This window comes from Waterburya agarophytonicola KI4, assembly GCF_020640915.1.
Taxonomy (GTDB): Bacteria; Cyanobacteriota; Cyanobacteriia; order Cyanobacteriales; family Xenococcaceae; genus Waterburya; species Waterburya agarophytonicola.
In genome coordinates, this window is the sequence record NZ_JADWDC010000030.1 from 1 (window position 1) to 54,785 (window position 54,785).

The window sequence follows — 54,785 nt, forward strand, 5'->3', positions numbered from 1 at the left end:
TTTTTTCTTACCGTATTTTCACTCTTTTAGCTACTTGTGTCAGGCAGCCAGCTCACTAAGTTCTATTTCTAACTTACTAGCCTGTCTTTGATAGTGGAGTTTTTTGGCGATCGCAGCACGAGCTAGATCTTCACGATCGCTTTTTAGGGCTTTCTTAGCTACTCTATCCCAAGCAGACACCTCCTCAACTGCCTCTTGGTATTGAGGCTGTACTTGCTCCCAAATAGACTTAATATCCGCCAGAGACTCGGCAAGTAGCTCTTGAGCAGTATTACTATCTTTTCCCTTTAATGCCTGTCTAATTGGCTCGTAAAGCTTGGAGGGGTCTAATTTATGAATCAAGGGTACAAAATCTTTTACTTGTTGGCTCTGGCTCACTCCTGTTTTACACCAACTAGCAAAATGCTCGCAGTTGTTAAACAGTAAATTATATTTATGCTCTCCCAAACGGCTTTCGGCTCTTTCTACCACTGCATCGGGAATATAGCCGAAACCATCGCCATATTCAGCAACATATACGGGATTACCCCGACTAAAAGTCTCTAGACTAGTCCTTTCAATCGTTTCGCTGGGTTTGCGGTAGTGAATTACCGTGCCATCACCGCAATCAATACCGTGATGTTGATATAACCCATCTAGCTGCCATAAATTTCGGTATACGTAAATGCGATCGCCTTTTGTCATCGAGATTTAGTTTATTTATTTTTTTGGTAGATTAATTCCCAGCCCCAATTCTCTTTTGAGTAAATTAATTGATTTCTCGCCAATATAGCTATCAGCACTAATAACATCGGGAATCCGAATCAAATCCTCCCGCATGGCGATAATTTCCGCTTTAACCAAATCATAACTAGTATAGCCAGTAATAACCGTATGAGCAGCACGCAGAACGGCTCTTAAGCGATCGCGATCGCCTACCCGAGAAGTTAATACCAACAAATCTTCTCCCCGTTGACTGTTGACAATACTAGAAGCAATACTCAACGTACCTTCGCTTAGACTAACAATACCCAAGCAAGCTTGAGATGGCAAACCTTTGATAATTTCCAATTCCTTGTTGTAGTCATACATATCAATCGGAATGACTCGAAAAGAATTAGGAGGAACGATTGCCAAGACTTCTGTAATAAAATAGCGGTTGGTTACTAACGTGCCAAAATTAATCTTCTCTAAAATTTGCGGTAACTTTTCCAACTCAATCAATTCAATATCAATTGAAAAAGACTTTTGCAACTCTTGTTGCATAATCTCTCCTGCATTAATATCCCTTTCGGGTACAGTGACGATTACGCGATCGCTACACCGAATGCGCCAGTCTATTTCTTCAATAAAAAGTTCTTTAACTTGTTCTAGGCTACAACCCAACTCCAAAATTCGATCCATACTTTCTTTGATCGCACTTACCGAGCGATCTACAGGAGAATCAGATTCAGTAATATTTTCTCGTTCGTGAATTTTGACATAAATACCCGATCCAGCTACAGATTCTACTAAACCACTTTCTTCTAGCTGTTGGTAAACCTTACTAATAGTGTTGCGATGCAAACCTGTAATCATTGCCAATTGTCTGGTGCTAGGCAAACGATGAGCGGGAGGATATTGTCCAGAGGCGATCGCAAATTGAATTTGAGCAAACAGTTGTTTGGAAGCTGGTACGTCACTATCAGACTGGATTTGAAAGTTCAGCATGGGATAATCGGCGAGCAAGGGAGCTTTTATGTGCGCCATTGTAGACGCAAAATTTGCTTTTTTTGCTAAATATTTAATAACTTAATTTATTAGTTCTTAGCTTTTAGCTCTTAACTCTTAGTTTGTAGCCTTGGAAATTGACAGCACCATATTTTAATTACATCGATATTTTAATGGGCGTTCGATTTCTTTTAGCTTCATAAGCTGCCGATTCAATTAAAGATTGACCGCTCATCTCCTCTGGCTGAGGAATTTTCAATATTTCTAAAATAGTTGGGGCAACATCCGCCAAACAACCATTTTCTCTCAAAGGTGTATCTGTACCGTGTCCGACAATTTTTCGGTCTTCTCCTTCTACTAAAATAAAAGGTACGGGATTGGTGGTGTGCGCCGTCCAAGGATTGCCGTCTGCATCGCGCATATATTCAGCATTACCGTGATCGGCAGTGATTAATAAAGTTCCTCCAGCTTTGTTGGTTGTTTCGATCACCTTACCCAAACAGCGATCTACTGTCTCAATTGCTTGAATTGCTGCTTCTAAGTTGCCAGTATGTCCCACCATGTCGGGATTAGCATAATTGACCACGATCAGTGAATAAATTCTTTTGTTGACTGCATTGCAAACTGATTCTGTTACAGCTTGTGCTGACATTTCTGGCGCGCGATCGTAAGTGGCTACCATAGGACTTTGAATTAATTCCCGATCTTCCCCTTCAAAAGGTTGTTCTAAGCCACCATTAAAGAAATAAGTAACGTGGGGATATTTTTCGGTTTCTGCGGTGCGAAATTGAAGCAAGCCATTATTGGCTATAACTTCTCCCAAAATATTAGTTAAATTTTGAGGCTTGAAAGCAACTTCTACCTCTGCACTAGAATCATATTGAGTGAAAGTAACAAAAGCAAGAGACTTTATTTTCTCTCTAGGAAAGCCATCAAATTTATCGTTAACAAAGGCATAAGTCAACTGTCTTGCGCGGTCGGGACGGAAGTTAAAGAAAATGACCGAATCTCCAGATTCAACAGCACCAGAGGCTATCCTGGTGGGAGGAATAAATTCATCGGTAGTTTCTTGAGCGTAGAAGCTTTCTAAAACCTCAGCAGCCGATCTCTTGTCAGTGATACTATCTTGGGTCATGATGTCGTAAGCTTGCTGCACTCGATCCCAACGGCGATCTCGATCCATCGCAAAGTAACGACCACTAACGGTTACAATCCTGCCAATTCCAATTTTATCGATCGAATCTTGAAGTTTATTTAATGCTTTAATTCCTTCTGTGGTGTATGTATCTCTACCATCTGTAATCGCGTGAATACAAACATCTTCCACTTCATTAGACTTGGCTAAATGAAGCAAACCAATCAAATGTTTCAAGTGAGAGTGTACCCCACCTTCAGAACAAAGACCAACTAAGTGTAATTTTCCTCCATTAGCTTTGACTTTAGTGCAAGCATCGACTAACGCTTGATTTTTTAAGATAGAGCCATCTTCAACTGCATCGGAGATTCTAACTAATTCTTGAGGTACTACTCTCCCCGCGCCCAAGTTCAAGTGTCCCACTTCCGAGTTACCCATTTGACCATCGGGTAATCCCACATATTTACCTGATGTATTGATGAGAGTGTTAGGATATGCAGCTTGCAAGCTATGAAAAATTGGTGTCTTGGCAGTGGCAATAGCATTAGCCTCTGTTGACTCGCGATGACCCCAACCATCTAAGATAGCTAGCACCACTGGAGATACAGGTGCTTGAACCATAATTGTTACCTTATAATAATCACTGGCACATTGATAATAGCATCGTAGACCACTTTAGTTCGACAGTATTTATGGGGATTTTATAAAGATCGCCGATTTTATCGTTAATCAATCGACCCGACATCTTTGGGAACTAACCCTGGCTTTTGCTTCTCTTTCGGCAATTATCGCCTCTAAATCTGGTCTGCCTGTAAGTTTAAGTCGCCAGTCAGCCCAAATACCATAAATCCAGTCAGCGATCGCTCCAACTACTGGTAATTTAGTCATAGCATAGATCCATCCCATGCCTAATTCTTGGTAAATGTGGCGAAATACTTCGACGTTTTTGATTACATTACCATTGGGTAAAATACCATGAATTCTGCCCATCGCGGTGGCAAAGTCAATATCTGCATTCTCTCTGGAGTTATAATTGGCATCTGCAATGTCAACAAAGTTAACAATCCCTCTCCCCCGATCTTTTTTGGTTAGGAAATTAACTTCTCGCACGCATAGAGGACATTCTCCATCATATAAGAGCTTGATTTTCCAAGATGGTTGCTTAAATTTATCTGCGATCGCTTTTGTTGTCATAATTTTTCATAACATTTTGAATAGCTCGATATTATCGATGAAGGTATATTCATCAAATCTTCATCCTGGCTTAAGAAATTAATGTGATCAGGTTGCGCTCGAAGACAAACTCACTATAATCGGCAATGGTGTCTAATCCTACACGGTCAAAGAAGAGTTCTAGGGTTAACCATACGCCTAATCTAAAAACTAGTTTTTTCCATTTAATATTCATCGCATTAAATCCAAATGTTAAGGATTTCTCTCGCTTCTGTTACTAAAGTTAACAACAATTGTAAAGAAAAGCAACAACACCCTCTTGTTTGCGAGGAAGAGTTCTCCTGAAAAGCCCTAGAGCCTTGGAACGACAGATTTGTGATGTGAGGAAAAGAAAACATAAAACCCTGGATGAGAAACCAAGAGCGAATATACAATTGCAGAAGGAAGGTTTGTATACCTTAGAGCTTGTTAATAACTGCTTGGTACTGATGACATATAGCACTAACGAACTAATCCAAATACTCGATCTCGAATTAAAAGAAAACTGGAAAGGCAAGCGTGTTGTTCTATCGTCAGCACAACGCATCAACGATCCCGTCGTCGAAAAAGCTTTGGACATGAACCAGGTAAATAAAGTTTTTGCCTATCGCGATTTCCGCAGTAAAATTCATGAATATCAGCGCGATTGTGGAGTTTCGGGAATTATCTGGCGTACCTGCACCTTCGGAAAGCAAAGCATTACTTATCCTGAAATACACAATCAATTAGTCCCAGTTTCAGGAGATAAAGAGATTTTAGTCGGTGCGCGAACTGAAATTTTAGATTTTTGGTATCAAGTTACCAAAGATCTGAAATTCTGGCTGGTTAATAACAACTTTGTCAATCATCAAAGCCATCACCAACCTATTAGTTTTAACTATCTGCAAAAGCTGATTCAACAGACAGAATGGGCAGAAATTGATGCAGCGCGGACTGAAATTTATCTTGGTCTGTGTTGGGGAATACCTCAAGATCATCAATATCAATGGGCAAAACCTAAATCTGGTTGCGATCGCATTATTGCTACTGTATCCAAACCTAGTGCAATTAAGATATAGGGATCTAAACCGAGAGCGTTCGAGATATAGTAGTCTAGATAATTATGATTTGTTTAATCTAAATTTTAAGTCAAAAAACAAAAATATATGTCTCAACAACACGCAGTGGGGGTAATCCAAACTCTCGGTTTTCCTGCTGTTTTAGCTGCATCAGATGCGATGCTTAAGGCTGGTCGTGTCACCTTGGTTTATTTTGATAAAGGGGAAAGTGGCACTTTTGTAATTGCCATTCGTGGTCCTATTTCTGAAGTAAGACCTTCTATGGAAGCAGGATTAAAAGCAGCAGAAAATACTTTTGGTGGTAAAGTAACTACCCACTATACTGTACCTAATCCACCAGACAATGTAGTGGCAGTTTTGCCAATTGACTACACCGAAGAAGTAGAGCAGTTTCGTTTCTAAGTTATTTTTGAAGCTGAATTTAAGTATATTCAAAAAATGTCGTCAGTCAGCTAAAATTAGAACTCGTAAATGTAATCTAGAATTACTTTTATTTGTATTTGTAATTAATAATTTAAGGGAGCAAGTTTATGCCGTCTCAATCTGCGGTAGGATCTATTGAAACAAAAGGATTCCCAGGTGTCCTCGCAGCAGCCGATGCTATGGTTAAAGCAGGGCGAGTTACCTTAGTTGGCTACATTCGCGTCGGTAGCGCCCGTTTTAACGTTAATATTCGCGGCGATGTATCGGAAGTCAAAACTGCAATGGATGCGGGAATTGAAGCAGTGAAGAAAGCTGAAGGTGCGACTTTAGAATCTTGGGTAATTATTCCTCGTCCTCACGAGAATGTCTGCGCGGTTCTTCCTATTGATTATACTGAAGAAGTCATGCCTTATTTAGATCGCGTTGAAGGAAGAACTTTGCCCATTGCGCCCAATTCATAAGATACAATTGATCTAGAAAATATGGCAGTTTTTAATTCACATTAGAAATAAGATAATTTTGAATAAAAAAGTCAGGGACGCTATTAATTTTTAATTGTTAATTATTAAACAAAGATTTGAGAATTTCAGTTTGATAATTGCGATCGAGCATTTATGCGTCCCTTTCAAAACAGTTTAGAAAGATCGACTATTGATCGTTTCTCAATCGCTCAAAGATAATTTTCTTTTCAAAGCTCTAATATAGAGAAAAATAGGAAATTGATAGTATTCAATTATTAGCCAAATGATACAGAATAAGTGAGCGCAGAAAGTTAGAATCGTCCAAGCAAGAGGCAGCCAAGAGAGCAAGCTATCGCTAGACAAGGGAAATAGATACATCCCAGATCCAACAATGGCAGTAGGCAACAAAACAAACCCTAAGGCGACGAGAATATAATACCAACCAACTTCTACTCCTTCTCGGTGAATACCCTTCCAAGTTTTTCCATTCCAATACCAAGTTAAGGGTAATTGACTGTCCGCCATCTTGAGCAATTGCTTTTCAAAATTGGTCGTGAAGATATGCTGGCAGAAATTACAAGAAAAGGCTTCCATCATTAGCATTTCTGATACTTTACCGTGACGACAGACAGGACAAGAATATTCTCCTTTTACATGAAAACGATTAAATTCAGTCCACTCTTTTTGTAAACGATCTACTCCAGAATGTTTGGCAGAATAATGGAAGTTATGAGCTTTAGACATACATTTTAAAATGTCGAGATACTTTTTAGTATTAGTAATCACCAAAAATAATTACTAAAGGTGTTAGGCTTAAACTAACCTATGAAAACCAAAATAGAGTAAATAAAGCGGTCTTAGTTATTTGATTGGAAAATACTGAGGATTCGGCGATCGCATTTACTTGATACTATTCAATTCTCCAAGGCATTGACAGCTAGACAGTAATTATAACGATCTCGATATACTTCCTTGTTGCTCTCTTGAGATTTGATATAAATATCAATATTAATTAAATTCTCCATAAACTTTCTTTGCAGATATTTACCAGTTACCAGTTATTGTTCTAAATTTTCATCCAAGCCATTGCCAATCTGAAAAGGTAGCAGCCTGTCCGCATTTGTGTCCCGACTCATCAGTTAGATTCCAGATTATTGCTTGTTTGATCGCGAATTTTTGACCTGTAGTAGAAATTCTAACTCCTTGACAGTTGGCGATATAGCCTTTGGTAGCTGCTTGCTCTAACATTGCCGATCTAGTCGCTCTGTTTTCTGGCTCTGCACTCAAGCGAGAAGGGGTTTTAATTAACTCATCCCAACTAATCGACCATAGTTGTAATGCTGCCTGATTACCATAATTAAAAATGGGATCTGCTTGAGTGTCATGGGAAACTATAACAAAAGGTGCGTGAAATAATGTTTGGGACAATGCTTGGGGAGTGTTAGCAGTATTTATTAATTCTTTGTCTAGTAGTTGTTGATAACTATTGACTAAAATTTTACTCCAACGAATAATTTCAGGCTGTTGCCAAACTGATAAGCTATCATCCATTTTGTTTATCGATCTCAATTTTGAAAAAAGCAAAAAACATCATCCAATTATAAAGGCGATCGCTGTATTAAAATTATCACAAGATTTTTCGTTATGAAAGAATCTGTAATGATAATTTTAATTGAGTTACTTGGTAACTTGTTGGGGATCGATATTAATAAAAGGTAATGTTCCTTCTCCTCCCATTACCAAAGGAAATTTACCATCCCATTTAGTAATAGCTTCTTTCTGTAAAAATGCGGGAGTTAAGGTCAATTTTTGTAGTCTTTGAGCTTCGGCTTGTCCTTTGGCTCGATTGATTTCTGCTTGGGCAGTTTTCTCTGCTTTCAAAGCTTCATAATCTGCTTGTTTAGCTTGTTGTTCGGCAATTTGTTTAGCTTCAATTGCTTTAGTGAATTCTGGAGAAAAGGAAACATTTACCAAAGAAACATCATCAACTAAAATACCATAGTCATTCAATCTTTCTTTTAGTTCAATATCAATTTCTTGTTTGACTTCTTTTCTCTTAGTAATAATTTCTTCCGCATTTTTTTGAGCCGTGGCAGCCTTTACTATCTCCGCCACCGCAGGATTAATAATACGAGTAATTATTTCTGTTTCATCTCCTATACGCTGATAAATTGTATTAACTATGGGCATCATGAGATGCAAACCTTCATCTAAAATAGTATCCTGTACTTTGCCAAAGCGCATTACCACCCCTCTTTGCCCTGCTTTTACTATGGCAAAAGGTTTGAGTACGCCGAACGCTAAAAAAAACAAAAAAGCTATTCCACCATAAGTGGCTAGTTTATAAGGAAATTCTTTATTGATAGACATAAAAATATTTTCCCGATCGCAGACTAAATTTTATATAGAGAGATTAATGATTACCGATTAATTTTCGACTTTGACAACATCTAGGTTGTTAATGTAGTCTACAATAGACTTAAACAACAGTTTTGTTGTTTTAATATCCCAAGAAAAACAAAAATATATTTCTCATTCCTTGTCTGACATGAGTTTGGGAGTCTGCACAATAATCAAGATTGTTTATTTAACAAACAATGAGCGAAACAATTTTATCAATACGCAATCTAACAGCCAATGTTGACGATACACCTATCTTAAAAGGTGTTAACTTAGAAATCAATGCGGGAGAAGTTCACGCTATTATGGGGCGCAACGGTTCGGGAAAAAGCACCCTGTCTAAGATTATTGCAGGACATCCTGACTATGAAGTTACAGGGGGAGAAATTATTTATCAGGGTGAAAGTATTCTCGATAAAGAACCCAACGAACGAGCTAATAGCGGTATATTTTTAGCTTTCCAGTATCCTTTGGCGATTCCAGGAGTAAGTAATTTAGACTTTATGCGGGTGGCTTACAATGCCAAGCGAAAGTATCAGGGATTAGAAGAAATCGATACTTTTGATTTTGAAGATTTGATTGAAGAGAAGCTAGAAGTGGTTAAAATGAACCCCAGCTTTTTGGAAAGAAGTCTCAACGAAGGATTTTCTGGGGGAGAGAAGAAGCGCAACGAAATTCTCCAGATGGCTTTATTAGATCCCACCCTAACTATTTTGGATGAAATTGATTCTGGTTTGGATATTGATGCCCTAAGGATTGTTTCTGATGGGGTAAATCAGTTAAAGACTCCTGAGAAAGGTTATTTAGTCATTACTCACTATCAAAGACTCTTGGATTATATCGAACCAGATATTATTCATGTGATGAAAGACGGTGAAATTATTACTAGTGGCGGAAAAGAACTTGCTTTAGAATTGGAGAGTCGCGGTTACGACTTTCTCGACGATAAATCTACTGCGGGGGTTGGAGTTTAATGGCGGTACAAATTCCCTTTGCAACCATTTCCCAAGTAACTGAATCTGCGGTAGTAGAAGATATTTTCTTGACGGGTTTATTGCAGCAGTGCCAGATAGATAAAAACCAACCCCAGTGGTTGCGAGATGTTCGCCAACAGGCTAATTCTTGGTTGTCTCGTTTGTCTGTACCTACCCGTAAGGATGAAGATTGGCGGTTTATCGATTTATCGGATTTAACTCAGACAAAATTTGTTACTTCATCTGTTATGAGGGCGAATGGCTATTCGCCCCTAGAGAAAACGGAAAACAGTCGCATGGTTTTTGTTAATGGAATATACAATACTGAATTTTCCAACATTAACGGATTACCTAAAGAGGTATATGTGGGGGATCTAAATAATTTACCTCAAGAATATGATGCGAAGGAATATTTTGCTCAATGTCATGGCGCGCAAGATGTTTTTACTAGCCTGAATACCGCAGGTGGTAACAATGTGACAGTAATCTGGGCAAACAAAAATACTATAGTTGAAACCCCAATTCATTTGGTATTTATTACTGATGGGGAATCTGAATCTATCTTTACCCAGCCACGCATGTTGGTAGTAGGAGAAACAGGATCTAGTATTTCTTTGCTAGAAGAATATACAGGTGTGGGGGAATACTTTACTAATGCCGTTACAGAAGTGTACCTCAAAGAAAATGCCAGAGTAAATCATACTCGTCTACAAGAAGAATCTAAAAGTAGCTATCATATCGGTAAAACCGCCATATCTCAAGAACGAGATAGTCACTATACAATTAATGAAATTAATTTAGGTGCAAAACTATTTCGTCATAACCCAGAAGTATTGCAGCAGGGAGAACAAACCGAGAGTAATCTTAATGGCTTAACGATCGCAATGGAAGAACAAACTTCCGATACCCATAGTATTGTTGCTCTTACCAAACCTTGCGGGAATACCAATCAACTGCATAAATGTATTGTAGGCGATCGCGCTCATACAGTATTTAATGGCAAGGTATTTGTTACCAAAGAAGCCCAGATGACAGATGCTACCCAATTAAACCGCAACTTAATGCTTTCTCCTAAAGCCAGGGTGGATACAAAGCCTGAATTACAAATTACTGCGGATAACGTCAAATGCGCTCATGGTGCAACGGTAAGTCAACTAGAAGCCGACGAAATATTTTATCTCCGCAGTCGTGGTTTAGATGAAAACGATGCCAATCAATTATTAATTGATGCCTTTGCAGCGGAAATCATCGATCGCCTTCCCCTGGAATCATTACAAACTAAAATTACAGAAACAATTAAACAAAAAGTCAGCAATTGAAGAGCAATACATAGGTAAACTAATGACTTTAATCCAATCAAAAACTTTGGGCGATCGCGTAAGAGGCGACTTTCCGATTTTACATCAAGAAGTTAACGACAATCCTTTAATCTACTTTGATAGTGCTGCTTCTTCCCAAAAACCCCAAGCAGTATTGGACGTGCTGCAACACTACTATCAATGGGATAATGCTAATGTCCATCGTGGCGCACATACCCTCAGCGGTAGAGCAACGGATGCCTATGAAGGTGCGCGGGATAAAGTCGCTCAGTTTATTAATGCTGCTTCTCGCGATGAGATTATCTATACTCGCAATGCTAGCGAAGCAATTAACTTGGTAGCCTATAGCTGGGGTTTGGCTAATCTAAATCCAGGGGATGAGATTATTCTTTCGGTAATGGAACACCACAGCAACATTGTTCCTTGGCAAATTATTGCTCAAAAAACTGGTGCAATCTTGAAATATGTCGAATTAACTTCGACTGAAGAGTTTGACTTCGAGCAGTATAAATCTTTCCTATCGGATAAAACCAGACTGGTTTCAATCGTTCATGTTTCCAATACTTTGGGTGTAATTAATCCAGTCGAAGCTATTACCCAAGAAGCTCATAAACATGGCGCAAAAGTATTAATTGATGCTTGTCAAAGTGTGCCTCATATGCGTATTGATGTGCAAGCAATGGATTGTGATTGGCTAGTAGCCTCAGGACACAAAATGTGTGCCACTACGGGAATTGGCTTCCTTTACGGTAAAAAAGATATCTTATTGGCAATGCCTCCCTTTATGGGCGGTGGAGAAATGATTGATGAGGTATTTTTAGACCATTCCACTTATGGCGATTTACCCCATAAATTTGAAGCTGGTACTCCTGCTATCGGCGAAGCGATCGCTTTAGGTGCAGCAGTAGACTATCTTAATAGCATAGGCATGGATAATATTCATGCTTACGAAGAGGAATTAACTGCTTATTTATTCAAGAAACTAGAAACTATTCCCAACCTTAGAATATATGGTGCCAAGCCCACTTCTGGAGGCAAAGGTAGAGCCGCACTAGCTGCATTTAACGTCGAGGGAATACACGCCAGCGACTTGGCAACCTTGTTAGATCATGATGGTATTGCCATTCGCTCTGGTCATCATTGCACCCAACCTCTCCATCGTATCTTTAATGCTTCAGGTAGTGCCAGAGCTAGCTTGTATTTTTATAATACTCGTGAAGAGATTGACACTTTTATAACAGCTTTAAAAAATACTATTGATTTCTTTCAAAGTCTGAATTGATCAAATATATAAGTCTGAATAAACCAGTTATTCAACTGGTTTTATCTGCATCACAATAGAAGTCATGTCATCGCCACATTTGTTGTTTGTACCGCTAAACTGCTTAACTTGATAAAAAACATGGTCGAGTATTTCTTCTGGGGTTTCCAGATGCTGACAAGCCCATTTAAAGCAGAGACAGAGGTTTTCTTCATCAAAGCGATCGCCTTCTTCATTGGCTGCATCGGTAAAACCGTCCGTGTAATAAATAATTGTATCCCCAGGAGAAAGCTGTACCGTAGCGTCTTCATACTCTGATTCCATATCTAAACCAATCAACATTCCCCAACTGTCTAATTTTTCTAGAGTATTGGTTGCACTGCGCCATAGTAGGGGAGGATTATGAGCAGCATTAGTAAAAGAAAGAGTTTGTTTTTGGGGATTGTATTCAGAATAAAACATACTCACGAAGCGGTGAGAGTTTTCTAGATCGGCATACATCACCCGATTGAGATGGCGCATAATTTTGGCAGGAGAATGACGATTCAGTACTTCTGCTCGCAGCATTCCCCTTGTCATAGTCATAATCAATCCTGCGGGGACACCTTTGCCCATCACATCTCCTATCACGATACTCCAGGGTACATCGGAGGCTAATTCTGGTTTACCTTGTTCGAGGCGATCGTAATTAGTTGGAATAAAGTCATAGTAATCTCCACCGACGCGGTTGGCAGTTTCGCATTTAGCTGCGATCGCCAGACCTTTAATTTCAGGACATTTACTAGGTAAAAGACGTAACTGAATTTCTGAAGCGATTTCTAATTCTCTGTCTTGTCTTTCTTTAGAGCGTAATTCTACTGTTAGTTCGTGATTGGCGATCGCAACTGCTGTTTGATCTGCAACTAGTTGAGTCAGTTTTCTTCTAGTTGGCGTCCAGATATATTCCGTATCAATACTAAATACATAAAGACGACCTTGCTCGATATTTTTAACCAGAATTGGAGTCCCAAAAAACTGAATTGTCGACTCTAATTCTTGACTAATCTGTTTGTCGAGAATTTCTGATAGTTGGGCAGATACATTAACTGTTTTGTCTCGATTAACCGCAGATTGATTAATTTGATATTTTACTCGTTCAAAAAGCTGTCGAACTTCTAAGCCTACTTTATTATCTTGACAATGAATTTGCTCTAAATGTACTTTGTTTCCCTTATATAAAACTAAAGCTCCACCAATCGAATCGGTTACTCTAGCTGCCATTAGGGGAGTTAATTCTAAAAACTGATTCAAGTTACTAAAACTACGCAGGGCAAAGCCCAACGAGCTTAATAAATCTTGAACTTTATTTTGTTCTCTTTGCAGGTTAGCCACTAATTCTTTTAGTGCCACAATAGGATTAGTATCTCCCTTTGAGGGTTGACCAACACTATTATTTTCTTGAGAGGGATGGCTATGAGAAGGTACGACAGTCATGGCCTCTACAAATTTAGACATTAGTTTTTCAATTCATCGGTCAAAGATAAAATCAAAGTACAGCGATAATAAAATACTCGATCAAATAGTATTAAAATGATTTCTAGACTGCTAGAATCGACAATTACCTAAGGATAAATCAATCAAAACAGTACTTATATTTTATTCATCTGAATATTTGGTTGATTTATGATAACTCGAAATAGCTAATACGCCAAGGAGATAAAATAAAACTCATAAAAATTGATCAAAGAAGATGATTATTATATGTATTTTATTTAACCATTGAGTAAAGCTTCGACAAATTCGTAACTGGAAAAAGGTCGTAAATCCTCAATTCCTTCCCCCGCACCAATAAAACGAATTGGCAAATTTAGCTGTTGAGTTACTGCCAAAGCCACACCACCCTTAGCACTACCATCCAATTTTGTCAATACCACTCCACTCAGATTGGCAGCCTCAGAAAATACTTGGGCTTGACGTAAGCCATTTTGTCCTAAGGTTGCATCTAATACTAACAAAGATTCTACTTTGGCATCCGCAGCTTTTTTGTCTATAATTCGACGTATCTTAGCTAACTCTGCCATTAAATTTTGTTTGTTTTGCAGTCTTCCTGCGGTATCTACTAATAATAATTCAGTATTTTTAGCTTGAGCAGCAGCGATCGCATCATATACTACCGCAGCAGGATCGGTATTTTTGCCTGGGTTAGCGATTACGGGGGTATTAGTACGCTCGCCCCACACTTTAACTTGTTGTACCGCAGCAGCACGAAAAGTATCGGCAGCAGCAATCATACAGGTATAGCCAGATTTTTGACCGAGATTAGCCAACTTGCCAATTGTAGTGGTTTTTCCCGCCCCATTTACTCCTGTTAAGAGCCAAATATTAAACTCTCCTTGTTCGGGAACAAATGCTTTATCTTCTTTTCCTGCTAAAGGTTTATCGAGGATATCTTGGAGAATAGTTTTAAGATAGGCGATCGCCCCGTCTGGTGGCAAGGCTTCTGCTTTGAGTTTTGTCTGTAGAGTCTCAATAATATAGTCAGTGGCTTCAATTCCCACATCTGCTTGGAGTAATAGACTTTCAATTTCCATTACCGCGTCGTCGTTGAGAGGACCTTTTCCGACAATAGATTTTAATTGATTGACCAAACCAATGCGAGTTTTACCCAAGCCCTGACGTAGTTTAGTCAGCCAGCTAATTTCTTCCTCGGAGACATCTTCGGCAGATCTACCACTATCTGCTAATACTTTAGAAGACCAAACAAAATCTTCGTCTAATTCTACTTCTTCAATAGCTTTTTCTTCGGGAGTTGCGATCGCTGTTTCTTTAAGCTTTTCTAATCCCTGAGACTTTTGCATCCAAGCGGGAACATTTGCTGTAGTTGCGGTTTCTTCTACTTGGACTTCTTGTTCTATTGTTTCCGTTTCTTCGGCTTCTTCTGGTGCAATAATCTCTTCAGATTCTTGAGTTTCAGTAACATCCTCAGTTTCGTCTATTTCTTCAGTATCCGACTCGGCTGTTTCCACTTCTGTTTTGGCTTGGGCTTCCCCTTTCCGTTGCTGAATATTTTGATAAGCAGCCTTGGCAAAAGCAAGATAATCAGGTTCGGCTATTTCCTCTGAAGATTCCCCTGTAGACTCTGTACTTACTTCGGGTTTAGTTTCAGCGGGAGTTACTTCTGATTGCTTTTCTTGTGTTTTTTCGTTACGGCGAAACCAATTAAACATTGTATTAGAAGAAGATGAACCTGGGTTTTTATCACTTAAAGATGATAATACCAAGGTTCGTCCAATTGTTGATTTGACAATTTGGTGTTGATTACACTACCAGCAGTGTTTGAGAAGAATTTGTATGTTGCAATCTAGATTCTTGACTCTAGTTAATAACGATCCAATAAATTTTTTTCGTGGCTAATTTATCATAACTTTGGGAATCGGCTCGTTTTTCCTTAGAACAAGGAGAATACCAACAAGCGATCGCAACTTTATCGGAAATACTAAAGTCTTAGGGAAATAATGCGCCCCCAGCAATTAATCGAATTAAAACAGTGTTTTATTGAGGCTTATATTTATTGATTCCTATTAGACTTAGACCTCTTACAGAAATAACTAAGTACTTATGCAAGAAGTCTAATGATCGATGGTCAATGGTCAATGACAATATGAATTATCCGCCAATACGAAATTCGATTACATCTCCTTCTTGAACGACATAATCTTTTCCTTCTAAACGTAGCAAACCTTTTTCTCTGGCTGCGCCTTTCGAGCGAGTCTCTACTAGATCTTCATAGCTAATGGTTTCGGCTTTAATGAATTTCTTTTCAAAATCTGTATGAATTACTGCTGCTGCTTGGGGTGCTTTCATTCCTGCTGTAATCGTCCAGGCGCGAGTTTCGGTTTCTCCTGTAGTGAGATAGGTACGCAAACCCAAAAGGTCATAAGTTGCTCTAATTAGGGATTTTAAGCCTCCTTCTTCTACGCCTAATGCTTCGAGAAAGTCTTTGGTTTCCTCTTCCGATAGCTCGATTAGTTCGGACTCTACTTGAGCAGACACTATTACTACTTTGGCATCTTCGTCTTGGGCAAATTTACGGACTTCTTCCACCCATTCGTTGCCAGTTGCCAAGTCGTCTTCCGAGACATTGGTGGCATAGATAATTGGTTTGTTACTAAGTAATCCTAAAGACTTAATAATTAATTGCTCGTCTTCGGATAAACCCATACTGCGAACAGATTGACCGTCATCGAGAACTGTTCTAATCTTATTGAGTAATTCTACTTCTGCTTGGGCATTTTTATCGTTTTTTGCTTGTTTGCGCTGTTTGGCAATACGTCGGTCTACTTGATCTAAATCCGCTAAGATTAGCTCTAGATTGATGATTTCAATATCTCGTACTGGCTCGACAGATCCAGCCACGTGAATGATATCATCATCATCAAAACAACGTACCATATGAACGATGGCATCAACTTCGCGGATATTGGCGAGAAATTTATTGCCCAATCCTTCTCCTTTACTTGCACCTTTAACTAAACCTGCAATATCAACAAACTCGATTCTCGTGGGAACAATTTTTTGCGAGTTAGATAGTCTTGAAAGTACTTCCAGGCGATTATCGGGGACAGATACTACTCCAACATTGGGTTCGATGGTGCAAAAAGGAAAGTTAGCTGCATCCGCCTTAGCGTTGGCAACTAAGGCATTAAACATGGTAGATTTACCCACATTGGGTAGTCCGACGATTCCTGCTCTTAACATTATGGCTTGTGTAGACTCTTAGGTATTAGTCTGCCAATTTTACTTTATTGCAACTGGATAACTCAAACATATAGCCTCTACCCCAAACAGTTTTGATAAATTCGCTATTGGCATCGCCAATTTTTTTGCGGATGCGACCAATATGAATATCTACTTTGCGATCGTCTCCATCGTAGTCATCTTTGTTCCAAATTGCTGATATTAATTCGGCTCGATCCCAGACTCGATTGGGATTATTTGCCAGAAAATATAACAAGTCAAATTCTAGTGCAGTTAAAAGAATACTGCTGTTGTTGAGAATAACTTCGCGACGATAAAAGTTGATTTTAAGATTATCTAGAACAATAGAATTATTAATAGTAGGAGAAGTGATTTTATTAGCACCTCTTCTAAATAATGCTTCAACCCGAGCTTTTAATATTTGTAGGTCGAATGGTTTAGCAATATAGTCATCCGCGCCTCTAGCAAACGCTTCTAAAATATAGGAACTATCTGTCATGGAACTCAACATGACGATCATGACATTGGTTTTGCTCATTTCTTCGCAAAGTCTCAATCCCGTATCATCGGGAAGGTTGATATCAAGAAATACTAAATCGGGCTGAAAACTTTGAAACTTTTGTCTGGCGATCGCACAGTTGGGAGCGATTTCTGTGATGTAATTATTGTAACTAAGAAACCGATTTATTAAATGTTGCAATGCTAAATCATCATCTACAATGAGTACTTTTTTTTGAGTATTTTCCATAAAATTATTATAATAATTATTCAATAAATACACGCAAACATACCTAATTGTTATTAAGTTAAGACTCTCAAACAATATCAGAATAATTACTTATAAAGCGATGTTTTTTTATGGTTTTTACTTAATCTTTATTAAAAAAGTCTCTTGTATAAAGTTATTATTTAGTATCCATCACCAAGCTGGGATTTTTTAAATATTTCATACTTAAGTAATTTTACTACCGATTGATTTATTGTTTCCCAAAAACATTTCTAACACGGTAAATTGGTCTTCTTTGAGATTCGTGATAGGTACGCATCAAAAGTTCGGTTACTAAACCAAAACAAAATAGCTGTACCCCAGTCAAGATTAATAATACTGCTAGAATGAGTAGAGGGCGATCGCCGATATTCTGCTCGAAGAATAGTTTGACTATAGTTAAATAAATCCCCATTCCAACTCCCGCAGTTAAGGAGATTACTCCACCCAAACCAAAGACGTGCATGGGACGAGTTAAAAACTTTTTCATGAAGAAAACCGTCATTAAGTCCATCACAACTCTAATTGTTCTGCCCAAACCATATTTGCTTTGACCAAATCTTCTGGCGTGATGGCGTACGGGTACTTCCGCAATTCTTGCCCCTTCAATGTAAGCTAAAGCTGGCAGGAAGCGGTGTAATTCGCCATAGAGATTCATGTCGGCAATTAATTCTGCACGATAGGCTTTGAGGGAACAGCCGTAATCGTGTAATACTACCCCTGTGACTTTGGCAATGATGATATTGGCAATTTTGGAAGGGAGTAATCTGGTTAGTGCTGCATCTTGTCTATTTTTGCGCCAGCCACTGACTAAGTCGTATCCTTCTTCTAGTTTGGCGAGTAACATTGGGATGTCGGCGGGATCGTTTTGTAAATCCCCATCTAAAGTAATAATTACTTTTCCCGCTGCTAATTCAAATCCCGCTGCCATGGCAGCGGTTTGTCCATAATTACGGCGTAATATTACGGCTTTGAGATCGGTGCGTCTTCTAGCAAGATTGGTTAATACTTTAGTGGAGCCATCTTTTGAACCATCATCGATACAAATGATCTCGTAATTTAAGTGAGTTTCTTGGACAGAATCTGCGATCGCACTAACTAATGTCTCAACGCTTTCCGCTTCGTTATATATTGGAACAACTATGGATAAGTCTAGTTGTGGGGGATCTATTACTGATGGATGATTATGACTTTCTATAGATGGATATGGCATATCAATATGATGATTAACGAAATTTAACTAGGATACAATAATAGACCTTTTATCTATTAGTTGTTAGTGCTTAGTTGTTGCTTACTTTTGGTTTTAATCGGTTAGATTTGATGCTAATAATAAAAAATTACCGAGCCATGAAATTCGTCTGCGATCGCTTAAAGTCTTTTGGTTTGCTTGGTTTATTGATTACGATGCCAGTGCTGAATAATAAGAATGTTTTAGCACAAGATATCAGTGAACTACGAGTAGTTCCAAATATTAATGATCGTTCTCGTATTTGTACGGCAGATATACCCGCAGCTATTGACGAAATTATTAATCGTCCCGAATTAGAGCGATCGCGCTGGGGTATTGAAATTGAAACCGAAGATGGAGAAACTATCTACAGCTTGAATGGCAATAAGTTTTTTACTCCTGCTTCTAGTGCCAAGCTTTTAACTACCGCAGCAGTATTATCGACTTTGGGTGCAGATTATCGTATTGTTACGCCTCTGTTGGCGGTGGGGGATCTTCCCAACCTGACTTCGTTGCGCTTACAAGGTCGAGGCGATCCCAGCCTATCTAATAAAAGTTTAAAACAAATAGTACATCAGTTGCAAGCTCTCGGAGTCAAACGGATCGAAAAGTTGATCGTTGACGATAGTTATTTTGACTCGCCAGCAATTAACCCAACTTGGGAATGGCTAGATGTTCATAGTTACTTTGCTACGGCGGTAAATAGTACGATTCTCAATCAAAATACTGTCACCTTGACATTATTACCCCAGGAGTTAGGAAAGTCCGTTAAATTTAATTGGAGCGATCGCCTTGCAGGTAGGCAATGGCAGGTAGTTAATCAAGGAATAACAGGAGAAATTGATATTCCTTATGGTATAGAGATTGATGGAGATTTGGGCAAACCTATTTTATATATTAGGGGCGAGTTAGGGATTAATGAAGCTCCCGATATTTGGGATCTGGCAATAGTCGATCCTGCTAATTATTTTTTGGAATCTTTGCGTTTGCATTTAGAGCGATCAGGTATTTCTGTTGCCAAAGGAATAGTAGTTAAAGAAACCAGCGGGAATGAATTGGAAACCGAGTTATTAACTCTATCTTCTCCGTCAATAGCCGAAATTATTACCGAAATAAACCGAGAAAGTAATAATTTGTATGCAGAAGTTATGGCTAAAATATTAGCTAAAAAACTCAATACTAATAATGCGATCGAGGCGATTAACCAGAGCTTAGATCGATTGGGTATTAATGAAGAAGAATATATTTTAGTGGATAGTTCTGGATTATCAAGACAGAATTTAGTCACTCCCCATGCCTTAGTAAAAACACTAGCTTTAGTCTCTCGGCTTCCTTCTCCAACTAGTAACATTTACCGACAGTCTTTAGCCATAGCAGGAATAAATGGAACTTTAAGAAATCGGTTTAAGAATACTACTATCGAAGGTCATCTTTGGGCTAAAACAGGTACTTTAACGGGAGTAGGAACTTTGTCTGGGTATTTGTATGTCCCAAATTATACCCCAGTAATATTTAGCATTATCGTCAACAACTCTGATCTTTCTAGTAGAGAGATCGGCAAAGAAATAGATCGGGTGGTTACAGTTTTAAATCACATCAAACGATGTTGAAAGTCACAGGCATTTGGATGTATTTTGTTCACTATAAGAATATAAAGAAACAATAAACAAAGAGAGAGAGCAACACATTATATTTATAAAACTAATATCAATCTATCAGTAATTAATATAAAGATATAGTTCTTCAAAACAATAAAGTAAATTTTAAAATAATTAGATCATATTTATGAAAGTTATACAAGTCAAACATAATTTTAAATTAGCCACTCTAGGATTAGCTATTGCTATTAGTGCAATTTCTATTGAACCAGTCCATGCCGAAAAGTCCAATAAATCAAATAAATCTGTACCTGAAATTGGCTGGAGTAGCAGAATAAGCAGCATGGGTTTGGACAAGGAGGATAATGTTGGTAAAAAATATGAATTTGATTGTCAGGCTTTATCAGAAGACTCGATCCACGCACCTATCTGGGGGACTAAAGTTTATACAGTAAACTCGGGTATATGCAGCAGTGCTGTTCATGCAGGAATGCTGGAGGCGGAAGAAGGCGGAAAAGTAACGATAACATTATTAGAGGGAAAAGGTTTTTATACGGGAAGCAAGAAAAACGATGTTATTAGTGAAGATCATAGTGCTACTGATATGGGATTTTCTTTTGTTGGCAAGCAAAAAGTGGTTGCCAATCAACCTGAAAGTAAGTCTCCTAAGAAAAAACGCGAACCTTCTAGTTTAGAAAGAGTATTAATGGATGGTTTCCAACGAGGGGTAGAAAGATCGATTGAAAAGACTATTTCCGACATATTGAATTAATTCAATTGGCTTATTTCTACACTTAAACTATTGACGATATTGTTTAATAACTGTAATTGATGATTTTCGGTTATGGTTATTCGATCCCTAGCTGGTGGCATATAGGTAATATATTCACGAGCTAGCTTTTCATATTCATTTAAAATATTGTTAATGCGATCGCTAAACTTTTGGAGATATAGTTCGGCTGCATCTATATAAATTTGAGAAGATATTTTAGGAGTTTGAGGAATTGAATTATTATTCGGTGCTGGAGATTTGGTAAGAATTTTATTAATCAGATAATTGGCACCACCTAATACTACCGCACCTGTTTTTCTTTGGAGTAGGAAATTTAATTCTTGAGGAATATAAGATTGATTGATACTAACAAGATCTTCTTCCTCCTTTGATGTATATTCAGGAAGTTGAATAATGGGGGAATGAGGAAAGTCAATTTTTAGTAGTTGAGGATTATTATATTGAAAAAAATCCGATCCTTGCTCTACCCATTTATTAATTGTCTGCTGTTGTTTTAAGACATCGGGTTGAAACTCTAATTCTAGCCAGGAATCGAATCTAGTTTGTTGTAAAGCGATCGCGAGGGAAGCTTGATAGTTAGCTAGTAATTTGGGCAAATAAAGCCATCCTTGAAAATCTGCAATACTGCGATCAAAACTTTGTTGAATTAATTTTTCTGCTTTTTGCCTTACTTGAATTTGCTTAGTTATTTTTTCTGTTTGTGCTGCTATTTTAGTTTCAATTTCTTGTTGTTTAAATGCAGCCTGTTCTAATAATTTTTGAGTAATTTTGATAGCGCGCTGTAGCTTATTTTTTCCTGCTCGATCTAGATTAACTAAATTTTGTAAGGCAGATTCTAAAGTAGTAATACCTGTCGTCTTAGCATTTGCGCGATCGCCTTTTAATCTTGCTCTTAGTGCGGGTAAAGCATCGACACAATAAATATTACTAATTCCCTGAGGTAAAGTAGAACGGAAACTTTCTGCTACAAAGTAAAGACGGTTTTCAACATCTTGTTGTTCTTGGATGGTTAACAAATTAAGGAAATTAACCACAAAAATAACAGTAGTAATACCTCTATCTTGCAACCAATCTTTTAAATGTTCTCTTTCCTCCAAAGTCATTAACTTGCGCGCATCTAAAACATGAATGACTAAATCGGCACTGAGTAATTTATCCCGTACCAAATCATTTTGTGCTTCGCGATCGTTAGTACCAGGAAGATCGAGAAATTCGATTCCTGTTTTTAGCCAAGAATGAGAGCAAAAAACCTTGATTTCTGTAACTTCATTTTTCATTCTGCGATCGCTATCCAAGATGGCATATTGCTTGAGAATTTTAATACCTTTTTGCTCAATTTTCGTACCATCTTTTAAAGCTATTTCTGTAGATAGTTCTTCTCCATAACTGATACAGATAGCCGCACCAGTTGTAGGAATTAAATCGATGGGCAATGTCTTACTTCCTAGCAAAGCATTTAATAAAGTAGATTTTCCATGATTAAAAGGAGCAAAAACTGCAATACGATAAACAGGGCGTTCTAGATAATCACAAATAGCAATAGTATCTTGATAAAGTGAGGATTTTGACTCTAATTCTAATATTCCCAGTAAACTACGAAGTGAATCTATTAGAGTATTATATGAAGGCATTATTTTAGCTCATTAATATTTTATAAATTAATTGCACCCACTTACTTATTATATGAAGTTATAACGATTTTCATTGACGTAAGTTATAGTCTAACACCCTAATTTTTACTAATGGTTAATGGTTAACTTTGATGATTAATATAAATTGTTGATGTTGGGCAAAAGCGATCGTCGTTAGACTAATTCGTTTCTTAGGAGTACATTAGCTTTATACAGGATAGAAAACAAATAATAAGCACCCCGTACTAGATTGAGGAATATGTTTTGAGCCGATGGGATTATGAATAAAAGTTCCCGCAGGATAATCTTTCTCTCCATCATTAAAAATTCCTTCAACTACAAAAATCTCTTCCGAACTAGTTTCATGAATATCAAATCCTTGCCATTTACCTCCAGGTTTAATCTCCACAATTGCGGCTTTTGAACCAGTCTTTCCTTGCCATAATTCACAGGCACTAATACCTGGAAAAATTCCTTGCATCGATCGCTCTTTCCAATTAACAGAAATAACTTTATTCATCATAAATTCTAGATCTCACGCAAACTTTCAAACTTATCAACTAGCATAAAATTGAACTTTATATTTGTAAATATAGTCTTAATGAGTTTTAAATTCAGTTTTACTGATAGTAAGTTATAGTTATGGAATTTCGTCATTTAAAAACCTTTCAAACAATCCTTAAAACAGGTAGTTTTCTTCAAGCAGCCGAACAACTCCAATACGCCCAGTCGACTATTACCCTGCACGTTCAACAATTAGAAGCAGAATTAGGCGTCAAAGTTTTTATTCGCCAAGGAAAAAAGATACAGCTAACAAATGCAGGGAAAGCTTTAGAAAGCCATGTCAATATTCTGTTGCATCGTGCTGAAATGCTGCATCAAGAAATGGTCGAACTAGTTGGCGGAAAAACAGGACACTTGCGAATTGGCTCGATTGAACCCGTAGCCAGCTTAAAATTACCGAGTTTGTTAATTGATTTTTGTCGCGAATATCCCAAAATAAAATTAACTTTAGAAACTGGAGTTACTGATGTCATCAGTCAAAGAGTTGCAGAAGGAAAATTAGATTTAGCCCTATGTTCTCCTCCGTCTGCAAAATTAGGATTGCATTTCGATAGACTATTTTTAGATCCGATGGCTTTACTAATCCCTGAAGCCAATTTATTGAGCCATAAAAAAGAAATTCAAGTAAAAGATTTAGCAGCAGAAAGACTTTTGTTGACCGAAGCAAATTGTCCCTACCGTCAAGTTTTTGAGCGAGAAATATCTTCTCGCGGGGTCAATTCCGATTCTGGGTTAGAAATCACCAGCTTGAAAGTATTACAAAACATGGTGCAAGCCAGTCTTGGGATCGGGATCGTACCTACTGCTGTTGCCGATCCCGTTCCGTCTAACACAGTACTCAGACAGATAAAAGGATTGAAATTAGAATTACCAGTGGGAATTGCTTTATCATCAGAAAAAAGTATTCCAGGTTTAGCTTTAGATAGATTAATTGAAATTATCAAAGATAAATTTATTGAGCCAAAATAAACCAAGTAATCAACTATAAAATTTGCTCCAAGCTACCAGTCATCAAGTCTTCTTAGTAATATCAAATGGAACAATATCTGAGCAATTCCTTCCAAACCAATCCCTTATTAACCTTTACCCTTTTACTGCTGGTGGTACTAACTTTACCCCCTATATTTGAACGGATAAAACTACCAGGATTAGTAGGCTTGTTATTTGCGGGGGTTGTTTTAGGCTCGAATGGCTTGGGACTACTAGATGCTAAGTCCGAAACCATGAAACTGCTGTCAGATATTGGCAAAATTTATCTCATGTTTGTCGCGGGTTTAGAAATCGATCTAGAAGAATTTCGCAAGACCAAAGAGCGATCGCTTGGCTTTGGAATGGCAACTTTTTTAGTCCCTCTAATTATGGGTACGGCGATCGCCAGAATATTTGGTATTGGTTGGAATGCTTCTATTTTGATTGGGTCTTTATTAGCATCTCATACCCTCTTAGGCTACCCTATTGTCAAGGGTTTGGGAGTAGTAGCCAACGAAGCCGTTACCGTGACTATTGGAGCGACTATCTTTACCGATATTGCTGCTTTATTAGTATTAGCGATCTGTATTTCCATCCACGGAGGAGAGTTTTCAGCAGTTAGTTTAATCACTCAATTAGTTATTTTGGGCATTTATGCAGCACTGATATTAATTGGGTTTGATAAAGCAGGAAAAGAATATTTTCGGCGTACTGGAGACGAGGAGAGCAACCAGTTTTTGTTTATTTTGTTAGCTGTATTTTTAGCATCCGTCGGCGCGCAGATAATTAGTGTCGATAAAATTGTTGGTGCATTTTTAGCAGGATTAGCAGTTAATGATGTAGTTGGGAGAAGCCCTGTCGAAGAGAAAATAGAATTTGTAGGCAGTACTTTGTTTATTCCTTTTTTCTTTGTGGGAATGGGATTATTACTCGATATTCCTGGCTTTATTAAAACCGTAACTACGGAATTACCACTAACTTTGGGGATCGTAGGAGGTTTATTACTCAGCAAATTTATCGCAGCTGCGATCGCCAAAATTCTCTATAGTTACAATTGGAATCAAGCGATGACCATGTGGTCTTTATCTCTCCCCCAGGTAGCAGCTACCCTCGCAGCAGCCCTGGCAGGAGTTAATGCAGAATTGATTGACGACTCGATCTTCAATGTTGTAATTGTCTTGATGTTGGTAACGGCGATCGCAGGACCGATTCTGACCACTACATTCGGTCGCAAATTATCAGCGACAATGGTAGCCAATGGGGAGCTTCAGAAATATCATCTTGGAGGAGAACAGTCAGACACCCAAGAAGATTCAGTATTTTTCAACAACGAAACAAGATCGGAAATTCCTTACACCACCAAAAAATTTTCCTTTCGCGTTGTTGTTCCCGTGGCAAATCCCGAAACCGAACGCAACCTGATTGAGATGGGCGCGTTATTAGCCCGCCACGAGTTGGGTACGGTAATTTCTTTATCCATTGCCAAAGCCCACGTCCACATGGACGATCCCGATCTCAAGCAAGGGATGGACAGCAGCCGCAAATTACTTAAAAATGCCGTTGCTGTTACCAAAGAATTTGGTGCTAGGGGCAAATCGATGATTCGTATCGATGATGATGTGGTGCAGGGCATCACCCGTGCCGCAAGAGAAGAAAGAGCTAACCTAATTATTATGGGTTGGAGTCAAAGAGACCTGCGATCGCGTATCTTTGGTACGGTAGTAGATGGGATATTTTGGTCTGCTCATTGTCCCGTAGCGGTGATGCGCTTACAACAAGAACCAATTAAGATTCACCAAGTATTAGTGCCGATTAAAAACTTTGATGCTCAAGCCAAATTAACCATTGAATTTGCTCAATTGTTCGCCGAAACAAATCAAGCTGCTATTACTTTGCTACACGTTAGCCAGAGGAAAACACCCGCAACAGAAGTAGAAGCTCTAGGATCTCAATTAAAACAGTTTATAGAAGAGATTAAAGTTCGAGTTGACGTAGCAGTTCAAACGATCCGTAATGATAATACTACCGAAGCCATTTTAGCCCAGACGAAAAACCACGATTTAGTAATTTTACGCTCTATACGTCGCCGTACTGCGGGGGGTTTGGCAGTCAGCGATATTAGCGATCGCCTTATTCGCCAGCTAAATACATCTTTTATCTTGTTTGGCGAACCCCATTAAACTAGAAAATTATCGAGGGATTGGTGATATCTCACCCTCTATTGGTTAGAATAGTCTGGCTAATTTAATTGAATCAGGTCAAACGAATGGAACAAATGGGAACTCATCTAGTTATAGATGCTTGGTATGCCCCTGCTGAATTGCTTAACAATCCCGATGCAATACGCAAAGCACTAATAGAGGCGATCAATATCGGTCAGGCAACCCTAATTGATTTATGCGTTCATCAGTTTAGTCCCCACGGTGTTACCGCTACTGCTACTTTGGCAGAGTCCCATATTGCAATCCACACTTGGCCCGAACACGGTTATTTTGCCGCAGATTTATTTTTCTGTGGAGCAGGAAAACCTAGATTGGCAGCAGAAATTCTGCAAACGGCACTACAAGCAAAACGAGTGAAAATTAGAGAATTTGATCGAGGAATATTTGAAGAACCCAAAAATCATAGTAGTAGCTGTTTGATATCAGCATCCAACAATGAAATATAAAAATATCTAATAATTAATCTTATTCGTCATGGTTATGTTGAGATGATAAATGCTAGATTGCTAAATATTAGCTCCTCACAACAACTACTTTTCTAGCGAGCCATGACTACTTATTTTTCTGCTTTTGTCATCAAGCTAGCTCTTATCCTCCTATTAAGCATTTTGCCATCTTTGGTTTATTTACTAATTTTCCGCAAAGCTAAAAAGCGTTGGCAAATGAGGTTAAGACGCGCCCAAGTTGCTACTAGTTATCAACCAGAAAGATTTTCTGGTAGTTTGTATAGCCATAATCGAAATCTCGATCTTGGCGATCGCCGTAGACCCGTAACTAAATATTTTATTGGGGATACAAGCTGTATTAATAATGCCCAATCTCCTTATATTCGTTGTGCTATTAACCCAGAAGGACCTTGTGACGAATGTTCCCACTTTGAAAAACGCTAGCGATCGTTGCTTTAAGCTGAAGAAAATCAATCTTATTTCCTTATCTCTAAACCCTTAAAATGTTCGATCTCCAACTTCTGTTTAATGGCATTGCCATTGGTAGTATCTTAGCTTTAGCTGCTATTGGCTTAACTCTTACCTATGGCATTCTCAATTTATCTAACTTTGCTCATGGAGACTTTATGACTTTGGGGGCTTATTTAACTTGGCTGGCTAATACTAGTGGGTTGAATATTTGGTTGTCAATGATTTTGGGGGCAATAGGGACAATTATTGCCATGCTAATTTCTGAATATTTGCTGTGGAAACCGATGCGCGATCGCCGTGCTAGCGATACTACTTTAATTATTATTTCTATTGGTTTGGCACTATTTATTCGCAACGGCATTTTATTACTTTATGGCGGTAGCAATAAGCTCTATCAATTGCCTGTGGTGAGGGCTTTGGAATTTGGAGATCTTCGTATTGCTTACTATCGTTTAATCGTAATTGGATTGGCGATCGCAGCTATAACCGCCCTACATTTAATTTTACAAAATACCAAAATTGGCAAAGCGATGCGGGCTGTTGCCGACAATATCGATCTTGCTAGAGTGTCAGGAATTAATGTCGATCAGATTGTTCTTTGGACGTGGATAATTACAGGCACTCTAACGGCGTTTGCTGGGGGAATGTATGGCTTGATTGTTGTAGTACACCCTAATATGGGCTGGTTTTTAATTTTGCCGATGTTTGCTTCGGTTATTTTGGGGGGGATTGGCAATCCCTATGGCGCGATCGCTGGTGCATTCGTGATTGGTATTGTTCAAGAGTTGAGCGTACCGTTATTGGGTTCGGAATATAAGTTAGGAGTAGCCTTAGCGATTATGGTAGCCATTCTTTTAGTTCGTCCCCAAGGGCTGTTTAATAAATAACAGATTCAGGGATCAATTGTACATTAAAGCTTTATTTGTCAGATTTAACGATTTTGGGCGATCGTTGAGGAACTATGTTATCGGAATTATTCTCCTGGTAATATTTCTCCTTGCTCTCCCAAGTTAGGGTAAGGCTTACCTTCACGACGATACATATCTGCAATATCGGGATAACCCCATTCAAAGATTGTTTGATGATAAGTTTCTGAATCCAACCTTACCTTGTCATACAAATTAGCCTTTAATCTTTGTCGTTGCGCCTCAAACAAAATTACGGCATTGGCTACAGAGACATTAAGAGACTGTACCATTCCTTGCATGGGAATAATAATATGTCCGTCTACCAAATTGGCTGCTTCGTCTGTAACACCCCATCTTTCTGTTCCTAAAAGAATAGCGGTTGGCTGAGTATAATCCACTTGGCGATAGTCGACAGCTACATCGCTTAGATGGGCTGCATAGATTTTGTGACTGGTTTGTTGAAGATGTTCAATAGCAGTTTTAATATCAGGATGGGAATGTAACTTAACCCATTTTTCACTCCCTTGAGCAACCTGAGAGAAAGTGGGAGTGTCGCTGTGGCGATTAACTGCGTGTACGGCAAAAACTCCAACCGCATCGCAAGTACGAATAATTGCCGAGAGATTGTGGGGTTTGTGAACATCTTCGGTTAGTACTGTTAGATCTGGCTGTCTTTGATTGAGAACTTGCTTGAGTCTTTCATATCTTCTAGGAATCATGTTAATTGGCAATTTAACGAATAGCAAGATCTAGTATCTAACAATCGTAGCAACTGAGTACCATTTATTTAGTCAATTATTGATGAAAACCACTTTTCCAAACAGCAACGTAGATATGGTTTTGGGCATTGCGTTGAATTATTCCTTCTAGATTATTAACCCTAAATTCTTGCTTATCACTTTTCTTTTGAATAACTCGCTTCACTTTTTGTTCTATTTCTACCGAATAGTCAGTCATTAATAACTGTTTTAGAGTATTTTCTATCTCAATTCCCCCTACAGACTCAGCAAAAGATACTTCTGTTTGATGTATGGTTTGAGTTTGAAGATCGGATAAATAACCTAGATCTACTCGATCAGGGATAAAATCTGCATATAAAAATGCTCTACTATTGTTCCAATAACCTTTACTCTCATAAGTAGGTTTGCCTAAGGAATCAATTATCTGTTCTAAAGGAACACCTACTCGAAAGGCAGGTATGTTCAAGACTGCTTGTTCTTGGGGAATAGAAGATACTGTGGTAGTGGAAGACAGTGCTTCAACTGTGTTGTTTTTGGAAGCTTCTTGTAGGGAGGCTACATCACTAGACTTATCTTGAGTTGGATTGAGACTGTTGTTATCTTTGAGTGATAAATCAAAATCAAAGTTTAGCATGGCAAAAGCTATGCCTAATATTCCCAATCCCGAAGACATTAATGTTGAAACAATTTTAACTTCTGATGTGAGCCAAGATTTTTTTTCTGTCTGAGTAATTAAAGATTCAGAAATGTCTATAGACTGAGGAAAGAGTGCCTGTGACATCTCTTCTGCGGAAGCAAAGCGATCGCTTTGCTTCGTGCAAATAGAGCGATTGATCGCTCTAACTAAATTGGCTGAAATATCGGGAACATCTTGTTGCCACAGTAGCTTGTGATTATAGAGATCGCAATCTAATTCTGCTGGAGTCTTTCCTGTAAGTAAGTAAATCGCGGTTAACCCCAAGCTATAGAGATCGCTAGCATATAAAGATTTTCCTAATTCTTTTTCTGGAGGAATATATTGATGTTGGTTAGCCAACAATAAACTCGGTTGATTTAGTCGCTGGGTTTGGCTTTCTAATTCTTCGACTCCGCCAAAATATATTGGTATGGGTAAACATTCTCGATCTTTAATTAGATTGAGCCAATGATTTTGACGCAAAATAATACTACTAGGACTCAACTCACGATAAACAATGCCATAGTTATGAATGTGTTGGAGTACCTCTAAAATGCTAGCCAATATTTGCTTTACTTCTGTTTCTGGTAGTTTTCCTTGCTGACGAACTTTTTGTTCTAGAGTTACCCCTTCGATCCACTCGCGAACTAAATAAAAGTCTTCTCCATCGACAAAATATTCATGTAGTTGAGGAATTTGACGATTTTTACCACTCAAAAGCTTGAGAATACTGGCTTCTCTCTCAAATAGATCTCTAATTTTTCTAACTTGGGGATCTCCTAGAATCGGTTTGAATTTCTTAATCGCATAGCGATGAAAAGAATACAAGCCTTTTCCTTGGGCTAGAAATGTTTCGCTACAAAAATCTTGACCCAAAACTTTGATGATTTTGTATTTCTTTTCGATGATTTCGCCTTTCATGCAAGTATTTGAAAATCTGACGCTCAAATTAACTGTATTCAAATACTAGTTAATTTTATGGATAAAATCTATAAACCAGCATACATAATGACTTTAAATCTAACTATTGATAATCAAAAGCTATCGAACAACTAAAATACGATAACCAGCATCGTACATTTCTTGCTGTTTTAGTTGTCCGTATTTTTGCAACCAAATACCATTATTAAGATCGGTAGCTAATCTATTTACACCACTTTCTAATTCTTGATCGGGAATTTTCGAGAAAGTTGAGATACCTTGACGTACGGAAGAATCTAAATAAATTTCTGGTTTCTGCCAACCCGCAGCAGCAAATAAATCGCTTAAATCGGGTGGTAACAAAAAAGGTAAAATTTCTACTTTTTTATGAGTAATTTGTTTGATTATTTGGGCTATTTCTTGAGTGTTGGGAAAGGTTTTTAAAGTATCTTGAATAAAGTAAGGGAAATAATCGGTCAGCCAAAAATCAGGAATTTTACTTTGTTCAAAAGCAAAGATTGTAATTTTTCCTGCTGTGGTAATGCGATCTATTTCTCTAATTGCCTCGCTGATATTTTGAAAGTGGTGTAACGCCAACATAATAATTGCGCCATCAACGGTATCATCAGGCAAAGGAATAGATTCCGCAGCAGAAGTTATCCAGCTGACCTTATTATGGGGTTGGGCTTGAGCTTGCATCCTCTGGTTCGGCTCGATCGCGACTATTTCGTAACCCCTTTGGGCGATCGCCTTGCTATAATTACCCGTCCCCGCACCAACATCTGCGATCTTTTTACCTGGAGGAAGATCCAACAATTCGATTAAGCGATCGACAATTCTGCTATCTGCTTGGCGAGTACTGTTATATCCTTTAGCGATCGCATTATACAAAGTCATAGCTCTTGGTCAATTATTTGCTATTTACCTAATTCTTTAGATCTAGCGGTGGCAGTTTTGACAGCTTCGATCAAAGCCGAACGAAAACCAACGCTTTCTAATTTAACAACCCCTGCAATAGTCGTCCCTCCAGGGCTAGTTACTTGATCTTTCAACACTCCTGGGTGCAATCCTGTTTCTTTAACCAAAGTTGCCGTACCTAATACTGTCTGAGTGGCTAACTGAAGGGCGATCGCTCTAGGTAGTCCTCCAGCTACTCCGCCATCGGCTAAAGCTTCGATCGCCAATGCGACAAAAGCAGGACCCGAACCAGATAAACCCGTCACTGCATCCATTGATGATTCGGGAACTTCTACGACTTCTCCTACCGCCTTGAAAATCGCGATCGCTCGTTTGGTATCTTCTTTTGTTGCTTGATTTCCTGCTGCGATCGCCGTCATTCCCTGCCCTACTGTAGCGGGGGTGTTAGGCATGACGCGAATTACTGGCTGATGGGGAAAAGCTCGTTCCAATTTAGCTATGGTTACTCCAGCCAAAATTGAAATTACAGTACTATTCGTATTTGGCGTAATATTGCTAACCACCAAATCCAATATTTGAGGTTTGACTGCCAATAATAATATCCCTGATGCAGATATGGCAGTTTGATTATCTTCCGTAACTTGGACTTGATATTGTTCGGTTAAATACTGTCTTCTTTCTTCTCTGGGTTCGCTTACTAATACGGTACTAGCAGCAAATACATTTTGTGCCAGGAGGCGAGATAAAATAGCTTCTGCCATTACCCCCCCTCCAATAATACTGAGGCAAATACTATTAGATGTCATAATCCAATAATACTATCGCTAGAACACTATTGAGCAGCTACATTGGGTTGATGTCCCCAAGCTTCGGGGGCTGGTGTAGCAGTGCGACGCACGTGAGCTTCGGGAGTATGAACATCCTTCAAAATTCCAGAAAGACTACTTACTTTTACAGAGCTGGGAGTGAATAAGAAAATACTTTCTCCGACTCGCTCTTGATGTCCATCCATAGCGTAAGTCCCACCAGCAATAAAATCAACTGCTCTTTGGGCTTCTTCGGGATTCATTACGTTAAGGTTTAATACTACTGATTTACGTTCCCGTAAAGCAATGATAACCTGGGGCATCTCTTCAAAAGAGTGAGGTTCGATAACTACTACTTCGGAATTTCCGTTAGTCAATCCTGGCATACCAATTACATTGTTCATCTTCATCTCTTTGCGGTTAGTTTGATTGTTGGGGGCAGCTATTTTGGTTAATTCTGGCTGATTGTTAGATGCTTGAGGATGAGTAGGGTAAGATCCGTTCATTTCTTCTTGAGGATCGTATTCTACATATTCTTCTTCTTCCCCATCGTATCCACTGTCAATTCCAAAAAATTCTTTTAATGTATCTAACATAATTACTTACAATTCCTAATTAATTTACGACTTTAATTGGTTGATTTAGATACTTCTTTAAATTATTACTTTTCGATTGAGACAAAATAGTAATTTCATTCTCGAAATTTCCGAGAAAGTGGCTGTTTTTAAAGAAATATTTGTTTGGCGACTCAATTCTACTCCACATAAACCCAAATGGGAGGTTCGGCACAATCTATTTCTTCATTTAATTTTAATTATCTTGGTTATTCTTTAAAAAACTTTATAGGGTTTGGTATTGCCAAAGACAAAATTAATGTGTAGCTTAGGTGTCGATCGCCTTGCTATTTCACTTAGAGCCAAAGATAGTTCTACCCAAACGTATCATGGTTGCTCCTGCGGCGATCGCTAATAGATAATCTCCAGACATGCCCATAGATAATTCTTTCATTGGAAGGTTTTCATAGCCCCGTTGTTGTATCTGGGCTGCTAACTTGGCAGTTGCTTCAAAAGCACTTAATGTTTCTTCAGGGGATAATCCCAACGGCAATATTGTCATCAAACCCTTGATTTTTAGATTTTGATATCGATCTAATTCGGCTAAATCCCCGATCAATTCTTCGGCTTCCCAACCATATTTATTAGGATCGGGCAAAACTTTTACTTGAAGAAATACTTTTGGCGTGAGGTTTGACTCTTGGGCTAATCGATTCAATCTTTTGGCTAAAACCAAACTATCAACAGAATGAATCCATTCAAAATTTTCCACAATTTTTTTAGCTTTATTCTTTTGAATATGCCCGATAAAATGCCAGTTAATATCTGTCAAATCTTCAAACTGTTGTTGTTTATCCAAAGCTTCTTGTAGGCGATTCTCTCCAAAGTCTCTCACTCCTACCCCATAAGCTTCTCGCATTGGTTCGATGCCTACTTGTTTGGTTATGGCAATTAATTTAACCTTTGAGGGAATTTTCTGTTGTATTAATTTAATTGTTTGAGAAATAGAGCCTGTCATCAAGTTAATCAAAAAATCTAGAATAGAAGTTAAAGAAAAGTGCGTTTATAAACAGCCTGAAGTTCTCGATGTTTTTCTGTTTCGCGGTCTAATAAGAATCGTCTTAACAAACTTTCCACCAACAAACGAGCATCAGATCTACTAATAGGATCGAAGGAAAGAGAATCAGTACTAGTTGTAACAATAAAAAACAAACGTTGAGCGTATAAGGTAGTAAATAATTCCTGATTGTTCTTTAATAAACATATTCTGTAGAGAAGTCCGAAGGTAGGGTGATTTAGATAAGCTTCGTTCTGTTGATTATTCACTCTGTAGTTTAATTAATTAAGGCTAAATGTGGAGAACATTTTAAAGATTATACTATTAGCGATCGAAGAATGAAAATTCAAAATATAAATAATCTACCATCAACAAATCTAGATTAATTAAACCCCACGGCTAATTACATTCTAAAATTCTAAGTAGCGCATCTAGTGATTTATATGTCTTTTGTGGGTACTTCATACTAAACTGTGGGACTCGACCTTAAAACCATTAGTTTATGCTTGCCTGTTAACCCAATTTATAATCGGTAAATCAAAATTTAAACCCTAATTTAAACTTATCTCTAAAGCAATAATGCCTGTATTAAATACATATATCTCAACCTTATCGATCGTAGGAATCATATTCAGCAGTTTTTTAACAAATATCAAGCCTAGTATTGCCCAAGATCGCTTCTTTTGCGACGAAAATGGACTTTTTACCAGTGTCAATACCGAAAGAGGCGCACTTCCTTTAATTCGTTGGAGCGATCGCTCTTTTCCACCTCCTTTTTCTCCTGCTCAACGATGCCAGATTGTATCCCAGCGATTTCAGAAATTTGATAGTAATGGGACGCTGAAATATATTAAAGCTGATATGGTGAATAATCTTCCTGCACTCTGCGTCGCTGCTTATCTAGGAGGAAAATGTCTGCCCGATGGGCTGTTGGTCACATTTAAACCTGGTACGGATGCCAACAAAACTCTAATCAAGCTTTTAGATCAACGAGTTTGGGCAGCTAGAGAAACTATTTCTCTAAGCGGTAACTCCAACGATTCTATTCCTCCAGAAGAAAAATCAGTAATTTCGCAAGTTAACGGAACGACTTATATCAATATGGAACTATTTCTCAATTGGAATAATGAGCCACAAAAATAATCAATCAAGAAAAAATCGCCTTATTTGATATTTGTAAATATATATGAACCTCAAACAAAAATATGCGATCGCGATCGCCAGTACGACAATGGTTTTGATGCAGCAGATCGAAGCAGTAGCTCTTAACGCCAGAGAAATTAGTACGATCGCCAGAGATATCACAGTCAAAGTTATTCAAGCTCAAACAGGCAACAACGGATCGGGAGTGATTATCGAACTCCAGGATGGTGTTTACTCTTTGCTGACTAACTATCACGTTGCTGGAGAAGATGGGGTATATCGAGTACAAACTCCCGACGGTATAAAACATAAGGTGACTGCCAAACAAGAACTTCCTGGCTTGGATTTAATGATTCTTACCTTTGACAGCAATAACGAATACAGAGTAGCTAAACTAGGTAATTCTGAAGATATTGTTCCCCTACAAACAGTCTTTGTGGCTGGTTTTCCTGCAATTCAAAACGATCTAGATTTAGTTTCTGGTCAAGTTCGGAGTATTAGAGAAGATATTTTAATCAATCCAGAAGAAGACGAAGGCTACGCCCTAGTTTATTCTAATCAAACTTTGCCAGGCAGTAGTGGTGGTGCGGTAGTAGATGAAGATGGTTTACTGGTGGCGATCAACGGTGAAGCAGAACGAGATCCCACTACGGGGAGAGATATTAGCCGAGGTATTCCGATTAATATCTTTTTGTCCGCTATGGAAGAATTAGAGCAAGAAAATGAAATAGCAGAGGCAGAACAAGAACGTATTGCCGAGGAAAAACGCATTGCAGCGGAGGAAGCTCGAACTAGGGCAGCCGAAGAAAAAGCAGCAGCGGAAGAAGAGGCAGAAATAGCTGCCGAGACAGCCAAAATCGAGCAGGAAGAACAAAGAATAGCCCGAGTAACAGAATCAAATTCCGAAAATGGCGATCGCTCTATTGCCTTGTCCGACAATAAATATTTACTAGCCAGTAACTTAGAAGGACATCAAGATATAGTTCATAGCGTAGTGTTAAGTTCTGACAAAAAAACAATTGTTACGGGTAGTTGGGATAATACTATCAAAGTCTGGAATGCTCAAACAGGAAAACTAGAGCAAACTTTAGTCGGACACGAAAGCTTGGTTAATAGTGTTGCCCTCAGTCAAGATGGTAATACTTTGGTGAGTGGTAGCGATGATACAACTGTCAAAGTCTGGAACGTGCAAACAGGAGAATCTAAGCAAACCTTAACTGGTCACAATGATGTGGTCAATAGCGTTGCTATTACTCCTGATGGCAAAACAGCAGTGAGTGCCAGCGATGATGAGACCATCAGAGTTTGGAATTTGGAAACTGGGAAATCGATTCTGACTCTTTCAGGACACGAAGATTGGATCAATAGCGTTGCTATTACTCCCGATGGTACGACAGCGGTGAGTGCTAGTAGTGATGAAACCGTTAGAGTCTGGAATTTGAATAGCGGACAACTAGAACAAACTTTTCTCGGTCATACTGATGTAGTAACTAGCGTGGCAATCTCTCCCAATGGCTCGATTATTGTTAGCGGTAGCGACGATGAAACTGTCAAAGTTTGGGATCGCCCCACAGCAAAATTAAAACATACCTTTAATGCTGCTTCGGGCTGGGTGAATGCCGTAGCTATAAGTCCAGACGGTACAAAAGTAGCTAGTGGTAGCGATGATTCTACAATTCGAGTCTGGAGTCTCCAGGATTATCAACTCCTGACTATTCTAGAAGGTCACGATGATGTTGTATCTAGCGTGGCTTTGAGTTTTGATGCTTCTACTATTGTTAGCGTTAGTGGGGATAAAACCGTCAAGATTTGGCAATTGCAGAATTAAAGATTAACGAGGAAAAGCGATCGCCTTGTCTATTTGGTTGACATGATTTTTAAAGATTCCAGCATTTCGTCTTCCACAATTGCTTCAAAATTGTCGTATTGTCCTAATTCTGCTTCGTAGCTAACGAGATAAACGCGATCGCTATTTAAAGTCCATATTTGGAGATGTTTGGTTTCAATTTTGTTTTCTGGATTTACTTTGGTATAGATAACTTTGTGACCATCTTTTTCGCTCAATTTAATCGGACGAGAATCAATAATTTTTGCTTGGGGTAATCGAGTAATTTGATACACAGCGTTGGTAGTATATTCATCTAAAGAATTAGCATTTTGTTGGTCTACTCGAATCTCAACTTCGGGGGGAATCAAATAAGACTGGCTTCGTTCGGGGATAAATTGAGCGATCACACTACCTGGTTGATTGGCTTCTTTCAGCTTCCAGCTAGAAGGATATTTCATTTCAATTCCATATTCAGAATTACTATAAAGAAAAGGAAACTTGTCTTTATTTGTGGTGTCATAGTCGGCAGTTTTGGGTATCTGGTTCAAAGAGTTTTCCAGTTGCCAATAATAATATCCCGCACCCAATATACCTAAAAGCACAATACCCGTGCCAAATATGGTTTTAAAATCAAATAATTTCAATTTTCTACCCAATTTAAAATTTCTAACTATTTTTAAAGCTTCGCTGGCAGATGTATAACGCTGTCGAAAGTCGGGAGAAACCATCCGATCTAAAACTTCAGCTAGATTTTCATTAACTTGAATTCCATCTTTCCATTTAACTACTTCTGTATCGTGGTCTAAAGGAATGTCTTTCGGTTCTACCCCTGTCAAGGCATAGATTCCAATCATTCCTACCCCATAAACATCACTAGCTAGTTTGGGTTTAATACTTTTTTGCTCGGGAGCCATATAACCTTCAGTACCAATGGGTACGGTAAGACTGGTTTTTCCTTCCGCATTTGCCATTTGATTGTTGAGCTTTTTGACCGAACCAAAATCAATTAGCATCAATTTCCCATCAGATTCGCGCCTGATGATATTCGATGGCTTGATATCCTGATGAATCACCTTTTCTTGGTGAGCTACTTCGACAATTTCTAGAATTTGTCGAAGTAGTCCGACAACTTGTTCTGCCGTCCATTGTCGATCTGCACCAAGTTCTTGAGCTAAATCTGTCCCCTCAATAAACTCATGAACTAAGTAAAATTTATCTCCATTACGAAAATATCCCAAAAGATTGGGAATGCGATCGGATTTACCCAAAATTTTTAGAATTTTAGCTTCTCTGGCAAATAAATATTTTGCTTTACGCAAGCTCAAGGTATCTTTTGCTTGTGGTTCAAATTGCTTGATTACACAGCGCAAATTTCCTTTGGCTTGTCGATCCTCCGCTAAATAAGTTTGACCGTATTTACCCGTTCCTAACAGGCTCAGGACATGATATCGTCCATTGAGGGTTTCTCCAATCATTATTACTTCTCTACTGTTTGAGGCGTGTGATTAATCTTATTTTCTAGTTAAGAGCCTAAACCAATACGACCAGCCAAACTAGCACTCAAGGGAATTAGAGTGGCTAGGCTCAAAAACAGTGCCAACAAAGCCCAAGCTGCTCGACTATCATCTGGTTCGGTTAATTCATTCTGTACGGGGCGTTCTAAATCTCGCTGTAAAAACAGAATCAAAACTGCCCAATATAGAGGGATAGGATTGACAGGATTGAATAAAGCAACAATACCTAAAATAATTAGGGTAGCTAAAGTACTGCGTCTGCCAGTTTTACGTCCATAAATAGCGTGAACAATTCTTCCTCCGTCTAGTTTTCCTGCGGGTAAAAGATTTAAAGCTGTAATCACTAATCCCAACCAACCGATAATTACCAAGGGATTAATATCTACCACTGCCGTTTCCAAAGCAGAACCCAAAATAACTTTAGCTAAAGTTCCTACTAAAATTGATGCACGGAAAAACTCAGTAGGCAACTGAAACATACTCCCAGGATGGGATATAGTAAGACCCGTTACTAGTAATATTAAAGAGATAATTCCTGCTGCGGCAGGCCCTGCAAAAGCGATATCAAATAAAGCCGTACGATTGGGTAATAGGGACTCAAAACGAGTAATTGTCCCAAAAGAGCCAATTTGCCAACTAGGTAGAAAGAAAGGAATACTCAAACGAATCTTATAGTGGTTGGCAACTATGCGATGACCAATTTCGTGAGCAATTAGAACCGCCCACAGTCCCAAACTCAAAGGGACAGCCTCGCTATAGCGTCCAAAATCGCTAAACAAATCAAAACCCTGCAATAAACTAGATGCTTCTAAGCTAGTTAAGATTGTCCCAATAAACAAAATTAGAGCAAGATTTTTTTGTGGCAAAGTTGTAGTTTGGGGGTCATTAGTCTTGGGTAAAATCACTACAACTGGTCTAGCTTCGGGGCTTTCTACTAGAAATAAACGATATTTATCATCAAAAGTTGCTGTCAACTTTTGGCTCATTTTAGAATATGCCATTTCTGCTTCTCCCCGCAGATTCCCTTTAAATATCGCCCCATCCTGATAGGGAATAGTTTCGGTAGCAAAAAAAGTATCAATGCCAAAAATTCCCTTCAAATCTGCTAGATCTTCCTGAGGAATAGGTAATACTTCTGAGGCGATATCATTGTTCAGTTCATCAGAGTCGACAATTGGAGGTAATGTTTCTGATATTTCTGCCTCTTTTTTAATTCTTTCTGCTGCTTTCTGTTGCAATAAAGCTTCTTGTCCTTCTGCTCTAAGTTGCTTACCCAACCATATATAAACAGCAATGGAAGCGAGCAACAAAAATAGTATGCCCACTAAATTTAGATATATTCCTACGGTAAATAAGCCAAAAAATAGCAACCAAGGACTCATTAAAGCAATAGACTGCAACCATGCGAGGATTCCTAGTCTGCCAAAAGCTTTAGCTCGGTTATAGCCCCAAAAAAGTATGGCAATAACAGCAGTAAGCAGTATGAAAGTGGCAAGAGATTCCGATCCGTTTAACATTAGTTGTTTTAATTAGGTTAGTTTCAATAAATAAGAGAGATCGCCATCTTGCGGGATTCACTTATTTTAATTATTTGATGATTAAGGATTTTTTATTATTTTATTATTAATCTTGAATCTACTTACTCTTTATTGGTTATTGGCTATTGGTTATTGGTTATTGATAATCGTAAGTTTCCTTTGTTTTTATCTAATAATTCTTCTCCCGCTGCTATATCCAATCCAGTCCAGTGCATTAAAAGAGCTAATTTAACTTTATTCTGGCTTTTGTCGAGTAATAAACTCGCTTCTTGACGGTTTAAATCGGTTAAGTCACTAATAATCCGTAAAGCTCGGTCTTGCAATTTATCATTAGTCACCGCCACATCTATCATGCGATTGCCGTAAACCTTGCCATAGCCTACCATTGCTCCCGTAGAGATGATATTTAATGCCATTTTGGTTACTGTGCCAGCTTTTAATCTCGTCGAACCAGCTAGAATTTCTGCACCTACTAAAAGACGAATATCAATATCGGCTTCCATGGGTACTTGTTCGGCACTGACACAGCTTATTGCTACAGTAGTAGCCTCTCTAGCTTTTGCTTCTTGTAATGCGCCACGAACATAGGGAGTTGTTCCCCCTGCGGTAATCCCAACAACTACATCTAATTTACTTATTTCACGTTCGGCGATCGCTTTTGCTCCATCTGCGGGACGATCTTCTAAGGCTTCAGAACTTTTTACTAGAGCATCTTTGCCACCAGCTAAAATTCCCTGAACTAGTTCGGGAGAAGTACAAAAAGTAGGGGGGCATTCTGCTGCATCCAAAACCCCCAACCTACCGCTAGTACCAGCACCAACATAAAACAGCCGCCCGCCTTGTTTGAAAGCGAGGGTAGTCGCATCAATAGTCTGAGCCAAAGGAATGCGAGCTTTGGCGATCGCTTCAATGGTTTTGTTGTCTTCCTGATTAAACAAATCGACTATTTCTAAACTAGATAAACTATCCAAATTCTGACTATTGGGGTTAATTTGTTCGGTCAACAAATGTCCCCGCGACTGCAAATTGTCCATTTTTGTAGGTTTAACTTTTAAGGTAGTTGATGACTTTTTTCTTAGCTATGGTATTAGCTTCTCTTCGTTCCTCAAAGCAGCCCCTCTAGTTGCTGGCGAATGCGATCCAATTCGTCACTAGCAATTGTTCCTTCTTCTGGGGGAGAATCTGTAATTTGAGCTTCCTCTTCTTGTTCCCAACTCAGTTCTTCCACATTTTTTTCGGGTGGAATTTCCAACTGTCCTGGTTCGACCATTTTCCAATCGTAGTCAGCCTGACGGCAGAATTGCTCTACTTCCTCAGAATCGATCGCTTCTACTTTAGCTTCGGGAAAATCTTGTGCTTCGAGCAATCCTCCATAGCGTATAGCATCATCTTCATCTTGAAACATCAATATAGTGTTGCGATCGCCTATTTGAATGGTATGAATCCCTTCATTTTCAGTTCCCGCGTTAAATAATAAAATATGTACTAGCATAATTAACTCGTGCCAATTCTCTATTAATGCCAATTACAACACAAAATCACTTTATTGAGTCAAGGAAATTCACTGAATATTGAGTTTAAAACAGGACATTAATGGCTTCAAGCCTTGCAATCGATCCATAAAAAGAGACGATTTAGATTAAAACCGCCTCTCGTTATGAGTTTTGACTCTGGTTTATTTGATTGATAGTCGACCAAACTAGTTTCTAGTCAGCCATTTCTGGGCATTGAGACGTTGAATTGTGTACATAACAAGAAGTTCCAAATTGACTCTTCTCTCATCAATCATAAAAGATTCTAAGGTGCTGGGAGGATTATTGTAGGTGGCACTAGAGAAAGCTTTTTGCCCTGCAATATCTTCGTCGGGGAAATAGATATTAAATAGGCGATCGCCATTATCCCATTTACCAATTACTTGCCAACAGAGTTCGTTAGAATTTGCTCCTTTTATGGGTACGCCTTGCTGTACAAAAGCTAAATCCACATCATCAATACCTTCTCCTGCCATTGCTTCTTTTAAAGCAGGGAGGTAATGCTGTTGAATAAATTCGTCAAATGGCTTGTCCTCTAGCTTGGGTGGTTTTTCTTTCTTAGCTTTTGCAGCAGGCGGTTTTTTCTCTGCTGGGGCTTTTGCCTTTTCTTGATTATTTTGTTCCTCTGCCATTTTCTACCAAATTTAAAGCTTTAGCTAGGATGTTTATTCGCTGTTATTCTATCACGCTGACTTAGGTAGAAATGTTACTTAATTACGGGTGATCGCTAATTTTTGAGACTTTTTTTTTGATCTATTCGTGCTGCTGCTTCTAAGGCGGATTTATTTCTAGCTCTTTGAGCATATTGTGTTAGTTCTTCGATCTCCATCCCACTTAAAATACTCAAATCTTCGATATCAATACCTTTCATTAACATCTCTACACACCACGTTTGTTGTGCTTGAGAGATTTGAGGACTTTCTCCTTGAGGGGTGAGCAAGTCTGCGGTTAACTCTTGCCAGATGGTTTGTAATTCAGCTTCAGAGATCGGGTTACTTGCATCATTAATAAAAATTGATGCACATTCATCTTTACGACTTTTTAGCCACTGGATTAAAGGATTGGAAGATGCAGATCCATAGCGAAAACCCATTACCCATTGATTTAGAGGGACTTGTCTTTCCCGACCATAATTAATTTGCAGAATGTGTTGTTGGGGTTCGACTACCGAATGCGATCGCTCTAAATGTAATATTTCCTCTAAAGATAATCCCGCCCCAAACAGAATATAAATTAAGGCATATTCTTTTTTTCCTGTTTTTTTGGCTTTCCTGAAAAGCGATCGCACCAAACTCCCTGGTAAATCTTCAATTTCCTTGGGTTCGATTTTAACAATACTAGTTTCGGTAACTGTAGGTATTGTTTCTGAAGTAGGAAATGAACCTTGTAGAAACAGCTTGACTATACTATCTAGAAAATCATTTTCTTCGTCCCAAAAGTTATACCCTTCAGTGCTAGATTCAACTACAAAGTAGCCCACCAAAAGAAAATTGAGCAGGTTGACAATCTGTTCTGAAGTCAGATTGCTAGATAAACCTTGAACGGCGATCGCTTTTTCTAAATACTCTGCTACATAACGATTTGCTTCGCTCAGACCTTTTCCCAATGCCAAACGATTCTCTACAGGATAGTTTCCCGCTTCTCCTACAATCGAACGGACTAGATCGGGTGCTTTCTCAAGTGTTCTCAGACTTTCTTGGGCATATTCCTGTAAAAAATCTGCTACATTATCTTTGCTATCAGCTCTTTCTACCAAAGCATGAACCAACTTAGCAAAGACCGCAGAATCTTGCAGAACGGCTAAAAGCAAGCGATACTTGTTACCAAAATTACGAAATAAAGTTACCTCGTTAACTTGGGCGCGTTCGGCAACCGCCTTAGTCGTAGTTTCAGTCACGCCTTTTTCGGCAAATAAATCTAAAGCTGCTTCAATTAGACGGGCTTTGGTAGACTTTCGGGGAGTGGACATTTTCTACTAGCTTATGACTTTAAATCTATTTTAGTTAAAGCGGTATTTTTGACCCTTATTATGACATTAGTTTATCCATTAATACTGAGTAAAACGTTTGGTAGCATGAGTTAATTGTGCTGTAATCAGTTGCTTATTGGCGATCGCAAATCAATTACGGGTACAGATGCAGGAGAAGTCACTTTCAGACGTATTAAATAAGCCATTAATTTGGTTTGTAGTTTTAAATGTAAGTAACACTTGCAATTTTCCAACTATGTCTGTTACACTGATAAATGTAAGTAACACTTGCAAAACCATTTTGAGATTACGCCGATAAATTTTGTGAGCCTCTGATAGCATACAGCCCAGTGCGCTTGCCTTTAAATGAGGGTAATCGAAGAGCTAATTAAACAAATTTAGCTTCATAACCTTAAAGAGTATTTTAGGACAAGTTTAGTATGACACAGCAGTTAATTGCCCCCAAAGATAAGCCGACCCTTCAACCTAAACCAGAAAAATTAGATTTATCTTTGGTTAATATTTTCTTCTTTGGTGCGTTCCACATTATAGCGTTGGTTGCAGCACCTTTCTGTTTCTCGTGGTCGGCATTGGGCGTAGCATTTTTCCTACACTGGTTGACTGGTAGTATTGGTATTTGTTTGGCATATCATCGCATTTTGACTCATCGGAGTTTGGAAGTACCCAAGTGGCTGGAGCGAATTCTCGTAACCATCGGAGCCCTAGCTTTACAAGGCGGTCCTATATTTTGGGTAGCGGGACACAATTTGCATCACGCTCATACTGAAGATAATGATAAAGACCCCTACTCTGCAAAAAAAGGTTTTTGGTGGAGTCACATGGGTTGGTTGATGTTCCAACAAGAAAAGTATTTTGACTACGATCACTATAAAAAATACGCGCCCCGTACCAATCGCGATCCTTACTATCGTTGGTTAGAGAACAACTTTATTCCAATCCAAATTGCTCTAGGTCTGCTTCTACTTGCGATCGGTGGTTGGTCTTGGGTAGTTTACGGTATCTTCGTCAGAGCAGTAACTTTGTGGCACTGTACTTGGTTTGTTAATAGTGCAACACACTTCTGGGGTTACAAGAATTTTGAATGTGAAGATGGCTCGCTCAATCTTTGGTGGGTCGGTTTATTGGCTTACGGTGAAGGTTGGCACAACAATCATCATTTTAGACCTCACGTCGCTAAGGCTGGTCAACGTTGGTGGGAAATTGATGTTACCTGGTGGGCAATTCAAGTATTACGCGCCTTAGGTTTAGCCAAAAAAGTTGTGATGTAATCACAAAACGTTGGTAATAGTAACTTAAAAAAGGATCTCTCTTGATTTACAAAGGGAGATCCTTTTTCATGCCCCAGTTAAATTTTACTTTTTTAGCAGGCTAGGAAATTTATCTTTTATCTGTTCTTTGCCATAGGTAGGAGAAAATTCAGCTAATAGTTTGCGGAATTCTTTACCATCAATAGTTTCTTTCTCGATTAAAAGATCGACAATACGATCCACGGCTAAACGGTTCTCGCTAATAATGGTTTTAGCCTTGTCATAGCAGTCTAAAGCGATGTTGCGAATCCGAATATCAATTTGCGATGCAACCTGTTCGGAGTATTCATTTTTGTTTCCCGAATCACCCCCTAGAAATACGGGTTGATCTTGACCTTCTAAAGCTAAAGCTCCTAAATCGGACATACCAAATTTAGTAATCATTTCTCTTGCTCTATCGGTTAAAACCTTAATATCGTGTGCTGCACCATCGGTAATTTCGTCCATACCGAATACAATTTCTTCCGCTGCTCGACCACCAAGCAAGGTAGAAATTCGAGCTAGTATTTGTGATTTGCTTTCTAAACCAATTTCTTCATCGGGAGTGTACCAAGTCAAGCCTCCCGCACGACCTCTCGGGATAATAGTTACTTTTTCTACAGGATAGTGACCAGGAATCATCGTAGCAACGATCGCATGACCCACTTCATGATAAGCAATCAATCTTTTCGCTTTACTATCTACGAGAGGAATACCTTCCATTCCTGCCACAATACGGTCGACCGCATCATTGACTTCTAACATAGTAATGGCTGCTTTGTGTCTTCTGGCAGTCAAAATAGCAGCTTCGTTGAGGAGATTGGCTAAGTCTGCACCAGAGAAACCAGGAGTGCGACGAGAGATCACTTCTAAAGACACTTCGGGGGCAATTTTTTTACCCCGAGCGTGAACTTCTAAAATCCCCAATCTACCCTGTAGATCGGGGTAATCTACCATTACTTGGCGATCGAAACGACCAGGACGCAGTAGAGCTTTATCCAATACATCGGGACGATTGGTCGCAGCAATCACAATAATGCCACTATTCCCCTCAAAACCATCCATTTCAGTCAAAAGCTGGTTGAGGGTTTGCTCTCTCTCGTCATTACCACCGCCAATACCAGCACCCCTTTGACGACCTACCGCATCGATTTCATCAATAAAAATTATACAAGGGGCATTTTCTTTAGCTTTTTTAAATAGGTCGCGGACGCGGGATGCACCCACACCAACAAACATTTCGACAAATTCCGAACCAGAAATACTAAAAAAAGGTACGCCAGCCTCACCTGCGATCGCTTTTGCCAAAAGAGTTTTTCCAGTCCCAGGAGGCCCGACTAGCAGCACTCCACGAGGTATTTTTGCCCCAATAGCGGTAAATTTTTCTGGCTCTTTGAGGAAGGTAACGACTTCTTGGAGTTCTTCCTTGGCTTCTTCAATTCCTGCTACATCATCAAACTGGATTCCTGTTTTTGCTTCCATCTGGAATTTGGCTTTTGAGCGACCAAAGTTGAGAGCTTGACCCGAAGCATTAGCAGAGCGACGTACAATAGCAATCAATCCAGAAATTAAAACAAAAAAGATTAGTAAATTTAGCAATACCCCAACGGTAGTCGAGCGATCTATAGAAGTTTTAATGCTAAAGTCTACTTGTTTGGCTCTAATTTTGGGAATCAAATCCTGATTTTGCTCGAATAAAACTACATCTTTGGGTTCTTCTTCTTGTGATTGTCCTTTTAAAGTGACACTAGCTCGATTGGTTGTTTCGTCAAGTTCTACTTTAGAGACGCGATCATTTTCTAGCTCTTGGAGAAATTGACTGTAACTAAGATCGTTTTTGGATTTTTGTTGGGCTAGTACGGGAGTTGCCAGAAGTAAAGTTTGCAAAATCATCCATCCTGCTGCCAACTTAGCGATCGCGCTATTGCTTTTTTTATTTGACTTATGGCTATTTAATTTATAGACCTGAGCAGTATTTAGTTCCGAATTTTCTCTAGTCTGGCAACTTTTTTTCATAGTTATTTATAGCTATTAAATCTACTAGATAGATATATAAAATTTAAGAATAACTCCAGCCTAACTAAAAAAAAAGAGTTTTTGCCATATTTCATTGAATATATCTAAGTAGTAGAATAAAATTGGCAATATCTTTATCTTCGACTCAGTAAAGCCAAAGGATTGACCACGCTTTTATTTTTTGAGTGAATTTCAAAATGTAAATGAGAACCCGTACTAAAGCCTGTGTTGCCCATCTCCGCAATTTGTTCTCCCTGTCTGATTTTTTGACCCTGATTGACTAAAATCTTATTATTGTGAGCGTAAAGAGTAATACTGCCGTCTAAATGCTGTAACTCGATTAGGTAGCCATAACCTCCAGTGTTCCATCCCGCGCTTACAACTTCTCCTGCTGCTGCAGCAAAAACTGGAGTGCCAACGGGTGCTGCAATATCAATACCTTTGTGCAATCTGCCCCAACGCCAACCATATCCAGAAGTCAAGACTCCTTGGGCTGGCCAAACATAGCCATCAAAGGCTTCGGGTAAGTATTCTTCTGACGAGGGCAAAGGAGGTAGTTGTAAAGCGACAACTTCTTGAGAAATGGAATCTAAATCTTGGTTTTTTTCTAGGTTAGTTGAAGTGGCAACATCAACTTGATTTGGAGATGAATTGAATTTGTTTTTGTGGGATTCGGTTTGATTATTTTCTGTTTCTTGTTCAATCTGATTCTGATATTGAGAGCGCATTTGCTCTATGTCTTTTCTCAATCTAGCAAGGCGATCTTCATCACTAATAGCAGCCGAAGCATTTGTATTGGAGTTGAATTTGGCTATATCCTCGGAATTCAATTTAGCATTAGCTACATAATTAGATTGAGGAGAAAAAGATGCTGCTTTTTCTCCCGCACTTTGAGGCAAATTGATCGCAGTTAAGCTTATTTTTTCCGTCCCAACTGTATTTTGTTTGGTAGCTGGAATAATTAGCTTTTGATTAACAAAAATAATATTAGAGTTTTTTATTTTATTGAGCGCAATTAAATCTTGCCGAGATACTTGATATTTTTTGGCAATGCGATTAATAGTATCTCCAGTTTTAACTATATGAGTCTGGGATTTTGAAGAGAAAGTATTATTAACAGCAGGTTGAATAGTTTTAATTTTGGTGGTAGCTAGAAATTCTCGTTCGGAATTATTTTCTGCTTGACTTAAATATATTGGAGTCAAATGTTTAACCAAACTTCCACCTCTGCCATGAGAGTTTAAAACTATTTGAGACTCTTGTGATTGGGATAAATTAGCAAAATAATTTTTAAAAGGGACAGGAATCAAACTAAGAATACGAGGTAACAACCCTGAGGCATCATGATCGTGCTGGCACTCGTGAAAGCTATGTTTTTCGTGATGTCGATCGAGAGTTGAATGAGAAAAAGTAACCTTATCAGCTGCTGTTTGAGTATTAAAATCTGTAGCCAAAACCTTTTGATGAGGATTTAATAAACACAATGTTGCTGTAGCCAAAGGGATAGAAACTTTCAAAGCACGATCTTGATTATTGGACGATTTGGTGGATTTGGTGTTTGGGCGTTTCTCTTTGAGAGATAAAGCATTGTGATATGGCATAGATCTTAATAATGTATTTTGTGATGAGTAATGTTGTTATTGGTGTTTGTCAGAACTATAGGTTATGGGCAAAATAAAGTTAGTCAAGTGACTATATCGATTGACTAAGGATGATTTCAATCTCTTATGAATAAAATTGTTTGGCAAACATAGTTCTTTTTTAGCCCCGTATTTTTATGGAAGATTAGCTTAAAATTGTATTTCAAACAAGTGCAGAACGAGCAAAAATCAATCTAAATAGCTATATTGAACGAAATTGCTAGATTAAGAATTTATTTGACTCAACATAGAATTATTTTTTTGTTCTAGTGACAGCAATAAATAGAAAATAGTAGAATAATCGAAAGCGTCAAGACATTTAATATCATTTAATATTTTTAATTGACTACCATATCGAGATATTAAAACTAATGCGAAGCTACGCAAACATCCATTAATAAGCTAATTTGGATTTCTGAACCTCCAAAAAAAAGCACATTACAATTTTTTGTGGTGCTGAATTCTCATATAGAAGGAACTTGTTTCCTGGAAATGGAGGCTATTGTCAAGAGTCTATAATAAATGTACGAAACTTAATATGGTTAAAGTTTATCTACCCAGTTTTGCGATCTACACTTTTAGCTTGACCGTTAATCTTCTAGTTCTAGGTATTTATCCGTACGGCGCAATTGCTCAAAACTCCTTACCCCAGACAAGCAACAAGCAAGCAGCCAATAATACTAGAATCAGTAGTAATATAGAACCAGAAATACTATCGGAAATCAATCGAGTTAGAACCAATCCTCAGGGTTACGCGAATTGGTTAGAAGACCAAAGACAATATTATGATGGCATCTGGCTCAAATTACCAGGAGAAAAACCCATCAGAACCAATAAAGGATTGAAAGCTTTAGAAGAAGCGATCGCAATTCTCAAAGAGCAACAGCCTTTGTCTCCCTTGAATAATTCCGAACAAACTGCTGCCAATGCTACGGACAAACTAGAAGACTTTGCTACCGCCAACAATCTCCAAAATATCAGCTACGGTAGAATAACCCCCAAAGGCATTGTAATGAGTTTGGTGATAGATGAGCTATTTCCTGATCGCCGTCGCCGTAATAGCCTATTAAGCCCCGACGCGAAGAATACTGGAGTGGCATGTAAGCCCGATCCTAGATACGCTAAAGTCTGCGCGATCGCTTATTCTGATTCGACTCTTGATGTTACCACTGAAAAACCAGTAACTCCTCCTTCTCCTGAGACAGAAACTACTGTCGAAAAACCACCAACCTCTCCTTCTCCTCCAACAGAAACTATTGCCGAAAAACCACCAACTCCTGAGAATGTAACAACCAAACCAGAATCTACACCAGAAGAGACTGAAACGGTTGCAGAAAACTTGCCTCAACCACCACAACCACAAGCACCACCGACTCCTTCAGAAATTCCTGAAGTGAGTTTGCCAAATCCTGAAACAGAAATCGAAGCAGAAAAACCTCCTATAGAGGATAACGAAGAGATTGAAGTTGCCAGAGTAGAAGACGAAGAACCAATTGCTACTAACTCTGACGGTTCGAGACTGCTCGAAAATGTCGAACGGGGTATCTTAGAAGAAGGCGATCGCATAATTGCCGAAGATGGAAGTTTTTACGACTCCTATCCTCTAGACGTTCGCTCTGGAGAATCATTTACCATTTCCTTAGAAAGCGAAGAATTTGATGCTTTTGTAGCTCTTATTGATGCCAAAGGCAATATTATCGAACAAAACGACGACATAAATGAAGAAGATAGTAATTCTCGCATTCGCGTAACTATTCCTGAAAATGGAGTTTATAACGTTATTGTCAATGCTTATGACGAAGGTGGAAAAGGGGAATATATATTAACCATTAGCCGTTAAAGTTTGTTATTTTGCTTTGAAATAATAGATACATCCTGTATAATGATATATTTGGAGATATTTTGTAACTGTAATACAGAGGAGAACTAATATATGTCTCGTTATAGAGGCCCGCGTTTGCGCGTCGTTCGTCGCTTGGGAGATTTGCCTGGTTTAACTAGAAAGAGCCCTCGCAAAGCCTATCCACCTGGACAACACGGTCAAAGTCGTCGCAAACGATCTGAATATGCTATTCGTCTAGAAGAAAAGCAAAAACTTCGTTTCAATTATGGAGTTACCGAAAAACAACTAGTGCGTTATGTCCGCAAAGCCCGTCGAGTAGCTGGTTCTACAGGACAAACTTTGCTAGAACTTCTAGAAATGCGTTTAGACAATACCATTTTCCGCATGGGTATGGCAGGAACTATTCCTGGGGCGCGTCAACTAGTAAACCACGGACACATTATCGTCAATGATCGCGTAGTAAATATTGCTAGCTACCAGTGTCGTCCTGGGGACGTTGTTAAAGTTAGAGATCGAGATCGCTCTCGCAAGTTAGTCGAAACCAACATGGAATACCCAGGTTTGGCTAATTTACCCAGTCATTTAGAATTTGATAAGAATACCTTTTCAGGTAAGGTTAACGGCGTAATCGATCGCGAATGGGTTGCCCTACAAGTAAACGAACTATTAGTCGTTGAGTACTATTCTCGTATGGCTTAATAACGTTGAATGTATATGGAATGTTAATCAAACTTTTTGCTTATAGCTGTAGGCTGCAAGCTATAAGATAATATTGATCTGGCTCGGAAGTATAATTAAACATTTTCATCCTTCTTCCTCCTTCCTTACAGGATCATCCTCCAATTTGGGACATGGTACGAGTGTAAGTTCCATCAGTACCAGAGTCCCGCTCTTTGAAATTGATTTCAGGCTTCAATAATAATAATTCGCTAATTTTAGTCTTTAACTCGGCTAGATCTACACCACTACGGACAGCAGTTTTGAGATCTATTTGACCAGTTTCGTTGAGCAAACAAGGGCGCAACCAACCATCGGCGGATAGTCGAACTCGGTTACAGCGATCGCAAAAACATTCGGACATTTGAGAAATAAAGCCCACTGTTCCTTTGGCATTAGGAATTTTAAATACATCCGCAGGGCCATTTCCCGTAATATTAGACTCGTCTAGTCCCCATTTGTGGCGCAACTGATTTCTGATCGCTTCAGAATCAATCCAAGCTTTGTCACCAAACAACTCAGGATTACCAATTGGCATAAACTCAATAAAACGAATATGCCAATTGCGATCGATACTCAAAGCTGCTAAATCCAAAATTTCTGTATCGTTAATTCCTGGAATTACTACTACATTGAGCTTGAGAGGATCGAATCCTACTTGATGGGCGGTTAAAATTCCTTGCCAAGTTTGTTGCCAACGACTTTTTCCTCTATTGCCCGTAATCTTATCAAAAGTTGCAGGAATTAAAGAATCCAAACTAATATTAATTCGCTTCAAACCAGCATCGTAAAGTGGCTGTGCTAGTTTCTCCAGCAAAAAAGCATTGGTAGTTAGGGCAATATCTTCTGTTTCGGGTAATTGCGAAATTGCTCTCACCAAATCTACCACCCCAGGGCGCAATAAAGGCTCTCCTCCCGTGAGGCGAAACTTGGTAAAACCCAGAGGAATAAAGACATCCCGCACCAAAGAGATAATTTCTCGATCGCTTAATAATTCTTGGTTGAGGAGGTAATTTAGTTCTGTCCCTTCTGGCATACAGTACTGACAACGAAAATTACATTTATCAATCAAACTTATCCGCAAATAATCTATCTCTGGCATAAACATAAAAAAGCTAATAGCTAATAGCTGATAGCTAAAAACTAAATAAATTTGAACGCAGCAAATTCACATCGAACGTATATTAAGAATAAGATAGATTTTTAATAAAGAGCAATAATAGAATTTTTTATAATGAATTTTCAAGAAGAATTTACTCTGCTGTTACGTGCCTGTTATCCCTTAATTTATATTCCCACCAACGAAGAAGAAAGGGCCGAAAAAGCGATCGCTCTAGCTACAGATAAATTGGGCAAACGCAACGTTTATACTTGGGATTTTGTCAATGGCTATCAAGATAATCCCAACAATACGGGGTTTGGCAAGCGCAATCCATTACAAGCTCTAGAATTTATAACTAAAATCCCAGAAAAAGCTGGCGGTGTGTTTATCCTACGAGATTTTCAGCGTTTTTTAGATGATATTGCTGTTTCTCGCGAACTACGCAACTTAGCGCGAGTGCTAAAATCTCAACCGAAGAACATTATCATTATTGCGCCTCAAGTCCAGATCCCTGAAGAATTAACCGAAGTTATTACAGTAGTTGATTTTGCCTTACCTTCTACTCCAGAAATAAAAACCGAAATCGAACGCTTGATTTCCGCAACAGGACAAAATTTATCCGCACAACTATTAGACGAATTAGTCCGCGCAGCCAAAGGATTATCTCTCGAACGAATTAGAAGAGTATTAACTAGAGCGATCGCTTATAACGGTAAACTAGAACCCGATGATGTGGAATTAATTCTAGAAGAAAAACGCCAATCAATTCGCCAGACGCAAATATTAGACTATTATCCCGCTACCGAACAAATATCAGATATCGGCGGACTAGATAACCTTAAAAGCTGGTTGTTACGGCGAGGGGGAGCATTTAGCGAACAAGCAAGGGCTTATGGCTTACCCAACCCCAGAGGGCTATTATTAGTCGGGATACAGGGTACGGGAAAGTCTCTTACAGCAAAAGCGATCGCTCATCACTGGCATTTACCTTTATTGCGTTTAGATGTAGGACGTTTGTTCGCTGGCTTGGTAGGAGAATCAGAATCTCGCACCCGTCAAACTATCGAACTAGCTGAAGCTCTTTCTCCTTGTATCTTATGGATCGATGAAATTGATAAAGGATTTGCAGGAGTAGATGGCAAGGGAGATTCGGGTACTACTAGTCGTGTATTTGGCACATTTATCACTTGGCTAGCAGAAAAGAAAACGCCTGTATTTGTTGTGGCTACGGCTAACAATATTCGTTCCTTACCTCCAGAAATGTTGCGCAAAGGTAGATTTGACGAAATATTTTTCGTTGGTTTGCCCAATCAAAATGAAAGACAGGCAATTTTCAAGGTACACTTAGCCAAATTACGCCCTCATAATCTAGGCAATTACGACGTTAAGCGGTTAGCATATGAGACACCAGAATTTTCTGGGGCAGAAATCGAACAGACTATCATTGAGGCAATGCACATTGGCTTTAGTCAAAATCGTGACTTTACCACAGATGATATTCTAGAAGCTGCCAGTCAGATAGTTCCCCTGGCAAAAACTGCTCAAGAGCAAATTGAATTTTTGCAGCAATGGGTAGCAGCAGGGAAAGCTCGTCTGGCATCGAAAAACAATGACCTAAGCGATCGCATTCAGAGTCAACTTAACTAAAAGATGACCAAATCTATCATTCTTCAACGTCTATCAGCCACCGTACAATTTATACTGGGCTTTTTAATTGGTATCAGTTTAATTGTCGGAGTTACAGGTAGTATGGTATTTGTCTACTACAAGAAAATGTCAACCCTGCCCAAAAAACCAGATTTTCCTATTGCGTCAACAGAATCTATACCCAATAATACTGAATCTGCAACCACCATTGAACCGTTAGAATCTAACACCACGGAAGATGTAGAGGAAGCAGAAATTATTACTGAAGAAGCCGAAGTAGAACCCGAAGTAGAACCAGAACTGCCCGATAGTGCTTATTATGCAACAGTTACTTGGCCTCAAGGTTTGAGTTTGCGAGCCGAACCAGATCTAAATTCTGGCAGAGTTGGCGGTATCGAATTTGAAAGCAAAATCATCATTTTAGAAGACTCTGTCGATGGCAAATGGCAACGAGTCAGACTTCCTTGGAGTCAGCAAGAAGGTTGGGTTAAAGGAGGCAATACTGAAAGAAATTCCTATTAGTTTGATTAAACTCGATTGTTTATGCTTTGGACTTTGGACAAACAGCAAAATGATTCGCGAACACTCATCGCGAATTCTTTTTAGGGTAGTACTAAAATTGTAGTTTCAATACAAAATAAGATAAATTGCTAAGTACAGGACAAAAATTCTAGAGATTGAAGAAAATCAGTTTGAAATTCATCTAAATTTAAGAAAATAGAGCGCAAATGATCGAAGCCATAACGAAAAATGCTTTTAGCCTTTCGTCCATGTTTCTTAATTACGATAGGTTTGTGGTCGGATAACCATTGACCTGTTCGATATGCCCAGCATAAAGCGATCGTTAAGAGAGCAAATAAGCGACTTAAACGCTCTGAATCAATTAGATGAGTGTCTTCTAAATTAAAACCCCGACTTTTAAAAATACCAAACAGAGTTTCGATACCCCAACGTTGGGCGTAGTCATCGATCGCATTATGACAATAATTGGGATTAATAAGTACCTAAGCAAAATTAATTACATAGCGATCGCCAAAATGCCGCAAAAT

General features: G+C 38.7%; 51 protein-coding genes and 1 pseudogene. 20 read left to right on the plus strand and 32 right to left on the minus strand.

The annotated features are described in order from the left end of the window. Positions 1 to 39 precede the first annotated feature (39 nt). The 5 genes from I4641_RS12740 to I4641_RS12760 all read right to left on the minus strand — a co-directional run bounded on the left by I4641_RS12740 (position 40) and on the right by I4641_RS12760 (position 4,232). Positions 40 to 684 carry a lecithin retinol acyltransferase family protein gene (locus I4641_RS12740; RefSeq protein ID WP_229640911.1) on the minus strand — a complete coding sequence of 215 codons (645 nt, stop codon included), beginning with the start codon at positions 682 to 684 and terminating at the stop codon, positions 40 to 42. Positions 685 to 699: 15 nt separating this feature from the next. Further along, the gene (locus I4641_RS12745; RefSeq protein WP_369426783.1) at positions 700 to 1,689 is read right to left on the minus strand and encodes a GntR family transcriptional regulator; all 990 of its coding nucleotides are present in this window, start codon (positions 1,687 to 1,689) and stop codon (positions 700 to 702) included. 157 nt (positions 1,690 to 1,846) lie between these two features. Further along, positions 1,847 to 3,445, minus strand: coding sequence for a 2,3-bisphosphoglycerate-independent phosphoglycerate mutase (gene gpmI, locus I4641_RS12750; RefSeq protein ID WP_229640913.1), 1,599 nt, complete (start codon positions 3,443 to 3,445; stop codon positions 1,847 to 1,849). A gap of 108 nt (positions 3,446 to 3,553) precedes the next feature. Further along, a complete protein-coding gene (locus tag I4641_RS12755) occupies positions 3,554 to 4,018 on the minus strand; it encodes a thiol-disulfide oxidoreductase DCC family protein (RefSeq protein WP_229640914.1) in 465 nt (154 codons plus the stop codon). Between the two features lie 70 nt (positions 4,019 to 4,088). After that, positions 4,089 to 4,232 carry a hypothetical protein gene (locus tag I4641_RS12760; protein ID WP_229640915.1) on the minus strand — a complete coding sequence of 48 codons (144 nt, stop codon included), beginning with the start codon at positions 4,230 to 4,232 and terminating at the stop codon, positions 4,089 to 4,091. Positions 4,233 to 4,485: 253 nt separating this feature from the next. Between I4641_RS12760 and I4641_RS12765 the strand changes: the two genes are divergently transcribed. From I4641_RS12765 to I4641_RS12775, 3 genes are all read left to right on the plus strand, one after another. Then, complete coding sequence (locus I4641_RS12765) at positions 4,486 to 5,094, plus strand: hypothetical protein (protein WP_229640916.1); 609 nt, start codon at positions 4,486 to 4,488, stop codon at positions 5,092 to 5,094. Positions 5,095 to 5,181: 87 nt separating this feature from the next. Then, positions 5,182 to 5,496 (plus strand): carbon dioxide-concentrating mechanism protein CcmK, encoded by a 315-nt coding sequence (locus I4641_RS12770; protein WP_229640917.1) that lies wholly within the window; start codon positions 5,182 to 5,184, stop codon positions 5,494 to 5,496. Positions 5,497 to 5,624: 128 nt separating this feature from the next. Further along, complete coding sequence (locus tag I4641_RS12775; RefSeq protein WP_229640918.1) at positions 5,625 to 5,978, plus strand: carbon dioxide-concentrating mechanism protein CcmK; 354 nt, start codon at positions 5,625 to 5,627, stop codon at positions 5,976 to 5,978. A gap of 201 nt (positions 5,979 to 6,179) precedes the next feature. Here I4641_RS12775 and I4641_RS12780 read toward each other — a convergent pair whose 3' ends face one another. The 3 genes from I4641_RS12780 to I4641_RS12790 form a co-directional block, all read right to left on the minus strand. Then, positions 6,180 to 6,722 carry a hypothetical protein gene (locus tag I4641_RS12780; RefSeq protein WP_229640919.1) on the minus strand — a complete coding sequence of 181 codons (543 nt, stop codon included), beginning with the start codon at positions 6,720 to 6,722 and terminating at the stop codon, positions 6,180 to 6,182. 330 nt (positions 6,723 to 7,052) lie between these two features. Next, positions 7,053 to 7,529, minus strand: coding sequence for an MEKHLA domain-containing protein (locus tag I4641_RS12785; RefSeq protein ID WP_229640920.1), 477 nt, complete (start codon positions 7,527 to 7,529; stop codon positions 7,053 to 7,055). A gap of 126 nt (positions 7,530 to 7,655) precedes the next feature. Continuing rightward, a complete protein-coding gene (locus I4641_RS12790; RefSeq protein ID WP_229640921.1) occupies positions 7,656 to 8,348 on the minus strand; it encodes a prohibitin family protein in 693 nt (230 codons plus the stop codon). 227 nt (positions 8,349 to 8,575) lie between these two features. Between I4641_RS12790 and sufC the strand changes: the two genes are divergently transcribed. From sufC to I4641_RS12805, 3 genes are read left to right on the plus strand one after another with little or no spacing between them, the layout of a single operon-like run. Beyond that, a complete protein-coding gene (gene sufC / locus I4641_RS12795) occupies positions 8,576 to 9,352 on the plus strand; it encodes a Fe-S cluster assembly ATPase SufC (RefSeq protein WP_229640922.1) in 777 nt (258 codons plus the stop codon). After that, positions 9,352 to 10,671, plus strand: coding sequence for a Fe-S cluster assembly protein SufD (sufD, locus tag I4641_RS12800; protein ID WP_229640923.1), 1,320 nt, complete (start codon positions 9,352 to 9,354; stop codon positions 10,669 to 10,671). Before sufC ends, sufD begins: the two co-directional genes overlap by 1 nt. Before the next feature lie 22 nt (positions 10,672 to 10,693). Continuing rightward, the gene (locus I4641_RS12805) at positions 10,694 to 11,953 is read left to right on the plus strand and encodes a SufS family cysteine desulfurase (protein ID WP_229640924.1); all 1,260 of its coding nucleotides are present in this window, start codon (positions 10,694 to 10,696) and stop codon (positions 11,951 to 11,953) included. 27 nt (positions 11,954 to 11,980) lie between these two features. On the opposite strand, the gene I4641_RS12810 is transcribed toward I4641_RS12805, so the two are convergent. From I4641_RS12810 to I4641_RS12830, 5 genes are all read right to left on the minus strand, one after another. Further along, positions 11,981 to 13,426 carry a GAF domain-containing SpoIIE family protein phosphatase gene (locus I4641_RS12810; RefSeq protein WP_229640925.1) on the minus strand — a complete coding sequence of 482 codons (1,446 nt, stop codon included), beginning with the start codon at positions 13,424 to 13,426 and terminating at the stop codon, positions 11,981 to 11,983. Positions 13,427 to 13,683: 257 nt separating this feature from the next. Continuing rightward, positions 13,684 to 15,138 carry a signal recognition particle-docking protein FtsY gene (ftsY, locus tag I4641_RS12815; protein WP_229640926.1) on the minus strand — a complete coding sequence of 485 codons (1,455 nt, stop codon included), beginning with the start codon at positions 15,136 to 15,138 and terminating at the stop codon, positions 13,684 to 13,686. A gap of 439 nt (positions 15,139 to 15,577) precedes the next feature. Beyond that, the gene (ychF, locus tag I4641_RS12820) at positions 15,578 to 16,669 is read right to left on the minus strand and encodes a redox-regulated ATPase YchF (protein ID WP_263858223.1); all 1,092 of its coding nucleotides are present in this window, start codon (positions 16,667 to 16,669) and stop codon (positions 15,578 to 15,580) included. A 25-nt stretch (positions 16,670 to 16,694) separates the two neighbouring features. Further along, positions 16,695 to 17,417 (minus strand): response regulator transcription factor, encoded by a 723-nt coding sequence (locus I4641_RS12825; RefSeq protein ID WP_229640927.1) that lies wholly within the window; start codon positions 17,415 to 17,417, stop codon positions 16,695 to 16,697. A 229-nt stretch (positions 17,418 to 17,646) separates the two neighbouring features. After that, on the minus strand, positions 17,647 to 18,648 hold the full coding sequence (locus I4641_RS12830) for a glycosyltransferase family 2 protein (protein WP_229640928.1): 1,002 nt from the start codon (positions 18,646 to 18,648) through the stop codon (positions 17,647 to 17,649). Positions 18,649 to 18,785: 137 nt separating this feature from the next. Here I4641_RS12830 and dacB point away from each other — a divergent pair, with 137 nt between their 5' ends. Both dacB and I4641_RS12840 read left to right on the plus strand, forming a co-directional pair. Beyond that, positions 18,786 to 20,276: a D-alanyl-D-alanine carboxypeptidase/D-alanyl-D-alanine endopeptidase gene (gene dacB / locus I4641_RS12835; protein ID WP_229640929.1), complete on the plus strand. Its 1,491-nt coding sequence runs from the start codon at positions 18,786 to 18,788 to the stop codon at positions 20,274 to 20,276. A gap of 175 nt (positions 20,277 to 20,451) precedes the next feature. After that, on the plus strand, positions 20,452 to 21,036 hold the full coding sequence (locus tag I4641_RS12840; RefSeq protein WP_229640930.1) for an LCCL domain-containing protein: 585 nt from the start codon (positions 20,452 to 20,454) through the stop codon (positions 21,034 to 21,036). Here I4641_RS12840 and I4641_RS12845 read toward each other — a convergent pair. Together I4641_RS12845 and I4641_RS12850 are read right to left on the minus strand one after the other, a co-directional pair. After that, on the minus strand, positions 21,033 to 22,688 hold the full coding sequence (locus I4641_RS12845; protein WP_229640931.1) for a dynamin family protein: 1,656 nt from the start codon (positions 22,686 to 22,688) through the stop codon (positions 21,033 to 21,035). The genes I4641_RS12840 and I4641_RS12845 overlap by 4 nt on opposite strands. A 208-nt stretch (positions 22,689 to 22,896) precedes the next feature. Then, positions 22,897 to 23,211: a cupin domain-containing protein gene (locus tag I4641_RS12850; RefSeq protein WP_229640932.1), complete on the minus strand. Its 315-nt coding sequence runs from the start codon at positions 23,209 to 23,211 to the stop codon at positions 22,897 to 22,899. 119 nt (positions 23,212 to 23,330) lie between these two features. On the opposite strand from I4641_RS12850, the gene I4641_RS12855 reads away from it, so the two are divergent. The 5 genes from I4641_RS12855 (at position 23,331) to I4641_RS12875 (ending at position 28,247) form a co-directional block, all read left to right on the plus strand. After that, entirely contained in the window at positions 23,331 to 24,221 is an 891-nt protein-coding gene (locus I4641_RS12855; RefSeq protein WP_229640933.1) for a LysR family transcriptional regulator, read from the plus strand. A gap of 65 nt (positions 24,222 to 24,286) precedes the next feature. Next, positions 24,287 to 26,401 (plus strand): cation:proton antiporter domain-containing protein, encoded by a 2,115-nt coding sequence (locus I4641_RS12860; protein WP_229640934.1) that lies wholly within the window; start codon positions 24,287 to 24,289, stop codon positions 26,399 to 26,401. An 86-nt stretch (positions 26,402 to 26,487) separates the two neighbouring features. Next, positions 26,488 to 26,889, plus strand: a complete 402-nt coding sequence (gene speD, locus I4641_RS12865; RefSeq protein WP_229640935.1) for an adenosylmethionine decarboxylase — start codon at positions 26,488 to 26,490, stop codon at positions 26,887 to 26,889. Between the two features lie 102 nt (positions 26,890 to 26,991). Continuing rightward, positions 26,992 to 27,333 (plus strand): DUF6464 family protein, encoded by a 342-nt coding sequence (locus tag I4641_RS12870; RefSeq protein ID WP_229640936.1) that lies wholly within the window; start codon positions 26,992 to 26,994, stop codon positions 27,331 to 27,333. Between the two features lie 59 nt (positions 27,334 to 27,392). Beyond that, positions 27,393 to 28,247: a branched-chain amino acid ABC transporter permease gene (locus I4641_RS12875; protein ID WP_229640937.1), complete on the plus strand. Its 855-nt coding sequence runs from the start codon at positions 27,393 to 27,395 to the stop codon at positions 28,245 to 28,247. Between the two features lie 86 nt (positions 28,248 to 28,333). Here I4641_RS12875 and trmH read toward each other — a convergent pair whose 3' ends face one another. The 7 genes from trmH to pipX all read right to left on the minus strand — a co-directional run bounded on the left by trmH (position 28,334) and on the right by pipX (position 34,209). Next, positions 28,334 to 28,987, minus strand: coding sequence for a tRNA (guanosine(18)-2'-O)-methyltransferase TrmH (gene trmH / locus I4641_RS12880; RefSeq protein WP_229640938.1), 654 nt, complete (start codon positions 28,985 to 28,987; stop codon positions 28,334 to 28,336). A 76-nt stretch (positions 28,988 to 29,063) separates the two neighbouring features. After that, positions 29,064 to 30,605, minus strand: coding sequence for a serine/threonine protein kinase (locus I4641_RS12885; protein ID WP_229640939.1), 1,542 nt, complete (start codon positions 30,603 to 30,605; stop codon positions 29,064 to 29,066). Between the two features lie 120 nt (positions 30,606 to 30,725). Next, positions 30,726 to 31,502, minus strand: a complete 777-nt coding sequence (locus I4641_RS12890; protein ID WP_229640940.1) for a class I SAM-dependent methyltransferase — start codon at positions 31,500 to 31,502, stop codon at positions 30,726 to 30,728. A gap of 20 nt (positions 31,503 to 31,522) precedes the next feature. After that, positions 31,523 to 32,329, minus strand: a complete 807-nt coding sequence (proC, locus tag I4641_RS12895; protein WP_229640941.1) for a pyrroline-5-carboxylate reductase — start codon at positions 32,327 to 32,329, stop codon at positions 31,523 to 31,525. A gap of 26 nt (positions 32,330 to 32,355) precedes the next feature. Further along, on the minus strand, positions 32,356 to 32,925 hold the full coding sequence (locus I4641_RS12900) for a cell division protein SepF (protein WP_229640942.1): 570 nt from the start codon (positions 32,923 to 32,925) through the stop codon (positions 32,356 to 32,358). Between the two features lie 310 nt (positions 32,926 to 33,235). Then, entirely contained in the window at positions 33,236 to 33,901 is a 666-nt protein-coding gene (locus tag I4641_RS12905) for a YggS family pyridoxal phosphate-dependent enzyme (protein WP_229640943.1), read from the minus strand. A 29-nt stretch (positions 33,902 to 33,930) separates the two neighbouring features. Further along, positions 33,931 to 34,209: a transcriptional coactivator PipX gene (gene pipX / locus I4641_RS12910; RefSeq protein ID WP_229640944.1), complete on the minus strand. Its 279-nt coding sequence runs from the start codon at positions 34,207 to 34,209 to the stop codon at positions 33,931 to 33,933. Positions 34,210 to 34,519: 310 nt separating this feature from the next. Between pipX and I4641_RS12915 the strand changes: the two genes are divergently transcribed. Both I4641_RS12915 and I4641_RS12920 read left to right on the plus strand, forming a co-directional pair. Then, on the plus strand, positions 34,520 to 35,083 hold the full coding sequence (locus I4641_RS12915; protein WP_229640945.1) for a COP23 domain-containing protein: 564 nt from the start codon (positions 34,520 to 34,522) through the stop codon (positions 35,081 to 35,083). Positions 35,084 to 35,126: 43 nt separating this feature from the next. Continuing rightward, positions 35,127 to 36,911 (plus strand): trypsin-like peptidase domain-containing protein, encoded by a 1,785-nt coding sequence (locus tag I4641_RS12920; protein ID WP_229640946.1) that lies wholly within the window; start codon positions 35,127 to 35,129, stop codon positions 36,909 to 36,911. Between the two features lie 29 nt (positions 36,912 to 36,940). Here I4641_RS12920 and I4641_RS12925 read toward each other — a convergent pair whose 3' ends face one another. The 6 genes from I4641_RS12925 to I4641_RS12950 all read right to left on the minus strand — a co-directional run bounded on the left by I4641_RS12925 (position 36,941) and on the right by I4641_RS12950 (position 43,464). Then, complete coding sequence (locus I4641_RS12925; protein ID WP_229640947.1) at positions 36,941 to 38,386, minus strand: serine/threonine-protein kinase; 1,446 nt, start codon at positions 38,384 to 38,386, stop codon at positions 36,941 to 36,943. A 47-nt stretch (positions 38,387 to 38,433) separates the two neighbouring features. Further along, the gene (locus I4641_RS12930; RefSeq protein ID WP_229640948.1) at positions 38,434 to 39,942 is read right to left on the minus strand and encodes a site-2 protease family protein; all 1,509 of its coding nucleotides are present in this window, start codon (positions 39,940 to 39,942) and stop codon (positions 38,434 to 38,436) included. 143 nt (positions 39,943 to 40,085) lie between these two features. Further along, a complete protein-coding gene (gene murQ, locus I4641_RS12935; protein WP_229640949.1) occupies positions 40,086 to 40,997 on the minus strand; it encodes an N-acetylmuramic acid 6-phosphate etherase in 912 nt (303 codons plus the stop codon). Positions 40,998 to 41,068: 71 nt separating this feature from the next. Then, complete coding sequence (locus tag I4641_RS12940; protein ID WP_229640950.1) at positions 41,069 to 41,455, minus strand: DUF3110 domain-containing protein; 387 nt, start codon at positions 41,453 to 41,455, stop codon at positions 41,069 to 41,071. A 207-nt stretch (positions 41,456 to 41,662) separates the two neighbouring features. Beyond that, entirely contained in the window at positions 41,663 to 42,127 is a 465-nt protein-coding gene (locus I4641_RS12945; RefSeq protein WP_229640951.1) for a DUF2996 domain-containing protein, read from the minus strand. A 95-nt stretch (positions 42,128 to 42,222) separates the two neighbouring features. Further along, positions 42,223 to 43,464, minus strand: a complete 1,242-nt coding sequence (locus I4641_RS12950) for a TetR/AcrR family transcriptional regulator (RefSeq protein ID WP_229640952.1) — start codon at positions 43,462 to 43,464, stop codon at positions 42,223 to 42,225. Positions 43,465 to 43,904: 440 nt separating this feature from the next. Between I4641_RS12950 and I4641_RS12955 the strand changes: the two genes are divergently transcribed. Further along, a complete protein-coding gene (locus I4641_RS12955) occupies positions 43,905 to 44,753 on the plus strand; it encodes an acyl-CoA desaturase (protein ID WP_229640953.1) in 849 nt (282 codons plus the stop codon). An 84-nt stretch (positions 44,754 to 44,837) separates the two neighbouring features. Here I4641_RS12955 and ftsH read toward each other — a convergent pair whose 3' ends face one another. Together ftsH and I4641_RS12965 are read right to left on the minus strand one after the other, a co-directional pair. After that, entirely contained in the window at positions 44,838 to 46,787 is a 1,950-nt protein-coding gene (ftsH, locus tag I4641_RS12960) for an ATP-dependent zinc metalloprotease FtsH (RefSeq protein ID WP_304956531.1), read from the minus strand. 134 nt (positions 46,788 to 46,921) lie between these two features. After that, positions 46,922 to 48,388, minus strand: a complete 1,467-nt coding sequence (locus I4641_RS12965; RefSeq protein ID WP_229640954.1) for a peptidoglycan DD-metalloendopeptidase family protein — start codon at positions 48,386 to 48,388, stop codon at positions 46,922 to 46,924. A gap of 577 nt (positions 48,389 to 48,965) precedes the next feature. On the opposite strand from I4641_RS12965, the gene I4641_RS12970 reads away from it, so the two are divergent. Together I4641_RS12970 and rpsD are read left to right on the plus strand one after the other, a co-directional pair. After that, complete coding sequence (locus I4641_RS12970) at positions 48,966 to 50,267, plus strand: pre-peptidase C-terminal domain-containing protein (protein ID WP_229640955.1); 1,302 nt, start codon at positions 48,966 to 48,968, stop codon at positions 50,265 to 50,267. A 93-nt stretch (positions 50,268 to 50,360) separates the two neighbouring features. Beyond that, complete coding sequence (gene rpsD / locus I4641_RS12975; RefSeq protein ID WP_229640956.1) at positions 50,361 to 50,969, plus strand: 30S ribosomal protein S4; 609 nt, start codon at positions 50,361 to 50,363, stop codon at positions 50,967 to 50,969. Positions 50,970 to 51,102: 133 nt separating this feature from the next. On the opposite strand, the gene moaA is transcribed toward rpsD, so the two are convergent. After that, on the minus strand, positions 51,103 to 52,089 hold the full coding sequence (gene moaA, locus I4641_RS12980; RefSeq protein ID WP_229640957.1) for a GTP 3',8-cyclase MoaA: 987 nt from the start codon (positions 52,087 to 52,089) through the stop codon (positions 51,103 to 51,105). Between the two features lie 132 nt (positions 52,090 to 52,221). Here moaA and I4641_RS12985 point away from each other — a divergent pair, with 132 nt between their 5' ends. Both I4641_RS12985 and I4641_RS12990 read left to right on the plus strand, forming a co-directional pair. Continuing rightward, complete coding sequence (locus I4641_RS12985; protein WP_229640958.1) at positions 52,222 to 53,736, plus strand: Ycf46 family AAA ATPase; 1,515 nt, start codon at positions 52,222 to 52,224, stop codon at positions 53,734 to 53,736. Between the two features lie 3 nt (positions 53,737 to 53,739). Next, positions 53,740 to 54,258 carry an SH3 domain-containing protein gene (locus I4641_RS12990; protein WP_229640959.1) on the plus strand — a complete coding sequence of 173 codons (519 nt, stop codon included), beginning with the start codon at positions 53,740 to 53,742 and terminating at the stop codon, positions 54,256 to 54,258. Positions 54,259 to 54,386: 128 nt separating this feature from the next. Here the strand turns inward: I4641_RS12990 and I4641_RS12995 are convergent. After that, positions 54,387 to 54,737 (minus strand): annotated as a pseudogene (locus I4641_RS12995) (transposase); the annotation flags it as partial. Between the last annotated feature and the right edge of the window lie 48 nt (positions 54,738 to 54,785).

What these genes read in the sequence shown, in the direction of transcription:
- gpmI (WP_229640913.1), bottom strand. Translation starts at nt 3,445, where the DNA reads ATGGTTCAAGCACCTGTATCTCCAGTGGTGCTAGCTATCTTAGATGGT.
- I4641_RS12915 (WP_229640945.1), top strand. Translation starts at nt 34,520, where the DNA reads ATGCCTGTATTAAATACATATATCTCAACCTTATCGATCGTAGGAATC.
- I4641_RS12845 (WP_229640931.1), bottom strand. Translation starts at nt 22,688, where the DNA reads ATGCCTTCATATAATACTCTAATAGATTCACTTCGTAGTTTACTGGGA.
- I4641_RS12930 (WP_229640948.1), bottom strand. Translation starts at nt 39,942, where the DNA reads ATGTTAAACGGATCGGAATCTCTTGCCACTTTCATACTGCTTACTGCT.
- I4641_RS12760 (WP_229640915.1), bottom strand. Translation starts at nt 4,232, where the DNA reads ATGAATATTAAATGGAAAAAACTAGTTTTTAGATTAGGCGTATGGTTA.
- dacB (WP_229640929.1), top strand. Translation starts at nt 18,786, where the DNA reads ATGAAATTCGTCTGCGATCGCTTAAAGTCTTTTGGTTTGCTTGGTTTA.
- ftsY (WP_229640926.1), bottom strand. Translation starts at nt 15,138, where the DNA reads ATGTTTAATTGGTTTCGCCGTAACGAAAAAACACAAGAAAAGCAATCA.
- I4641_RS12765 (WP_229640916.1), top strand. Translation starts at nt 4,486, where the DNA reads ATGACATATAGCACTAACGAACTAATCCAAATACTCGATCTCGAATTA.
- moaA (WP_229640957.1), bottom strand. Translation starts at nt 52,089, where the DNA reads ATGCCAGAGATAGATTATTTGCGGATAAGTTTGATTGATAAATGTAAT.
- I4641_RS12950 (WP_229640952.1), bottom strand. Translation starts at nt 43,464, where the DNA reads ATGTCCACTCCCCGAAAGTCTACCAAAGCCCGTCTAATTGAAGCAGCT.
- proC (WP_229640941.1), bottom strand. Translation starts at nt 32,329, where the DNA reads ATGACATCTAATAGTATTTGCCTCAGTATTATTGGAGGGGGGGTAATG.
- murQ (WP_229640949.1), bottom strand. Translation starts at nt 40,997, where the DNA reads ATGGACAATTTGCAGTCGCGGGGACATTTGTTGACCGAACAAATTAAC.
- I4641_RS12905 (WP_229640943.1), bottom strand. Translation starts at nt 33,901, where the DNA reads ATGACAGGCTCTATTTCTCAAACAATTAAATTAATACAACAGAAAATT.
- I4641_RS12890 (WP_229640940.1), bottom strand. Translation starts at nt 31,502, where the DNA reads ATGACTTTGTATAATGCGATCGCTAAAGGATATAACAGTACTCGCCAA.
- I4641_RS12790 (WP_229640921.1), bottom strand. Translation starts at nt 8,348, where the DNA reads ATGTCTATCAATAAAGAATTTCCTTATAAACTAGCCACTTATGGTGGA.
- I4641_RS12740 (WP_229640911.1), bottom strand. Translation starts at nt 684, where the DNA reads ATGACAAAAGGCGATCGCATTTACGTATACCGAAATTTATGGCAGCTA.
- trmH (WP_229640938.1), bottom strand. Translation starts at nt 28,987, where the DNA reads ATGATTCCTAGAAGATATGAAAGACTCAAGCAAGTTCTCAATCAAAGA.
- I4641_RS12745 (WP_369426783.1), bottom strand. Translation starts at nt 1,689, where the DNA reads ATGCTGAACTTTCAAATCCAGTCTGATAGTGACGTACCAGCTTCCAAA.
- I4641_RS12860 (WP_229640934.1), top strand. Translation starts at nt 24,287, where the DNA reads ATGGAACAATATCTGAGCAATTCCTTCCAAACCAATCCCTTATTAACC.
- I4641_RS12770 (WP_229640917.1), top strand. Translation starts at nt 5,182, where the DNA reads ATGTCTCAACAACACGCAGTGGGGGTAATCCAAACTCTCGGTTTTCCT.
- I4641_RS12925 (WP_229640947.1), bottom strand. Translation starts at nt 38,386, where the DNA reads ATGATTGGAGAAACCCTCAATGGACGATATCATGTCCTGAGCCTGTTA.
- I4641_RS12840 (WP_229640930.1), top strand. Translation starts at nt 20,452, where the DNA reads ATGAAAGTTATACAAGTCAAACATAATTTTAAATTAGCCACTCTAGGA.
- I4641_RS12870 (WP_229640936.1), top strand. Translation starts at nt 26,992, where the DNA reads ATGACTACTTATTTTTCTGCTTTTGTCATCAAGCTAGCTCTTATCCTC.
- I4641_RS12955 (WP_229640953.1), top strand. Translation starts at nt 43,905, where the DNA reads ATGACACAGCAGTTAATTGCCCCCAAAGATAAGCCGACCCTTCAACCT.
- I4641_RS12780 (WP_229640919.1), bottom strand. Translation starts at nt 6,722, where the DNA reads ATGTCTAAAGCTCATAACTTCCATTATTCTGCCAAACATTCTGGAGTA.
- I4641_RS12875 (WP_229640937.1), top strand. Translation starts at nt 27,393, where the DNA reads ATGTTCGATCTCCAACTTCTGTTTAATGGCATTGCCATTGGTAGTATC.
- rpsD (WP_229640956.1), top strand. Translation starts at nt 50,361, where the DNA reads ATGTCTCGTTATAGAGGCCCGCGTTTGCGCGTCGTTCGTCGCTTGGGA.
- I4641_RS12850 (WP_229640932.1), bottom strand. Translation starts at nt 23,211, where the DNA reads ATGATGAATAAAGTTATTTCTGTTAATTGGAAAGAGCGATCGATGCAA.
- I4641_RS12985 (WP_229640958.1), top strand. Translation starts at nt 52,222, where the DNA reads ATGAATTTTCAAGAAGAATTTACTCTGCTGTTACGTGCCTGTTATCCC.
- I4641_RS12810 (WP_229640925.1), bottom strand. Translation starts at nt 13,426, where the DNA reads ATGTCTAAATTTGTAGAGGCCATGACTGTCGTACCTTCTCATAGCCAT.
- I4641_RS12920 (WP_229640946.1), top strand. Translation starts at nt 35,127, where the DNA reads ATGAACCTCAAACAAAAATATGCGATCGCGATCGCCAGTACGACAATG.
- I4641_RS12805 (WP_229640924.1), top strand. Translation starts at nt 10,694, where the DNA reads ATGACTTTAATCCAATCAAAAACTTTGGGCGATCGCGTAAGAGGCGAC.
- I4641_RS12855 (WP_229640933.1), top strand. Translation starts at nt 23,331, where the DNA reads ATGGAATTTCGTCATTTAAAAACCTTTCAAACAATCCTTAAAACAGGT.
- sufD (WP_229640923.1), top strand. Translation starts at nt 9,352, where the DNA reads ATGGCGGTACAAATTCCCTTTGCAACCATTTCCCAAGTAACTGAATCT.
- ychF (WP_263858223.1), bottom strand. Translation starts at nt 16,669, where the DNA reads ATGTTAAGAGCAGGAATCGTCGGACTACCCAATGTGGGTAAATCTACC.
- I4641_RS12785 (WP_229640920.1), bottom strand. Translation starts at nt 7,529, where the DNA reads ATGGATGATAGCTTATCAGTTTGGCAACAGCCTGAAATTATTCGTTGG.
- I4641_RS12775 (WP_229640918.1), top strand. Translation starts at nt 5,625, where the DNA reads ATGCCGTCTCAATCTGCGGTAGGATCTATTGAAACAAAAGGATTCCCA.
- I4641_RS12825 (WP_229640927.1), bottom strand. Translation starts at nt 17,417, where the DNA reads ATGGAAAATACTCAAAAAAAAGTACTCATTGTAGATGATGATTTAGCA.
- I4641_RS12990 (WP_229640959.1), top strand. Translation starts at nt 53,740, where the DNA reads ATGACCAAATCTATCATTCTTCAACGTCTATCAGCCACCGTACAATTT.
- ftsH (WP_304956531.1), bottom strand. Translation starts at nt 46,787, where the DNA reads ATGAAAAAAAGTTGCCAGACTAGAGAAAATTCGGAACTAAATACTGCT.
- I4641_RS12970 (WP_229640955.1), top strand. Translation starts at nt 48,966, where the DNA reads ATGGTTAAAGTTTATCTACCCAGTTTTGCGATCTACACTTTTAGCTTG.
- I4641_RS12885 (WP_229640939.1), bottom strand. Translation starts at nt 30,605, where the DNA reads ATGAAAGGCGAAATCATCGAAAAGAAATACAAAATCATCAAAGTTTTG.
- I4641_RS12940 (WP_229640950.1), bottom strand. Translation starts at nt 41,455, where the DNA reads ATGCTAGTACATATTTTATTATTTAACGCGGGAACTGAAAATGAAGGG.
- I4641_RS12755 (WP_229640914.1), bottom strand. Translation starts at nt 4,018, where the DNA reads ATGACAACAAAAGCGATCGCAGATAAATTTAAGCAACCATCTTGGAAA.
- I4641_RS12830 (WP_229640928.1), bottom strand. Translation starts at nt 18,648, where the DNA reads ATGCCATATCCATCTATAGAAAGTCATAATCATCCATCAGTAATAGAT.
- I4641_RS12965 (WP_229640954.1), bottom strand. Translation starts at nt 48,388, where the DNA reads ATGCCATATCACAATGCTTTATCTCTCAAAGAGAAACGCCCAAACACC.
- I4641_RS12945 (WP_229640951.1), bottom strand. Translation starts at nt 42,127, where the DNA reads ATGGCAGAGGAACAAAATAATCAAGAAAAGGCAAAAGCCCCAGCAGAG.
- I4641_RS12900 (WP_229640942.1), bottom strand. Translation starts at nt 32,925, where the DNA reads ATGTTAGATACATTAAAAGAATTTTTTGGAATTGACAGTGGATACGAT.
- sufC (WP_229640922.1), top strand. Translation starts at nt 8,576, where the DNA reads ATGAGCGAAACAATTTTATCAATACGCAATCTAACAGCCAATGTTGAC.
- speD (WP_229640935.1), top strand. Translation starts at nt 26,488, where the DNA reads ATGGAACAAATGGGAACTCATCTAGTTATAGATGCTTGGTATGCCCCT.